Origin of the sequence: Candidatus Poriferisocius sp., assembly GCF_965204015.1 — a bacterium.
GTDB lineage: Bacteria > Actinomycetota > Acidimicrobiia > Acidimicrobiales > Bin134 > Poriferisocius.
The window spans coordinates 1,145,329-1,202,999 of record NZ_OZ241965.1; the positions used below are offsets into that span (position 1 = coordinate 1,145,329).

Annotated in this window: 52 protein-coding genes and 1 pseudogene (2 of these 53 only partly in view); 17 read left to right on the forward strand and 36 right to left on the reverse strand. The window is 65.0% G+C overall.

What is annotated here, in order from left to right; genetic code table 11:
• The 13 genes in view from ACOGJC_RS05240 to ACOGJC_RS05300 are tightly spaced (at most 52 nt apart) and all read right to left on the reverse strand, a layout consistent with a single transcriptional unit that may run on beyond the window.
• Positions 1–210: the 5' portion of an aromatic ring-hydroxylating oxygenase subunit alpha gene (locus tag ACOGJC_RS05240; RefSeq protein WP_419847457.1), read on the reverse strand. It extends 978 nt beyond the left edge of the window; only the first 210 of its 1,188 coding nucleotides appear in the window; it begins with the start codon at positions 208–210; its stop codon lies off the left edge, out of view.
• A gap of 4 nt (positions 211–214) precedes the next feature.
• Positions 215–1,714, reverse strand: a complete 1,500-nt coding sequence (locus ACOGJC_RS05245; protein WP_419847458.1) for a class I adenylate-forming enzyme family protein — start codon at positions 1,712–1,714, stop codon at positions 215–217.
• Positions 1,707–3,302 (reverse strand): hydantoinase B/oxoprolinase family protein, encoded by a 1,596-nt coding sequence (locus tag ACOGJC_RS05250; protein ID WP_419847459.1) that lies wholly within the window; start codon positions 3,300–3,302, stop codon positions 1,707–1,709. The genes ACOGJC_RS05245 and ACOGJC_RS05250 overlap by 8 nt, the downstream gene beginning before the upstream one ends.
• Positions 3,299–5,386 (reverse strand): hydantoinase/oxoprolinase family protein, encoded by a 2,088-nt coding sequence (locus ACOGJC_RS05255; RefSeq protein ID WP_419847460.1) that lies wholly within the window; start codon positions 5,384–5,386, stop codon positions 3,299–3,301. Before ACOGJC_RS05255 ends, ACOGJC_RS05250 begins: the two co-directional genes overlap by 4 nt.
• Before the next feature lie 3 nt (positions 5,387–5,389).
• The gene (locus ACOGJC_RS05260) at positions 5,390–5,773 is read right to left on the reverse strand and encodes a cupin domain-containing protein (protein WP_419847461.1); all 384 of its coding nucleotides are present in this window, start codon (positions 5,771–5,773) and stop codon (positions 5,390–5,392) included.
• A 14-nt stretch (positions 5,774–5,787) separates the two neighbouring features.
• Positions 5,788–6,270 carry a VOC family protein gene (locus tag ACOGJC_RS05265; protein WP_419847462.1) on the reverse strand — a complete coding sequence of 161 codons (483 nt, stop codon included), beginning with the start codon at positions 6,268–6,270 and terminating at the stop codon, positions 5,788–5,790.
• The gene (locus ACOGJC_RS05270) at positions 6,267–7,532 is read right to left on the reverse strand and encodes an amidohydrolase family protein (RefSeq protein ID WP_419847463.1); all 1,266 of its coding nucleotides are present in this window, start codon (positions 7,530–7,532) and stop codon (positions 6,267–6,269) included. Before ACOGJC_RS05270 ends, ACOGJC_RS05265 begins: the two co-directional genes overlap by 4 nt.
• A gap of 52 nt (positions 7,533–7,584) precedes the next feature.
• Positions 7,585–8,544 carry an SDR family NAD(P)-dependent oxidoreductase gene (locus ACOGJC_RS05275; RefSeq protein WP_419847464.1) on the reverse strand — a complete coding sequence of 320 codons (960 nt, stop codon included), beginning with the start codon at positions 8,542–8,544 and terminating at the stop codon, positions 7,585–7,587.
• A gap of 48 nt (positions 8,545–8,592) precedes the next feature.
• Positions 8,593–9,405, reverse strand: coding sequence for an SDR family NAD(P)-dependent oxidoreductase (locus ACOGJC_RS05280; RefSeq protein ID WP_419847465.1), 813 nt, complete (start codon positions 9,403–9,405; stop codon positions 8,593–8,595).
• The gene (locus tag ACOGJC_RS05285; RefSeq protein WP_419847466.1) at positions 9,402–10,706 is read right to left on the reverse strand and encodes a flavin-containing monooxygenase; all 1,305 of its coding nucleotides are present in this window, start codon (positions 10,704–10,706) and stop codon (positions 9,402–9,404) included. Before ACOGJC_RS05285 ends, ACOGJC_RS05280 begins: the two co-directional genes overlap by 4 nt.
• 10 nt (positions 10,707–10,716) lie before the next feature.
• Entirely contained in the window at positions 10,717–11,121 is a 405-nt protein-coding gene (locus ACOGJC_RS05290; RefSeq protein WP_419847467.1) for a cupin domain-containing protein, read from the reverse strand.
• Positions 11,122–11,133: 12 nt separating this feature from the next.
• Entirely contained in the window at positions 11,134–12,111 is a 978-nt protein-coding gene (locus ACOGJC_RS05295) for a carbon-nitrogen hydrolase family protein (RefSeq protein ID WP_419847468.1), read from the reverse strand.
• 26 nt (positions 12,112–12,137) lie between these two features.
• Entirely contained in the window at positions 12,138–13,058 is a 921-nt protein-coding gene (locus ACOGJC_RS05300) for an enoyl-CoA hydratase (protein WP_419847469.1), read from the reverse strand.
• Between the two features lie 85 nt (positions 13,059–13,143).
• Between ACOGJC_RS05300 and ACOGJC_RS05305 the strand changes: the two genes are divergently transcribed.
• Complete coding sequence (locus ACOGJC_RS05305; RefSeq protein WP_419847470.1) at positions 13,144–14,223, forward strand: alpha/beta fold hydrolase; 1,080 nt, start codon at positions 13,144–13,146, stop codon at positions 14,221–14,223.
• An 11-nt stretch (positions 14,224–14,234) separates the two neighbouring features.
• On the opposite strand, the gene ACOGJC_RS05310 is transcribed toward ACOGJC_RS05305, so the two are convergent.
• The 4 genes from ACOGJC_RS05310 to ACOGJC_RS05325 are packed head-to-tail and all read right to left on the reverse strand — an operon-like array spanning position 14,235 to position 18,534.
• Entirely contained in the window at positions 14,235–16,364 is a 2,130-nt protein-coding gene (locus tag ACOGJC_RS05310; RefSeq protein WP_419847471.1) for a heavy metal translocating P-type ATPase, read from the reverse strand.
• A gap of 29 nt (positions 16,365–16,393) precedes the next feature.
• Positions 16,394–16,795 carry a methylmalonyl-CoA epimerase gene (gene mce / locus ACOGJC_RS05315; RefSeq protein WP_419847472.1) on the reverse strand — a complete coding sequence of 134 codons (402 nt, stop codon included), beginning with the start codon at positions 16,793–16,795 and terminating at the stop codon, positions 16,394–16,396.
• Positions 16,796–16,850: 55 nt separating this feature from the next.
• Positions 16,851–17,258 carry a hypothetical protein gene (locus tag ACOGJC_RS05320; RefSeq protein ID WP_419847473.1) on the reverse strand — a complete coding sequence of 136 codons (408 nt, stop codon included), beginning with the start codon at positions 17,256–17,258 and terminating at the stop codon, positions 16,851–16,853.
• Positions 17,259–17,301: 43 nt separating this feature from the next.
• A complete protein-coding gene (locus ACOGJC_RS05325) occupies positions 17,302–18,534 on the reverse strand; it encodes an MFS transporter (protein ID WP_419847474.1) in 1,233 nt (410 codons plus the stop codon).
• A gap of 37 nt (positions 18,535–18,571) precedes the next feature.
• Between ACOGJC_RS05325 and ACOGJC_RS05330 the strand changes: the two genes are divergently transcribed.
• A complete protein-coding gene (locus ACOGJC_RS05330; protein ID WP_419847475.1) occupies positions 18,572–19,330 on the forward strand; it encodes an enoyl-CoA hydratase-related protein in 759 nt (252 codons plus the stop codon).
• On the opposite strand, the gene ACOGJC_RS05335 is transcribed toward ACOGJC_RS05330, so the two are convergent.
• The 12 genes from ACOGJC_RS05335 to ACOGJC_RS05390 form a co-directional block, all read right to left on the reverse strand.
• Positions 19,327–19,893, reverse strand: coding sequence for a GNAT family N-acetyltransferase (locus ACOGJC_RS05335; RefSeq protein WP_419847476.1), 567 nt, complete (start codon positions 19,891–19,893; stop codon positions 19,327–19,329). The two genes, ACOGJC_RS05330 and ACOGJC_RS05335, sit on opposite strands and share 4 nt — an antisense overlap.
• 103 nt (positions 19,894–19,996) lie before the next feature.
• Positions 19,997–20,911 carry an exopolyphosphatase gene (locus tag ACOGJC_RS05340; protein ID WP_419847477.1) on the reverse strand — a complete coding sequence of 305 codons (915 nt, stop codon included), beginning with the start codon at positions 20,909–20,911 and terminating at the stop codon, positions 19,997–19,999.
• Entirely contained in the window at positions 20,908–21,411 is a 504-nt protein-coding gene (locus ACOGJC_RS05345; RefSeq protein ID WP_419847478.1) for a DUF501 domain-containing protein, read from the reverse strand. Before ACOGJC_RS05345 ends, ACOGJC_RS05340 begins: the two co-directional genes overlap by 4 nt.
• Positions 21,363–22,016 (reverse strand): SRPBCC family protein, encoded by a 654-nt coding sequence (locus ACOGJC_RS05350; RefSeq protein ID WP_419847479.1) that lies wholly within the window; start codon positions 22,014–22,016, stop codon positions 21,363–21,365. Before ACOGJC_RS05350 ends, ACOGJC_RS05345 begins: the two co-directional genes overlap by 49 nt.
• Positions 22,007–22,564: a nucleotidyltransferase family protein gene (locus tag ACOGJC_RS05355; protein ID WP_419847480.1), complete on the reverse strand. Its 558-nt coding sequence runs from the start codon at positions 22,562–22,564 to the stop codon at positions 22,007–22,009. Before ACOGJC_RS05355 ends, ACOGJC_RS05350 begins: the two co-directional genes overlap by 10 nt.
• A complete protein-coding gene (locus ACOGJC_RS05360) occupies positions 22,561–23,868 on the reverse strand; it encodes a DUF3179 domain-containing protein (protein WP_419847481.1) in 1,308 nt (435 codons plus the stop codon). Before ACOGJC_RS05360 ends, ACOGJC_RS05355 begins: the two co-directional genes overlap by 4 nt.
• Complete coding sequence (locus ACOGJC_RS05365; RefSeq protein WP_419847482.1) at positions 23,865–24,665, reverse strand: XdhC family protein; 801 nt, start codon at positions 24,663–24,665, stop codon at positions 23,865–23,867. The genes ACOGJC_RS05360 and ACOGJC_RS05365 overlap by 4 nt, the downstream gene beginning before the upstream one ends.
• Positions 24,666–24,667: 2 nt before the next feature.
• On the reverse strand, positions 24,668–24,982 hold the full coding sequence (locus tag ACOGJC_RS05370; protein ID WP_419847483.1) for an XdhC family protein: 315 nt from the start codon (positions 24,980–24,982) through the stop codon (positions 24,668–24,670).
• Positions 24,979–26,133: a vWA domain-containing protein gene (locus ACOGJC_RS05375; RefSeq protein ID WP_419847484.1), complete on the reverse strand. Its 1,155-nt coding sequence runs from the start codon at positions 26,131–26,133 to the stop codon at positions 24,979–24,981. Before ACOGJC_RS05375 ends, ACOGJC_RS05370 begins: the two co-directional genes overlap by 4 nt.
• 51 nt (positions 26,134–26,184) lie before the next feature.
• A complete protein-coding gene (locus tag ACOGJC_RS05380) occupies positions 26,185–27,099 on the reverse strand; it encodes an AAA family ATPase (protein ID WP_419847485.1) in 915 nt (304 codons plus the stop codon).
• 10 nt (positions 27,100–27,109) lie between these two features.
• Positions 27,110–27,934, reverse strand: coding sequence for an FAD binding domain-containing protein (locus ACOGJC_RS05385; RefSeq protein WP_419847486.1), 825 nt, complete (start codon positions 27,932–27,934; stop codon positions 27,110–27,112).
• Complete coding sequence (locus ACOGJC_RS05390) at positions 27,931–28,392, reverse strand: (2Fe-2S)-binding protein (protein ID WP_419847487.1); 462 nt, start codon at positions 28,390–28,392, stop codon at positions 27,931–27,933. The genes ACOGJC_RS05385 and ACOGJC_RS05390 overlap by 4 nt, the downstream gene beginning before the upstream one ends.
• Before the next feature lie 176 nt (positions 28,393–28,568).
• On the opposite strand from ACOGJC_RS05390, the gene drmD reads away from it, so the two are divergent.
• The 5 genes from drmD to ACOGJC_RS05415 all read left to right on the forward strand — a co-directional run bounded on the left by drmD (position 28,569) and on the right by ACOGJC_RS05415 (position 40,934).
• Positions 28,569–31,772 (forward strand): DISARM system SNF2-like helicase DrmD, encoded by a 3,204-nt coding sequence (gene drmD, locus ACOGJC_RS05395; RefSeq protein WP_419847488.1) that lies wholly within the window; start codon positions 28,569–28,571, stop codon positions 31,770–31,772.
• The gene (locus ACOGJC_RS05400; protein WP_419847489.1) at positions 31,772–35,908 is read left to right on the forward strand and encodes an Eco57I restriction-modification methylase domain-containing protein; all 4,137 of its coding nucleotides are present in this window, start codon (positions 31,772–31,774) and stop codon (positions 35,906–35,908) included. The genes drmD and ACOGJC_RS05400 overlap by 1 nt, the downstream gene beginning before the upstream one ends.
• A 175-nt stretch (positions 35,909–36,083) precedes the next feature.
• Positions 36,084–37,991 carry a UvrD-helicase domain-containing protein gene (locus ACOGJC_RS05405; RefSeq protein WP_419847490.1) on the forward strand — a complete coding sequence of 636 codons (1,908 nt, stop codon included), beginning with the start codon at positions 36,084–36,086 and terminating at the stop codon, positions 37,989–37,991.
• 538 nt (positions 37,992–38,529) lie between these two features.
• A complete protein-coding gene (locus ACOGJC_RS05410) occupies positions 38,530–38,817 on the forward strand; it encodes a hypothetical protein (protein WP_419847491.1) in 288 nt (95 codons plus the stop codon).
• 449 nt (positions 38,818–39,266) lie between these two features.
• Positions 39,267–40,934, forward strand: a complete 1,668-nt coding sequence (locus ACOGJC_RS05415) for a DUF4209 domain-containing protein (protein WP_419847492.1) — start codon at positions 39,267–39,269, stop codon at positions 40,932–40,934.
• 398 nt (positions 40,935–41,332) lie between these two features.
• Here the strand turns inward: ACOGJC_RS05415 and ACOGJC_RS05420 are convergent, their stop codons facing one another.
• Complete coding sequence (locus tag ACOGJC_RS05420; RefSeq protein ID WP_419847493.1) at positions 41,333–42,169, reverse strand: hypothetical protein; 837 nt, start codon at positions 42,167–42,169, stop codon at positions 41,333–41,335.
• A gap of 261 nt (positions 42,170–42,430) precedes the next feature.
• Here ACOGJC_RS05420 and ACOGJC_RS05425 point away from each other — a divergent pair, with 261 nt between their 5' ends.
• From ACOGJC_RS05425 to ACOGJC_RS05445, 5 genes are all read left to right on the forward strand, one after another.
• Complete coding sequence (locus tag ACOGJC_RS05425; RefSeq protein ID WP_419847494.1) at positions 42,431–42,712, forward strand: hypothetical protein; 282 nt, start codon at positions 42,431–42,433, stop codon at positions 42,710–42,712.
• An 18-nt stretch (positions 42,713–42,730) separates the two neighbouring features.
• Complete coding sequence (drmA, locus tag ACOGJC_RS05430) at positions 42,731–46,381, forward strand: DISARM system helicase DrmA (RefSeq protein ID WP_419847495.1); 3,651 nt, start codon at positions 42,731–42,733, stop codon at positions 46,379–46,381.
• Positions 46,378–48,267 carry a DrmB family protein gene (gene drmB, locus ACOGJC_RS05435; RefSeq protein WP_419847496.1) on the forward strand — a complete coding sequence of 630 codons (1,890 nt, stop codon included), beginning with the start codon at positions 46,378–46,380 and terminating at the stop codon, positions 48,265–48,267. Before drmA ends, drmB begins: the two co-directional genes overlap by 4 nt.
• A 132-nt stretch (positions 48,268–48,399) precedes the next feature.
• The gene (locus tag ACOGJC_RS05440) at positions 48,400–49,092 is read left to right on the forward strand and encodes a DUF433 domain-containing protein (protein ID WP_419847497.1); all 693 of its coding nucleotides are present in this window, start codon (positions 48,400–48,402) and stop codon (positions 49,090–49,092) included.
• The gene (locus tag ACOGJC_RS05445; protein WP_419847498.1) at positions 49,067–49,486 is read left to right on the forward strand and encodes a hypothetical protein; all 420 of its coding nucleotides are present in this window, start codon (positions 49,067–49,069) and stop codon (positions 49,484–49,486) included. The genes ACOGJC_RS05440 and ACOGJC_RS05445 overlap by 26 nt, the downstream gene beginning before the upstream one ends.
• Before the next feature lie 31 nt (positions 49,487–49,517).
• On the opposite strand, the gene ACOGJC_RS05450 is transcribed toward ACOGJC_RS05445, so the two are convergent.
• Positions 49,518–49,949, reverse strand: a complete 432-nt coding sequence (locus tag ACOGJC_RS05450; RefSeq protein WP_419847499.1) for a Zn-ribbon domain-containing OB-fold protein — start codon at positions 49,947–49,949, stop codon at positions 49,518–49,520.
• 154 nt (positions 49,950–50,103) lie between these two features.
• Here ACOGJC_RS05450 and ACOGJC_RS05455 point away from each other — a divergent pair, with 154 nt between their 5' ends.
• Positions 50,104–51,321, forward strand: a complete 1,218-nt coding sequence (locus ACOGJC_RS05455) for an MFS transporter (RefSeq protein ID WP_419847500.1) — start codon at positions 50,104–50,106, stop codon at positions 51,319–51,321.
• Here the strand turns inward: ACOGJC_RS05455 and ACOGJC_RS05460 are convergent.
• Positions 51,299–52,468 (reverse strand): thiolase C-terminal domain-containing protein, encoded by a 1,170-nt coding sequence (locus ACOGJC_RS05460; protein ID WP_419847501.1) that lies wholly within the window; start codon positions 52,466–52,468, stop codon positions 51,299–51,301. The genes ACOGJC_RS05455 and ACOGJC_RS05460 overlap by 23 nt on opposite strands.
• 38 nt (positions 52,469–52,506) lie before the next feature.
• On the opposite strand from ACOGJC_RS05460, the gene ACOGJC_RS05465 reads away from it, so the two are divergent.
• The gene (locus ACOGJC_RS05465; RefSeq protein ID WP_419847502.1) at positions 52,507–53,301 is read left to right on the forward strand and encodes a hypothetical protein; all 795 of its coding nucleotides are present in this window, start codon (positions 52,507–52,509) and stop codon (positions 53,299–53,301) included.
• Positions 53,302–53,306: 5 nt separating this feature from the next.
• On the opposite strand, the gene ACOGJC_RS05470 is transcribed toward ACOGJC_RS05465, so the two are convergent.
• On the reverse strand, positions 53,307–54,617 hold the full coding sequence (locus ACOGJC_RS05470; RefSeq protein ID WP_419847503.1) for a hypothetical protein: 1,311 nt from the start codon (positions 54,615–54,617) through the stop codon (positions 53,307–53,309).
• A gap of 112 nt (positions 54,618–54,729) precedes the next feature.
• Here ACOGJC_RS05470 and ACOGJC_RS05475 point away from each other — a divergent pair, with 112 nt between their 5' ends.
• Positions 54,730–54,951: a hypothetical protein gene (locus tag ACOGJC_RS05475; protein WP_419847504.1), complete on the forward strand. Its 222-nt coding sequence runs from the start codon at positions 54,730–54,732 to the stop codon at positions 54,949–54,951.
• 151 nt (positions 54,952–55,102) lie between these two features.
• Here the strand turns inward: ACOGJC_RS05475 and ACOGJC_RS05480 are convergent, their stop codons facing one another.
• From ACOGJC_RS05480 to rpmB, 3 genes are read right to left on the reverse strand one after another with little or no spacing between them, the layout of a single operon-like run.
• On the reverse strand, positions 55,103–55,834 hold the full coding sequence (locus tag ACOGJC_RS05480; RefSeq protein ID WP_419847505.1) for an HDIG domain-containing metalloprotein: 732 nt from the start codon (positions 55,832–55,834) through the stop codon (positions 55,103–55,105).
• A 44-nt stretch (positions 55,835–55,878) separates the two neighbouring features.
• Complete coding sequence (gene rpmG, locus ACOGJC_RS05485; RefSeq protein WP_419847506.1) at positions 55,879–56,040, reverse strand: 50S ribosomal protein L33; 162 nt, start codon at positions 56,038–56,040, stop codon at positions 55,879–55,881.
• Positions 56,041–56,043: 3 nt separating this feature from the next.
• Complete coding sequence (gene rpmB, locus ACOGJC_RS05490; protein ID WP_419847507.1) at positions 56,044–56,280, reverse strand: 50S ribosomal protein L28; 237 nt, start codon at positions 56,278–56,280, stop codon at positions 56,044–56,046.
• A 107-nt stretch (positions 56,281–56,387) separates the two neighbouring features.
• Between rpmB and ACOGJC_RS05495 the strand changes: the two genes are divergently transcribed.
• Together ACOGJC_RS05495 and ACOGJC_RS05500 are read left to right on the forward strand one after the other, a co-directional pair.
• Positions 56,388–57,410 (forward strand): LLM class F420-dependent oxidoreductase, encoded by a 1,023-nt coding sequence (locus ACOGJC_RS05495; RefSeq protein WP_419847508.1) that lies wholly within the window; start codon positions 56,388–56,390, stop codon positions 57,408–57,410.
• Positions 57,411–57,474: 64 nt separating this feature from the next.
• Positions 57,475–57,671, forward strand: a pseudogene (locus ACOGJC_RS05500) (hypothetical protein) (its annotated part continues 394 nt past the right edge of the window); the annotation flags it as partial.

The window sequence follows — 57,671 nt, forward strand, 5'->3', positions numbered from 1 at the left end:
GGTGCTCACGGTGGCGGTGAACCAGTCGCCGGTCTCGGGGATGCGGCTGGCTACACCGACGCAACACCACTCTTGCTCAAACAGCGCTTGGCGCTCGAAGGCCAGGAATTCATCTGAGGTGTAGATCTCGGGGGGAAGGGTCACCGCCGTGGCCACATCGGTGATGGAATCGTCGAACGATGCCAGCAAATCACTAGTCAACATGGTCATGTGGTCACCCCCTTGTCGCCTCTGCTTCTTGTCGTAGCAGGAACTTGCGGATCTTGCCGACGCTGGTGCGAGGCAGCTCGTCCATCAGCGTAAACGACCGGGGCAGCTTGGCCTTGGCCAGCCGCTCTTGGCACCACGACGACAGCTCGTCATTGGACGGAGCACTGGTCGGGTCGGCGGGGACCACGAAGGCCACCGGCACCTCATCTCGCACCGGATCGGGAGCTCCCACCACTGCGGCCTCTAGCACTGCGGGGTGGCTGGCCAACACCGACTCCACCTCGACGATGGAGACGTTCTCCCCCGCTACCTTGAGCACGTCGGAGTGGCGGCCATCGAAGTAGTGGCGACCGTCTTCGTCGAGGCGGGCTCGGTCGCCGGTCCGGAACCAGCCGTCGTCGGTGAACGAGGCCGCTGTGGTGGCGAGATCGTCCAAGTATCCGGCGAACAGCGTCACCCCCGGCTCTCCCCCCACCAGCACCTCGCCGTCGCGCACCATCACCTGGCAGCCGGGGGTGACCTGGCCCATGGAAGAAGGCACCGGGCTTTCGGCCGGCTCGGTGAGGACCGCGGGGATGGTCTCGGTCATGCCGTAGAGCTGGCGGGGGCGGCATCCCAGCCATTCGGCCAGGGTTTCGTACTGGTCGTCGGCGATGTTCTGGGCGTACCAGCAGTGGCGCAGGGTGATGCCATCGACGGGCGCGCCCCGGGCCAGGATCATCCGCATCGGGGCGGCGAACAGGCTGGCGCAGGTGGCCTGGTGGCGGGCGGCCTGGGCCAAGAAGCCACTGGCCGAAAAGGCGGGCATCAGCGCCACCGATGCTCCGGTCCAGATGGCTGAGGCGAAGGAGTAGTACTGGGCGTTGGCGTGGAATAGGGGCAGTACCACTAACTGGCGGTCGTCGGGGGCCAGATCGGCCCGCTCGGCCATGGTTTGGCCGCAAAAGGCATAGTTGGCCTGGGTGATCTCCACCCCCTTGGGCCGCCCGGTGGTCCCCGAGGTGAACATAACCGCGGCCCGGGCCCCAGGATCCACTGTGGGCCAGTCCACTCGAGCGGTTCCCATGAGCGCGTCGAGTACGCCGGTGGCCTCATCCACCTCGGTGATGGCCAGTTCGGGATTGCGCGCCGCGGCTTGGCGGTAGACCTCGGCTCGGTCGGTGGCGCAGAAGCCCGCTTGGGGCTTCGTGCGCTCGATGTGGTCGGCCAGTTCCGGCACCTTGCCCATGGGGTCGGACGGCACGATCCATGCCCCCAGCCGGTTGGCGGCCAGCCACAGGGCCACGAACGCCGGGGTGTTGGTCAGCGCCAAGTGCACCGAATCGCCCGGGGCCACGCCCCGCTGGATCAACCCGGCGGCGACATCGCCGATGGCGGCGTCAAACTGCTCGTAGGTCCAGGTTGCGGTGGTGCCGTCGGGCCGCTCGAAGATCAAGAAAACGGCATCGCCATCCCGCTCGACCGTTCGTTGCCAAACGGACGAGAACGTGACTGGATCAGCCATCGGGCGCTTCGGGTGCCCCGTAGCCTCCGCCGCCGGGCAGATCGAGGCGCACGACATCATCGGGGTCGAGGGTGATCCGGCTCTGGGTGGTGACCGGCTCGCCGTTGACTTGGAACGAGCCCGCCTCGCCGGGGCCGCCGCCGAAGATGCCCTGCGGCGGGTCGGAGAGGCGGCTGGTCACCGCGTTGAGCAGCCAAGGGCGGGAGGTGTCCACGCTGAACTCGATGGTCTGGCCCTTGCCGCCGGGCTGGGCTCCCGGCCCCTCAGAGCCGGGGCGCAGGGCCTTGCGGGTGAATCGCACCGGCGCGGAGGCCTCCACCACCTCGATGGGCACCGCGCTCACCCCCGTGGGATAGGAGCAAGCGTCCAATCCCGGCTTGGACGCCCGAGCCCCCACCCCTCCGGCGTAGGTGAACATAGCGGTGATGAACGGGGTGCCGTCGTCGTGATTGCCGCTCACCTGCATGGTCCAGACCGCGCCCGCCCCCTCGGCCATGGACTCCTCTGGCTTGACCTGGGCCAGGGCCTTGAGCAGGGCGTTGGGCAAGAACATGCCCACCACGTGGCGGGCGGTGCCCGGCTGGGGCAGCACCGCATTCACGATGGACCCCTCGGGGGCAGCCATCTTGATGGGGGCCAGGCTGCCGTGGTTGTTGGGGATCTCGGGGTTCAGCACCGAGCGCACGGTGAACGTGGTGTAGGCGTGGGTGTAGTTGCGAACCACGTTGATGCCCCACGGGCTGGCCTCCGACGTGCCGGCGTAGTCCACCATTATCTCCCCGGCATCGGGGTCCACCCGCAGCGAGCACACGATGTCGATACGGCTGCCGTCGGCCAGATCGAGCACCGCGTCGGCTTGGTATTCGCCGGGGGACAGCTCGGCGATGCTGGCCCGGGTGGCCGCTTCGGAGCGGTCGATGATCTCGTCGGCCAGCTCCTCGATGTCGTCGAGGTCGTAGGCGTCGCACAGTGAGGCCAGCCGTTGGGCGCCCACCTCACCTGAGGCCATCTGGGCGTGCAGGTCGCCAGCCATGTGGTCGGGCTGGCGGACGTTGGACAAGATGAACTTCCAAACGTCCTCGTTGCGCTCGCCTTGCTTCATGAGCTTGCAGATGGGAATCCACAGGCCCTCTTCGAAGCAGTCCCGGGCTCCGGCGCCGATCCCGTAGCCGCCCACGTCGGTGTGGTGGATGGTGGAGCCGAAGTAGGCGATGGGCACGGGATCGCCGCCGGCGGCCGGGGCGCGCCACACCGGGACCAGCACGGTCACGTCTAGCAGCTGGCCCGCGGTGAGATAGGGGTCGTTGGTAACCAGCACATCGCCAGGCTCGAGAGCCTCGGGGGGGAATTCGTCAAGCATGTTGGCCGCCCCGATGGCCAGCGAGTTGATGTGGCCGGGGGTGCCGGTGACCGCCTGGGCCACCATGCGGCCCCGCTTATCGAACACCGCGTTGGCCAGGTCGCCGGCCTCGCGCACGATAGGGCTGAACGCGGCCCGCTGGAGGGCCCGGGCCTGCTCGTTCACCACCGAGATGAGCGACTGCCACAGGATCTCCAGTTGAATAGGGTCGTAGGTGGTTTGGGTCATGTCTCCTCCCGAACGGCGACAAGGCTGGCGTCACCGGCAACCGTTACCCGCCAACCAGGGCGAATAACCGACGTGGTCTCTCGTTCCTCCACCAGCGCCGGGCCGGGAAACGACATCCCGATGGCCAGATCGGCCCGGCGGTACACCGGGACCTCCATCGCGTCTTCCTCTCGGCCGAATACCGCGGTGCGGGTGGATGCTGGGGTCGGAGGGCTGTCGGCGGTGGTTGGAGACGATTCGGCATCAGCGATCTCGGCCGGGTCGGACCGGGCCGATAACCGCCACGTGACCACCTCGATGGGCACATCATCAATCGTCATGCCGTAGATGCGGCGGTATTCAGCTTCGAACGCCCCGATCACCTCGTCGTCGGGGGCCTCCCAGGCATTGCCTTCGCCCACCCAGATGGTGATCTCGTTTCCCTGGCCGGTGTAGCGGGCGTCGATGCCGTAGCGGAAGCTGATGTCGGCCTCGGGCACACCGGCGCTGAGCAGCACCCGGCGGCCCTCCTCCCGGAGCTCGTCCAGCAGCCCATCCCGCTCCACGGGCGCCACCTCGGCCAGCTTCACCGGCATGGAGCGGGCCAGGTCGATGCGCACCGGCGATACCAGTGTTCCGAAGGCCGACAGCACGCTGGCGTTGACCGGGAACACCACCCGATCCGAGTCCAACAGCTCAGCCACCCGGCAGGCGTGGGGCGGGCCGGCCCCGCCGAAGGCCAACACGGTGACCCCCCGCAGATCCACCCCTCGTTCCACCGCGTGCATGCGGGCGGCGGCGGCCATGTTCTGGCTGACCACCTCGTACATCCCCGCGGCGGTGTCGATGGCTGACAGGGCTAAGCCGTCGGCCAGGGGTTCAAGGGCCTCCTGCGCAAGGCCAGCATCCAGGGGCATGTCGCCGCCCAGAAAGGCATCGGGGTCGAGCAGGCCGAGCACCACGTCGGCGTCGGTCACCGCGGGTTGATCGCCCCCCTGCGCATAGCAGGCCGGTCCGGGATCGGCCCCCGATGACTCGGGACCCACTTTGAGCAGGCCGAACTGGTCGAGGTGGGCCAGGCTTCCTCCCCCGGCGCCGATCTCCACCAGATCGACCGACGGCACCGACACCGGGAACCCCGATCCCTTCTTGAACCGATAGCGCCGAGCCACCTCGAAGGTGTTGGTGAGCGCCGGCTCCCCGTCTTCCACGAGGGTGGCCTTGGCGGTGGTGCCTCCCATGTCGAAGGCCAGCAGCCGGTCTTCTCCCATGCGGCGGGCGAACCACCGGGCGGCCAGAGCCCCGGCGGCCGGACCCGACTCCACCAGGCGGATCGGGGCGGCGGCCGCGTCGTCGGCCGACACCACTCCCCCGTTGGACAGCATCATTAGCACCGACCCGCCGAACCCTTCGGCCGACAGCCACTTCTGGAGCTCGTCGAGGTACGGGCCGATGATGGGCATGGTGGCGGCGTTGCAGGCCGCGGTGATCATGCGGGGGTACTCCCGGATCTGGGGCGAGATGTCGGCCGAGGCGCATACTGGCACCCCCAGCTCCCGGCGCAGCTCGGCGGCCAGCAGCCGCTCGTTGGCCGGGTTGACGTAGGAGTTGAGCAGGCATACCGCCACCGATTCGACCCGGGCTTGGGTCAGTTCGTCGACCAGCGCGGCCATACTGGCCGCCGACGGCACCACCAGCACATCCCCGGTGGCCGCGGTGCGCTCGTCGATCTCGAAGGTGAGCTCCCGGCTGATGGGCGGATCGGGGAACTCGATCTGGAGGTCGTACATGTCGTAGCGGTGCTCGTCGCGGATCAGCAGGGTGTCGCCAAAGCCGGTCGTGGTGACCAGGGCGGCCCGGCCCGTCTTGTTCTCGATGAGGGCGTTGGTGATCAGCGTGGTGGCGTGCACGATGGGGGCGGTGATCTCACCGGGGGCCACTCCCGCTCGCCTCAAGAGCTGGCCCACCGCGGCCTGCACCCCCTCAAGGGGGGCGGCCGGGGTGGTGAGGGCCTTGTTGACCGTTACCTCACCGGTGGCCGCGTCCAACAGCACCGCATCGGTGAACGTGCCCCCGATGTCAACCGCCAGCCGCCAGTCGGACATTGATTAACCGGCGAGCAGGTCGTCGCGGGGCGGGGTGAACACGTCGAGGATCCAGCACTCCCCGTACTCGTCGTCACCGATGAACACCGAGTCGCCGTGCCACACGCCTTTGGGCGCGATATAGGCCTCGCCCTCGCCCAACACCACCCGCTCGGTGCTCTCGGGGTCGTCGTTGATGCGGAAGTCGAGCTTGCCCCGCACGATGATGCCGATCTGCTCGTGGTCTTCGTGGCGGTGCAAGAACGACCCGGTGGCCCCGCCGGCGATGCGCCAGAAACACAGTTGAAGACCGTCGCCGGTGATGACCCGGCGGCGGAAGCCCTCCCGATCGGTGTCGGTGAACAGGTCGTCGTCGTAGAAGTAGCAGTACTGGTTAGTGAGATTCATGGCGAAGACCTTGATTAGTCGTCAGCAGCGAGCGCGGCAAACCGCCGCTGTTCCTGGGTGAGATCTAGGGGACGGATGATGGCCTCGTTCTCCTCGTCGCCCCAGTGTTCGGCGGGAACCAGCCACATCACTTCGAACTCCAAGCCGTCGGGGTCTTTGGCATAGAGGCTCTTGTTGGCCCCGTGGTCGCTCTCGCCGTAAAGGGCACCGGCCTCCACCAGCCGCTGGCGGATGGCGACCAGCTCGTCCAGGGTGGGCACCTCCCAGGCGATGTGGTACATCCCCACCGACCGGCGGCCAGCCGACGACGGCTCAGCCCCGTCGCCGATGGAGAAAAAGGCGATGTCGTGGTGGTTCTCCGAAGCCGGTGCCCTCATGAACACGAACTGCCCCGGCTCATCGATAATGGTCTCAAACCCCAGCACATCGGCATAGAACTGCTGCTGGCGCCGGGCATCCCGAACATACAGCACCGCATGGTTCAACCCGGTGATCATTGGACGATCACCGATTCGAGGGCGGGGTCGGTGTTGAAGGAGAGGCTCTTGGATGCGGGGAGCTCGTCCAAGGGGGTGTGGACTTCGGCGATGGGGGGGCCTATGCGGGCCGCGATGGGGGCTAGGGCTTCGGTGTCGAAGTTGTAGAGGTCGGCGGCTACGTCGGTGAGCATCTTTTGGCACTCGTCGGTGGGCACGTCCCACATGGTGGCGGCCAGGGCTTCGGTGGTGTAGCCGATGGAGCCCTCGTCGTGGGGGAAATCGGCGCCCCACATGATGGTGTCCAGTCCCACCGCGTGGCGGTATTGGACCTCGGAGCGGGGCAGCATGGACGCGCCGATGCGGCAGTTGCGCTGCCAGTACTCGTGGGGCGACAGGGTGAGGCTGTCTACCGTGTCGGATCCGAAGGTGGGGGCGTAGTTGAGGGTGCGGGGGTCGCCGGCATACTTGCTCTGGATGTTGCGGAGCCGCTGGTCGATGCGGTTCAGCTCCTCGAGGATCCACCGCATCCCCCACATCTCGGTCCACACCACCCGCAGGTCGGGGAAGCGCTCGAACACCCCGCCCAGGATGAGGTGGATGAGGGTGCGCTTGGGCCACAGCTCGTATTCGGTGAACGTCACCCCCCAGGCCACCGGATCGTCGCCTAGATCGGGGCAACCCGAGCCCATGTGCTGATGCACTGGCATGTCCAGCGAGCTGCAAACGTCCCACAGAAGGTCGTAGCGGGGGTGGAAGAACGGCTCAACGGAGTGGTTGGGCGGGATGGCGGGGATCATCACCCCGCCGATAACCCCGGTCTCGGCGGCCCAGCGCACCTCGGCGATGGCGTCGTCGAGATCGTTGGGCAGCAACTGGATGAGACCCTTGCGTCGTTTGGGCTCATAGCCGCAGAACTCCACCAGCCAGCGGTTGTGGGCTTGCAGACCGGCCCACCGGCGGGCGTAGGCCGACGCAGTGTCGGGCACACCGGAGAGGTGCACCAGGATGTCGTAGAACGGGGTGAGCGTGTTGGGGAACAGCACCTCGCCGGTGATGCCCTCGGCGTCGCAGGCCGCGGTGCGGGCATCGCTGTCCCAGTTGACTTTGGCCGCGTCCATGTCCCGCAAGTCGACCCAGGGGTTGGTGATGGCCGCCTCCCAGGCGTCGAACTCGTCGTGCCACGCGGGATCCAGGAAATCCTTGTAGGTGCGGGTCAGGGCGCCAGCGTGGGTGTCCGACGACAGGATCATGTACCGGTCGCCGGTGTGGTTTTGGGCCATGCCCCAGCCTATTGCACTCCTCGCCGGGGATTCCCGGCGCGGCGGGCGGTGTTTACGGCTCGAAGACTTGGAGGTCGGGACGGTCGTCGAGGGTGTAGTCGTTGGTGAGGTCTTCGGTGAGATGGCGGCCGTGGTAGGCGTCGAGGGCGTCGAGGGTGAGGCCGTCTTCCTGGTAGACGGCCAGCTCCCGCTCCGGCTCGCTGAGGCGGCTCACGATGTCGCCGGATATGTGGAAGGTGCGCCCGGTCACGTGGCGGGCGGCATCGGTACACAGCCACACCACCATCGGGGCGATCTTGCGGGGGGCCAGCGCTTCGGGGCTGGTGTCGGGGGCCGGAGCGGAGGCCGCTCCCCGGGGGGCCATGGTGAGGGCCATGAGGTCGGTCCACCGAGCGGTGCGGATGGCGTACTCGGCGGTGGATGCCCCCTCGGCTCGGGGGCGGATGGCGTTGCATCGCACCCCGAAGCGGCCCAGCTCCCGAGCCGCGGTGCGGGTCAAGCCGACCACCCCCTCTTTGGCCGCCGAGTAGGCGCAGTGCGACGGGTGGCCGAAGCCCGAACCCGAGCTGGTGTTGATGATCACGCTGGTGTCCTGCTGCACCAGATGGGGCACCGCGTGCTTGATCATGGCGAAGTAGCCCTTGAGATTGACCCCCACGGTGAGGTCCCACTCCTCTTCGGTGAAGCGCCAGATGTCGTTGTTGCGCCCCGCGGTGGCGTTGTTGATCAAGATGTCGAGGCGGCCAAAGGCGTCAACCGCCTGCTGCACGATCTCAGCGGCGCCGTCCCAGGTGGCCGAGGTGCTGCTGGCCGCCGCCTCTCCCCCGGCGTCGTTGATCTCATCCGCCACTCGTTTGGCGTTGGCCGCCACCCCCTCGGGGGTCTTGCGGATGCCGAGGTCGTTGACCAGCACTTTGGCCCCCTCGGAAGCCAGCAGATGAGCGTGCTCCCGCCCGATGCCTCCCCCGGCTCCGGTGACGATTGCGACTTTGCCTTCAAGACGGTTTCCCATGTCCCCCACCCTATGTTCAGCCAACCCCCTCGAAACGAGGCGCGGCGGTTAGCTGTCGAGCCGCTTCAGGTACTTCTGCCGGCCGCGCTCGCCGACGCGGCGGAAGGCGGGGTAGATCCGGGGAATGAGCGCCGGCGTCCACTGCGCGGCCCGGGCTGACAGGCTCTCGTGGAAGGGGACGTAGGTTTCCAGCTTGGGCTTGTCGAGCGCCCGTTCGTAGGCATCGGCCACGTCTTCCACAGTCCTGACCGCACTGAGGAAGTTGAGTGCGCTGCCCCCGGCCCGGGCTTCGTGTTCCAGCATCGGGGTGTCCACCGCGGTGGGATAGATGCCGCAGACATGCACGTCGGTGTCCCACAACTCGGTGTTGAGCGCCGCCAGAAAGGCCCGCAGGCCGGCCTTGGCCCCGGAGTAGGCCGCCGACGCCGGCAATGGGCAGATGCCGCCCAGTGACACTGTGGCCATGAGGTGACCGCCATTGCGGGCCAGGAATTCGGGCAGGGCAGCCCGGATGAGCTGGATCGGACAGCGCAACATGACATCGATGTGGAGATCGAGCTCGTCGGGCGTGAGCCCCACGACGTGGTCGGGGATGATGACGCCCGCGTTGCAGACCAACACGTCGAGGTCTTGGCGCCATTCACCGCCGATCCGAGCGCACAACTCGGCGAGGCTCGCTCCGTCGGCCAGATCGCAGCCCACCGCAGTGGATTCCGGGCCGACTTCGGCGGCAGCCTGTTCGGCCAGCTCCTCGGTGCGGTCCACGGCGATGATGTGATAGCCCCGCTGGGCGAAGCGGCGGGCCACCGCCGCGCCTATGCCGGAGGCCGCACCGGTAATGAGCGCTGAGCTTCGGGTCATGATTTCCCTCCCTTTGGCAGGCCGACCTTCTTTCGCACCTTGTCGAGGATCTTTCGATAGGCCTTGATCTCGACGTAGTCGGCATGGCGGTCGGTATCGATGTACCGACGGCCGCCCCTCACGTCAGGGTAGTGATTGGCCTTCAGGTCTTGGAATGCCTGCGCCATGGCTGATCCGGCAGGCGCGGTGGCGTCGGCGACGATCAGCTCGGCCATCTTGTCGAAATGGGAATAGGCGGCCGAGGCGAATTCCACATAGCCCAAGGCGGCGAAGTTCGGGCAGCTGCGGGCGAAGATGCCTAGATAGAGCTGGGGACGACCCCGCTTGAACTCCAGCAGCCCTTCTTCAAGGAACGGGATCAAGCGTTGAAAGCCGGTGGCGGCAATCACCAGGTCGATCTGCTCCCGGCTTCCGTCCACGAACACCACATGGTCGCCGTCGAGCCGCTCGACGTCGGGCTTGGCGATGCAGTCGCCGTGGCCCAAGTGGTGCAGGATCAGCGAGTTCATCAGCGGGTGGGTCTCGAAGAGCTTGTGGTCGGGCTTGGGGAGCCCATAGCGGCGAAGATCGCCGTTGATCATCCGCAACAGCACCTGGAAGAACCGGACCTCCAGCCAGTGGGGCAGGCTGGGGCCTCGTTCGCCGAACACGTCAGAGGGCGTTCCGGCGATGTACTTGGGGATGAAGTGGTAGCCCCGGCGCACACTGAAAAAGGCCTGATCGGCGCTGACCGACGCATCGCAGGCGATGTCGGCGCCCGAGTTGCCCGCACCCACCACCAGCACCCGCTTGCCGGTGAACTCGTCCGGCGACCGATAGGTGACCGAGTGGCGCACCTCACCGTTGAACTGCCCCGGCCAGCTTGCGTCGTGAGGCACCCAGTTCACCCCGTTGGCGCAGATCAGATACCGGCAGTAGCGGGTCTCGCCGGTGCCGAGCTGGAGCTCCCACAGGCCGTCGGGGGTGAGACCGGCCCGGTCCACCGATGTGTTGAACCGGACATGGCGGCGAAGGTCGAACTCGTCGGCAAAAGCCTGGATGTAGGCCAAAAGCTGCTGGTAGTCGGGGTAGTCCGGGTAGTGGTCGGGCATGGGGAAGTCGTCGAATCCCGACAGGGTGCGCGACGAGATGAAGTGGGCCGTCTCGTACATGGGCGAGCCCGGGGCGTCGATGTTCCAGATGCCGCCCACATCGTCATTGCGCTCGAAGATCTCGAAGGTGGCCGATGTCTGGGCAAGGCGCCGGGCCAGGATGAGGCCGGCCGGGCCCGCTCCGACGACCGCAACGTCTAGTGGCGCCAACGAGACGCCCTCAGGACTGGTTGAACGATGCTGCCGCGTCGCCGGGGCGCATTACGAAGAACTCCATGCCGTCGGCGCCGCAGGTGAAGGAGTACTCGTGGTTGGCGGCCAGAATGACCGAGTCCTTGGGTCCCAACTGCATCGACGGGGCGTCGGCGCCGTTGGGCCACACCTCGCAACCGCCCGATACCACGATCAGCAGTTCGTTCTGGTCGTGGCTGTGGGGTGGGACGTGGTAGCCGGCGGGCATGGTGCTGTACTGGCACCAGAAACCCCCCTCCCCTTGGGCCACTCGCTTGCGGCCGGCACCGAGCTTTTTGGCCTCTTCGATCAGCTCTTTGGGGGCATCGGTGTTGGCGGACTCGTCCACCCATTCGATGTCGTCGAACTTCAGCACCTTGGGTTCTGTGCTCATGGCGCTCCTTCGCTATTGGGCCGGTGGGCCGTGGACAAGTTTGGCGAATTCGGTAGCGAACAGCTCAGAGGTGCCCGACTGGTGAGTGGCCCGCCATTGGCGCCACGGGCACACGTCATCCCAGCGGTGCAGCACCTCGAAGTCCAGGTCGGCGATTACCAACCCCTCGACCTCGGCGCCCTCGGCGTAGATGTGGCTGAAGTCGGGGAAATGGGGGCCGCAGATGAGGCTGTGGCCGGCATAGTTAGAGGGAAGGGCCCCGTCGAAGCCGTCCTCCAGATTGTCGCCGTCGTCGATGCCCCCCACCTGGTTGGCCGAGATGGTGAACACGAAGTTCTCCTGGCCCCGAGTGGCGGCCACCCGGCGCATGGACTCCACCTTGTCGGGTCCCCCAGCGAACGCCGCGGTGGGATTGACGATGATCCTCGCCCCTTGCAGGGCCAGCAGGCGGCTGCCCTCCGGGTTCAGCCAGAAGTCGTAGCAGATCTGCACCCCGATGGGGCCGTAACGGGTTTCGAAGACCTCCAAGCTGGTTCCGGGCCGAAACGAGACCCCCTCAGTCACGAACGGGAGCGATCCCAAATGCAGTTTTCGGTAGGTGCCGAGAATGCCCTCGGGTCCGATCACCGCGGCGGCGTTGTAGAGGGCGTCGGGATCGTCGGGGTCCTGCTCGATCATGCCCACCACCAGGTACATGTCGTGTTCGGCGGCCAACCGAGCCAGAACTTCAGTCGACGGCCCGGGCACGGTCTCACCCAGTGAACGGTGCAATTCGCACGGCCCGCCCAAGCGCTCGCATTCGTCACAGTGGATCGCCCCGGTCAGCGCCTCCTCGGGGAAGACCAGCAGTCCCACTCCCGCTTCGGCGGCCTCGGCAATCCAGCGGGTCATCTTCTCCAGGTTGGCGGCCACATCGGCGGGCACCGGGGTGAAGTCCACCGCCCCCGCCCGCAGCCGGGTCTCATAGCTGGAATAGCGCTCTGGGATCACGGTCGTATTATCGCCTGATTACCCGGTCAGCCGCCGCCGGGCGAGGTCTTGGCTGCGGGGCGGACTTTGGGGGCGTTCTTCCAGTGGGGGACGCCGTGCTCTTCGGTGGCGATCCACCACTCGCCGTTGGTGATGGAGGCCCAGTGGGAGTGGTTGAGCTGGTGGAGGGTGAAGCACGCCGACAGGGCGGTGTTGAAGCCCTGGGCGTCCATGGTCTGGTTCACCGCCTCTTTGACTAGCAGCGCAGCCATGGTGGGCACCGCGGCGATGCGCTGGGCGAACTCCAGGGTCTGCTCCGACAGGGTCTCGTTGGGGAACACCTTGGCCACCATGCCCAGGGCGTGGGCCTCGTGGACGTCGATGGAGTCGCCGGTGAGCAACAGCTCTTTGGTCTTGCGGGGGCCGAACTCCCACGGGTGGGCGAAGTACTCCACGCCCATCATGCCCAGCCGGGTGCCCACCACGTCGGCGAAGCTGGCGTCCTCGGCGCCCACGATCAAATCGCAGCTCCACATGAGCATCAATCCAGCGGCCAGCACCGGCCCCTGCACCTGGGCGATGGTGATCTTGCGGAGGTTGCGCCACCGCTTGGTGTTCTCGAAGAAGTAGTGCCACTCCTGGAGCATCAGCTTCTCCGACCCCCGGCGCTGCCCACCGTTGATCTGCCAGGTGGGGTGCTGGTTGGGCCCGGGCATGCGCTCCTCGGTTGCCGCTTTGGTGCCCATGTCGTGGCCGGCCGAGAACATCGGTCCCACCCCGCCCAGGATCACCACCCGCACATCGTCGTCGGCCTCGGCCACCATGAACGCCTCATTGAGCTCCACCAGCATCCCCCGGTTCTGGGCATTGCGGGCCTCGGGCCGGTTCAGCATGATGCGGGCGATCTTGCCGTCGTCCAGCGTCTCGTAAGTCAGGTACTGGTAGTCCATTTCCCTAGTCTCGCCCATCGGTAGATGCGGTGCGCTGCCGGGCGTGGTTCTAGGGTCCCTGGTTCTATTGTCACTGTTGGCGTCCCCCACCCTCGGAGCACCCATGGCTGAGCAAACCAGCATCCAGTCCCACCACATCGACACCGCCGGTCTGCGGTTCCACTATCTGGCCGCGGGCGACGAGGAGGCCCCGCCGGTGGTGCTGCTGCACGGCTTCCCCCAGACCTCGCACATGTGGCGCCACCAGATCCCGGTGCTGGCTGAGCACTACCGGGTCTACGCCCCCGACACCCGGGGTTACGGCGGCACCGACAAGCCCTGGGTGCGGGTCACCCGGGATCTCTTGGCCCGCGACATCGTGGACTTCATCGACGCCCTGGACATTGAGCAGTGCTCGCTGGTGGGCCACGACTGGGGCGGCGTGATCGCCTTCAAGGCCGCATTGGAGTATCCCGACCGGTTCACCCGGCTGGGCTTGGTGGACACCTTGTGCACGGTGTGGATCCCGTGGGGCATCCACGGCTACTGGTTCAAGTGCGAGCCCGAGGCCGAGCAGTTCTGGGAGCGCTACGCGGGCGAGTTCATCAACTCGATCTTCGGCGGCATCGAGGGCAGCTACGGCCCTCCCCCCCATTCACCGTGGAAGGCCCCAGTGGCCGACAGCGAGGCCCAAGACCCCGGCGGCGCCATGTCCGACTGGGATCCCAGCAAGCACTGGAATGCCGACGACGTGGAGCACTACCGGGAAGCCTTCGACCAGCCCGGAGCGCACTTCCACGCCGTCTCCTATTACCGGGACGCCCTGCCGTTCCACTTCCCCGACGCCGACGGCAACCTGGTGTATCGAACCCCGGCCCAGGTGGCTGAGATGTGGAACCACCCCGGACTGCTCTTCAGCCATCCCGACTTCGGCGTGTTCCCGGTGTACGGCCCCGAAGACCTTGGCCGCACCTACCCCCATCCCGCCATGTACCTGTATTCGGCGTTCCTCATGCCCCAGGCGTTCGAAGACGGATCCCCCGCCGACGACCACATCCCCCACGGCAACCCCTACGCCGACTCCTTCGTGGACCACTTCCCCGACTACCGAGCCCGCCCCGCGGGCAGCGGCCACTTCATCCCCGAAGAAGACCCCGAGCGCACCAACGAGGTGCTCTTAGCCTTCCTGGCTGGCGAAATCTGACGTAGGCGGAGCTAGGTCCGATTGAAGCGCCGCAGGCGGAGGCTGTTGGTGACCACGAATAACGAGGAGCCGACCATGGCCGCGGCAGCCACAATGGGCTCCAGCACCCCGGCGACGGCCAGGGGAATAGCCGCGATGTTGTAGACAAAGGCCCAGAAATAGTTGCCCCGGATGGTGTTCATGGTCCGGCGGCTAAGAGCGATGGCGTCGGCCACCACGCTCAGATCAGACGACATGATGGTGATGTCGGCGGCCTCGGCGGCCACGTCGGCCCCGGTGCCGATGGCGATGCCGATGTCGGCTTGGCTGAGGGCAGGGGCGTCGTTGATGCCGTCGCCCACCATGGCCACCCGGCGGCCCTCGGATTGGAGGCGGGCAATCTCGGCGGCCTTGCCGTCGGGTCCCACCCCGGCCACCACCCGGTCGATGCCCAACTCGTCGCCCGCGGCCTGGGCCCGGCGGGGATGATCGCCGGTCAACAAAACGGTGTCGAGTCCCAGGGACTTGAGCGCGGCCACCGCCGGCGGGGCGGAGGCCCGCAGCTGATCGTCCACGGTGATCACCGCTTCGGCCACCGAATTCCGGCCCACCAGGACAGCCACCCGGCCCATGGCCTCCACCTCGGCAGCGGCTCCGTCCACGGCCTCGGGCACCTGATCGAAGAGAGTCCGCTTGCCCACCCGGACCTCGCTGCCGTCCACCTTGGCGACCGCCCCGGTGCCGGGGTGATTCTCAAAGTCGGTTATCGACTGTCCGTTGTCAGCCGCCGATGCGATGGCCCGACCGATGGGGTGCTCCGAGCGGGACTCCACCGCGGCGGCCAAGGCCAGCAGCGCGTCGGGGTCGCGGCCGGGGGCGACAACTTCCACCACCTCCATGCGGGCCTCAGTGACGGTGCCGGTCTTGTCGAACACCACGGTGTCGAGCTGTCGGGTGTCCTCCAGCATCTCGCCGCCCTTGACGATGATCCCGAGCTGCGATCCCCGCCCGGTGCCCACCATCACCGCCAATGGCGTGGCCAGGCCCAGGGCGCAAGGACAGGCCACAATCAACACCGCCACCGCCGCGGTGAACGCTTCCGATGCCGGCTGGCCAGCGGCCAACCAGCCAATGAGCGTGCCCACTGCGATCACCACCGCGGCAGGCACGAACACCGCGGAGATCCGATCGGCCAAGCGCTGAATGCGGGTGCGGTTGGTCTGGGCCTGTTCCACCTGCCGCATGATCTGGGCCAGCACGGTGTCGGCCCCCACGCTGGTGGCCTCTACCACCAGCGATCCGTTGGCGTTGACCGAGGCCCCTAACACGGCATCGCCCGGCCCGACCTCCTCGGGAACCGGCTCGCCGGTGACCATGGAGATGTCCACCGCGGAGATGCCGTCGACCACCACACCGTCGGTGGCGATCCTCTCCCCCGGGCGCACCACGAATCTGGCGCCCACTTCGAGGCTGGCCACCGGCACGTCGGTTCCGTCCTCCAAACGGGCCACCGGGGCCACCAACACGGCCAGAGCCCGCAGAGCGTCCCCCGACCGGCGGCGGGCCCGTTCTTCCAGATGGCGGCCGAGCAGGATCAGTACCACAATCACCGCGCCGGTCTCGAAATAGAGGTGGCCGTCGCCGATCTGGGCGGCCAGCACCACCGTCGACCAGACCCACGCCGCCGCGGTGCCCACCGACACCAACGTGTCCATGGTGGCGGTCCGGTGCCGGAGCTGGGCCCACGCCCGACGGTGAAATCCCCAGCCCGACCCGAACACCACGCCAGCGGCCAACACCGCGGCCAGCCAGTCCGAGGCCTGAAAGCCCAGGTCGAAGGCCAAGGCGTCCACCATCGTCAGCAGTGCCACGAGGGCACCAAGCACCGCAGCGAGAATCAGACGGCGCGCCTGAGTGGGCTCCACTGAATGCCCATCGCTGAATCCTTCGGGCAAGCGGGCGCCGTAGCCAGCGGCAATGACCGCGCCCTGCAATGCGGCATCGTCGACGTCTTCGCGACAGGCCACCGAAGCCCGGCCCGAGGCGTAGTTCACCCGGGCCTCGACCACTCCCTCTACTTCGGTCAGGCTGCGCTCAATCTGCGCGACGCACGCCGAGCAGGTCATGCCGTCTACCAGGAGGGTCGTCCGGCGCATTGCCATGGGCTCAGTCTACGGAATGGGAGAAAAAACTATTCCTGGACCAGTTCGATGAGGGTGCCGAAGGCGCCTTTGGGGTGGATGAAGGCGACAGTGGTTCCCCGAGAACCGGGGCGGGGAGCGGAATCTATTGGGGTGGCCCCGGCGGCGACCATGGACTCCAGGACGGCGGCGCAGTCGTCCACTCGATAGCCGATGTGGTGGATCCCTTCGCCCCGCTTGGCCAGGAATTTGGCCACGGGCGAGTCCTCCCGGGTAGCTGCGGTGAGCTGGACATAGGAGTCGGCCACCTTGATCAGAGCCTCTTCTACACCGTCGCTTTCCACGATTTCGCGATGCGCCACGGAAGCCCCGAATGCCGTCTCATAAAACGAGATGGCCTGGTCCAAGTCGTGGACCGCGATGGCGACATGGTCGATTTCAGTGAGAAACATGGCTTGGTCAGTCTAGGCAGACCCCCGGCGGAATCTCGCTGTTCGAGCCCGCTGGTCAGGCCACGTCGCGCTGAGCGGATTCGCCTTCCAGAGCCTCCCAGAGCTGGTCGCGCAGGACTTCGGCGTCGATGCCGTCCATCCGGTTGGCCGCAACCACACCCTCGATCATGTCGGCCAATACCGATTCCCAGACACGGTTTCGAACCATCACCGAGACCGTCACCGAACCGTCGTCATGGCGGGCCAGCGTGCGCCGTCGGCCGACCTCCCGAGGCGGGCTGCGAAAGCTCGGCATGACCAGCTCTTGGCCTCGCACTGCCATCCCCAGCAGCCGGGCCGCTTCGGCAAAGGCCAGACACCGACCGGTGGTGCTCTCCTGATGGCGGTTCTCGCCGTGAATGACCCGCATTCCCTGGGTCGAATTCTCCCTGTCGCTTTTCTTGATTTCCTTGATTTCCCTCATGAACCCAGTATCCCGATAGGAGTGACAGTTTCTCCCTGGGGGGCTAATCCTGATCGAGAACCTTGGTGCGACCGCTCACCACCCACCACAGTGCGGTAGCGGCCAACAGCACCCCGGCTCCGCTCACCGCGATGCGGGGGCCGATCACGTCGGCCAGAAAACCCTGCAACTGGGCGCCGAGGGGCAGCCCGGCCAACAAGGTGATGAGGTATAAGGCCAAGACTTTGGCCCGCAACGCCTCCTCCACCTGAAGCTGGATCACGGTATTGAGGGTGGCGGCAGTAGCGATGTGCGATGCCCCCAGTACCGCCAGAGCCACCACCGCCAACCAGTAGTAGGGCGACACCGCGAATCCCAGCAGCGCGATGCCATAAATGGGCCAGCCGAATCCCACGAGACGGCTGCGGGGCACGCGACTTCCCCGGCCAGCCACGAAGGGAGTGTTGAGCATCGCCCCCACTCCGGTAGCCGCAGCCAAGATGCCGTAGTGGGTCTCCCCCACCTTGAATACGTCGTTGGCAAAGATCACCACCAGGTGAATGATTGGCTGGCCGAAGAAGGCGATCACCCCGGCAATCAGGATGGACAAGCGGATGCCGGGATGATCGGCGACGTAGCGCACTGCGGCCGCGGCATCTTTGAACACATTCGGTCTTTCGCCATCCGCGGGAGCCAGTCGGGGCACCTGGATGAGCACCAAGGCCAGAACCGCGGGCACATAGGTCAGCGAATTGGTGAAGAAGCACCAGCCAGGACCGCCGATCGCCAGCACGATCCCACCGATCATGGGACCGACCGCTCGGGAAGCGTTGAACTGGGCCGAGTTCAAGGTGACGGCGTTCAACAGAGCGCCGCGGGGTACCAGCTCGCTGACGAACGCCTGCCAAGCGGGAAGCTGGATGCCGTTCACACACCCGTTCACCACTCCGAGGGCAATGTAGGCCAGTGGCCGGTCGACACCGGCGGCCCACATGGCCGAGAACCCCAGCGCGATCAGCGCTTGGGCAGTGTTGGTGAACGTCAGCATGATCCGCCGGGGGAAGCGATCGGCCAGCGCCCCGCCCACCATCCCCAAGAACACCGCCGGCAGCGTCTGCATCATGGCGGCCAACCCCACCCATGTCCCGCTGTTTGTGAGGTCTTCGATAACGAAGGCCAGCGCGATCATCTGAATCCAGACACCGGAGTTGGAGATAAGGGCCCCGGATATGAACAGGCGGTAGTTCCGGTACGACAGCGCCTGTCGCGCGCGTCGAGGATTCCGGGAATCGGTCACTGCGCCAACTTAATCGCTGCACCCCTATTGTCATGGCATGGCCCTTGTGCTCTGCGAGATCGACGACGGCGTTGCCACCGTGACCCTCAACCACCCAGAGGTGCGAAATGCGGTCAGCCTGGAGATGAACGGGGAGCTCGACGCGGTGTTCGACCGCCTGGAGGCCGATGAGTCGGTGGGCGCGGTGGTGCTCACCGGCGCGCCCCCGGCGTTCTCGGCGGGCGCCAACTTGGACGAGCTGCTGGCCGCGGACGACCCCGGCAGCCTTAGCTCCATCTACGCCGGGTTCTTGCGGGTGGCCCACTGCCCGCTGCCCACGGTGGCCGCGGTCAACGGCGCCGCGGTCGGAGCGGGAATGAACTTCGCCCTGGCCTGCGACGTGATCGTGGCGGGGAGCAGCGCAATGTTCGAGAGTCGGTTCCTCCAGATCGCCATCCACCCCGGCGGGGGGCACACCTGGCGGCTGCGCAACATCTGCGACCGCCAGACGGCCATGGCCATGGCGGTGTTCGGCGAGCGGCTCGACGGGGAGCGGGCCGCCGAGATCGGACTGGCCTGGAAATGCGCGGATGACGATGGGCTGTTGGAGGAGGCCCGACGCATGGCTCGCCGCCCGGCGCGGGCCCCGCGAGGGCTCACCACGGCCATGAAGCAGACGGTTCTCGATATGGGGGGGATCACCGACAGTGCGGCCGCGGTGGCCCGAGAAGTCGAGCCGCAGGTGTGGTCGATGAAGCAGCCGGAGTTCAAACAGCGGGTGGCCGCCCTCAAGGAGGCCATCAGCAAGTCGAGCTAGCTCATCCAGCCGGCTACCAGTTCGGGACCCCGCTCCTGCCACTCCTCGGAGGTGATGGCGTAGCGAACGTGGTCTTCCCAACGACCGTTGATTTCCAGATAGCGAAGGGCAATGCCCTCGTCGCGGATTCCCAGCTTCTCCACCACCCGGCGGCTGGCCTGGTTGCGGGGGATGATGTTGATCTGAACCCGGTGCAACCCCAGATTCTCGAAGGCGTAGTCGAGCACCACCACCAACGCCTCTGGGGTGTACTCCTGGCCGGCATACCGGTAGTCGATCCAATACCCCACATGTCCGGTCTGGAACGGGCCCCGCTGCACCCCCGACAGGTTCATCTCCCCCACCAGACGGCCCTCGGCGAACACTCCGAATCCATAGCCTGCATCCATCTGCCGCTCCCGGTCACGGGCACTGCACCGAGCGGCAAAGGCCAACCGGTCTTCCACCACGTCGGGCTGGGAGCTGGGCGGAGTGGGCTCCCAGGGGGTGAGCCACTCCCGGTTCGCCCGCCGCACCGCCTGCCACTCCGCAAAGTCGCTCTCCATCAAAGGACGCAACTCCACCCGAGCACCCCGAAGAACCCGCCCCTCCCGATTACCCCGAATCCGAGACCAAGTCCGCACCACCCGCCAACCTAATCGCCCGACCCGCTCCCCTGCCGGGGGCTCAGTCCAACAAGCTCAACACCATCCCATCAAGGATGTCCGACTCCGACACCAAACAAGACTCAAACCCAAAATGCCGCATGATCTTCACCAAAACCGCCATGCCCCCAACGATTACATCGACCCTGCCCGGCTCCAGCCCCGGATTGAAGGCCCGATCAGCCCGAGACTCAGTGGCCAACGTCCGAAACACATCCTCGGCCGCCGCTTTGGTCAGCTCGAAGTGGTGGATCTTATCCCGGTCGTAGGCGTGCAGCCCCTGCTCAACGGCCGCCGCGGTTGAAATCGTGCCCGCCAGCCCGACGAATGTCCGGGCCTGGCGGGCGGCGGGCATCTCCCGGTCGACGTCGTCGAGATGGGCGCCGGTCACCGAGATGCAGGCGTGCAGCTCCTCGGGCTCGGGCGGGTCGCTGTGGAGGTACTTCTCGGTGAGCCGCACACAGCCCACATCCAACGACATGGCCGCCTCGCAAACGGTGGTGCCCACGCACAGCTCGGTGGAGCCCCCGCCCAAGTCGACCACCAGAAACGGCCCCAGGTCCGGATCGAGGTCGGCGGTGGCCCCTCGGAACGACAGCTGCCCCTCGGCCAGCCCGCTCAACAACTCGGGACGAGTGCCCACCACCGCCTCGGCGGCGTCGAATAGCTCATCGCGGTTGGCCGCATCCCGGGCCGCCGAGGTAGCGGTGATCCGCACGGCCTCCACCCCGAGACGATCCATCACCTCCCGGTAGCGTCGCAGGCAGTCCACCGTGCGGTCGATGGCACCCGGGGCCAAACTCCCGGTCTGATCCACCCCTTCTCCGAGGCGGGTAATGGTCATCAGCCGGTCCAGCGTCTCGGTGCCGCCCCGGCTGACCAGCAAACGGGTGGAGTTCGTGCCGCAGTCGATGGCGGCCACAACCGAGGGGCTCACGTCGAATTCTCTGCGTCCAAGTGCTCGGCCACCCAGCGTCCCACCGGGTCGTCGCCCCCGGCCAAGTGCCAGGCATAGTGAGCGTGAAGACACTTGACACCCCGGCGAGTTCCGCCCACCCCAGCCGTTGGGCGATGTCCGGCATGGCCGTCGGGAATGGCGGCGTCCCGCTCATCCGCGTAGCGGCGGTGGGCGTCGGCCAGATCGTTGGGATCGACCGCGGCTTCGGCCCGGCGCACTCCCCCAGCCGATTCCAGCCGGCTCACCCGCATCACGTCGTCGGGGCCCACCAACCAGTACCGGGTGGGCATGGGGGTGCCATCGTCCAGAATGGGGGCGTTTCGCAGCACCCGGGGGGTGCCGTCATCGGCTCTGACCACTACTTCGTAGGAACCTCGGGGCGCGCGGCCCAACAGGGCCTCGACCTGCTCGTCGTCGCCTTGATTCAGGGTCAGCCCTTCTTTTTCTTCTTCCTCTTGAAGATCCTGCGGATGATCCACAGCGCAGCAATGACCCCGGCGATAGGTCCAAACCTCTTGGCTACCGGTGGCGCGGCGACATCCAGCAGATCTACCGCTTCGGGCTCAGGGCTGGATACGGATCGAACTTCTGAATCGTCGGCGGAAGCGTCCGACCCAGAGGAAGCATCATCTGAGGAGGAGTCTGAAAGCATGGACTCTAGATTACCGGCGAATTGGTCCATGATCTTTGCGCTTACATCGGGAATGAGATTGCGGCCAATCTGAGCCACCTTGCCGGTGATCTTGAGGTCGGTGGTAACCCCGACTTTGGTCCGGTCATCGCCCAGGGCCTCGACCGTGGCGGTGATCGTTGCGCTGGCGTTTCCCTGCCCCCGGGTTTCGCGGCCTTCGGCCAAAATGACCACCTTCATGGCGTCCTGATCGCGTTCGGTGAACGTGGCCTTCCCCTTGTACTGGGCGTTGACCGGCCCGACCTTGACCTTGACCACACCCCGGTACTCTTCTCCCTCGATCTCGGTGAGCTGGGCACCGGGCAGACAGGGGGCGATCCGCTCTACATCATTGAATGCGGCCCAAACATCGTCGGCCGAGGCGTTCACTTCGATCTCGTTGCTCATTTCCATGCTTGCAAGTCCTCCAGGGTGTCAAAATCCACCGGTTCTCCGGGACAGGATACTTCCCTAACCTGCTCGGGCCGCATTTGCATCAGCATTCTGGCCCCCGCATCCCCGCTGGTGGGCAACAGCGGCCATACCGCCGCTCCCAGCTTCACCGGTGGGCTGCGGCGGCCCTGGTAGACGGCGGTCACCAAGTCGCCGTCGGCCTCGGCCACCGTCCGCCACGACTCCGAGCCCACCAGGGGCTGGTCGCCCAGCCCGATCACCACCGCGTCATGGCCGTCGTTCTCGGCCACGAACACCCCGGCCCGCAGCGAGGTGGCCTGGCCCAGCTCCCAAGAGTGGTTGTCCACCAGGATCACCCCGTCGGGGATCAGGTCGCGCAACTCCACCGCCCCGGTCACGATGTAGGTGGCATCGAAGCCGGCCTCCAGCGCGGCGCCGAGGGCGTGCTGAACCACGGTCAGCCCCCGAAACGGGGCCCGCAGCTTGTGGGTGTCGCCTCCGAACCTGGTTCCGGCACCCGCGGCCAACAAAACGGCGGCAATGGTCACGGACCGAAAACCTCGCCGTTGGGGTGGAACGCGGCCCAGGCGAACCAGAACTCGTTGGTGTGAACCACCGGGTCCAGCCGGGTCCCGGCCAGCTCGCCCTCCACTGCCTGGCCGAGCACGTTCCAGGTTGAACCGGTTTGCTCGTCGGTGAACCGCCCATCGCCGGTTGGGGCGAACTCCAAGGCCTCACCGTCGACTCGGCGGTCGAACGCGAGGGCAGACCCGATATCCGCCCCGCCTCCGGTGACGGAGGAATCCAGCGCATCGGCGGCGCCCGGCGACCACAGCACCACCACCGGAACCCCGGCCACGGTGTCGTTCACCGCTCCGTTGGCCTGCACCACGCTGAACGGGTAGGCCTTGTCATGGCCGTTTGCCGTGACCCCCACGGTGCGCTCCAGCGCGGGGTAGCGGTCGTCCAGAATGGTCGAATCGAAGAAGCCGGGGATCGGGGCCGACCGGGAGGTGTACCGCACATAGGGATTGCGGCCATAGCTGCTGGCCGGGCGGCCGGGCGGCGCCAGCACCATCCCGTTCGGATAGCCGGTTTTGAAATCGCCCCACGACACGATGGCCGACGGGATCACATCTAAGCGGTGACCGGCATAGGCGCCCACCAGGCCCTCGCCGCCGATCTGCTGCCACAGCGACTCGGAGGCATCGTCCCACATCACCAGGTCGCTATGGCGGAGCAAACCCGAGGTGCCAAACCGCAGGCGCTGGCCGTCGACCACCGGGTCGAACACCAAGGCGCTGTTGCACAGCGGGCAGTAGGTGACCAGCACCGGTCGACCCTCAATCTCGTCGTTGACGATCTCATGGACGATGAGCATGGCCAGCGGATAGAAGCGGGCCGTATCCCCCACCACCAGTAAAAGGCCGGGCTCTGGATCCGACCAGCCGGCCTCGGCTGCCGGGGCGAACTCGGGATCGTCGATGGGCGGGATGCGGTCGCGGATGGGAATCACCTGGATGCCGATGCGCAGCTCGTCGAGATCGATGGTGCGGGTGGACCAGTCGGTGGCCCAGTCGGCTGATACCCGGGCCAGATCACCGGTGGGCCCGTCACCGTCGGTGATCACCTGCGGGGTGGGCAAGGAGACGGCTTCGGGTGTTGAGGTGCCAGGGGCGGGATCAGCGGTTGCCGCGGTCGGCACGGCAGTGGGACCTGGAGCCTCGGTTACCTCGACGACTGCGGTGGCCGCAGGCGTCTCTGGAGCGGCTGTCGGGTCGGCCGACGGATCAGAGCTGCCACAAGACGAGAGCACCAGCGCCGCCGCAATCAGCGCGGCGAGCCGCTTCATCCGTCAGCCGGCGGGCGGTGGATGGGGCCTTCGCTGTCGCGCAGCGACGGTGCGCTGTGGCCAGTGCGGTTGGCGATGATCTCAGCGCACACCGAGATGGCGGTCTCCTCCGGGGTGCGGGAGCCGATGTCCAGCCCGATGGGGGCCATGAGCCGGTCGATCCCCTTCTCGTCCACGCCCACTTCGCGCAGCCGCTCCAGCCGGGTGGCATGGGTGCGGCGGCTGCCCATGACCCCGATGTAGCCCACATCGGTGGCCACTGCCCGCTGCACGGCGGGCACGTCGAACTTGGGGTCGTGGGTGAGGATGCACACCGCGTCGTGGGGGCCGAGGCGGTCGCCGTAGGTGTCGAACACCTCGTCGGGCCAGGCCACCATCACCCGGTCGGCCATGGGGAACCGCTTGACGGTGGCGAACACCGAGCGGGCATCGGCCACGATCACGTTGAACCCCAGCAGCTTGCCCGACCGGGCCAGCGCGGCGGTGAAGTCCACCGCTCCGAAGACGAGCATGATCGGCGGCGGTGAGAACGACTCAATGAACACCGACACGTCGGTCTCCCGAGCCTGCCCCTCGGCGCCGTAGTGGCGCACACCGGTGCGGCCGGCGGCCAGCTCGCCCACCGCGTCTCGGCTCACGATCCGGTCGAGTTCGGGGTGACCCAGGGTGCCGATGATGTCGCCGTCGGGCTCCACCACCAGCTTGGCGCCGGCATTGGGGCCCTCGATGACGGTGGCCAGCGCCACCGGCCGCTCGTCGACGATGGCGTCGCGCAGCCGTTCGTAGAGCTCGGCCACCGCTACCAGTCCAGTGGCTCGATAAACAGGTGGATGGTGCCTCCGCAGGTGAGCCCCACTGCGAAGGCCTCGTCGTCGCTGTAGCCGAAGCTGACCATGCGCCGCTCGCCGGTTTCGAGGATGTCGAGGGCCTCGCCCACCACCGCGCCCTCCACACAGCCTCCCGAAACCGATCCGATCACATCGCCGTTGTCGCTGACGGCCATGGCCGCGCCGGGGTCACGGGGGCCGGAGCCCTCCACGTTGACCACCCGGGCCAGCGCCACCCGTCGGCCCTCGGCCTTCCAAGCGTCCAGGTCGGCCAATATCTCTTTCATATTCCTGCTCCGATGATGGCGTTGGGCTGGGCGAAGTCCCGGTCGTCGGCCAGCACGTCGGCCAGGCGCTCCAGGGAATGCAGCGAATGGCCCTCGATGAAGTCGTCGACGTAGGGCAGGGCGGCGGCCATGCCTTGGGCCAGGGGCTGGTAGCCGGGGGTGGCCTTCAGCGGATTCACCCACACGAGTCTATGGGTCACCCGGTGCAATCGGGCCATCTGCTCGGCCATCACCTCGGGGCTGCCCCGGTCCCAGCCGTCGCTCAAGACGACCACCGTGGCCCCCCGGGCCATACCCCGGATACCCCACATCTCGTTGAACTCGGCCAGGGTGTCGCCCAGCCGGGTCCCGCCCGACCAGTCGCTCACCACCTCGGCCGCCGCGCCCAGCGCCCGATCAGGGTCGTGCGACGACAGCTCCCGGGTGATCCGGGTCAGCCGGGTGCCGATGGTGAACACCTCCACCCGGCGGCGCCCCACGACCGCGGCGTGAACGAAGCGGATGAGCGCCCGGGCGTAGGACTCCATCGACCCGGAAATGTCCAGCAACAGCACCACCCGGCGCAGCCGCTGGCCCGGTTCGGTGTACCAGCGGCGCACCGGCTCCCCGCCGCTGCGAATGGCGGCTCGCACCGTGCGCCGCAGTTCGGGGTGACCGGCAGTGCGGTGGGTGCGGCGTCGGCGGCGGGACCGGCGGGTGCCGCCGATGCGGGCCATGGCCGCCATGAGCCGGTGGGCCTCAGTGAGCTCCTCGTCGCTGTAGTCGGCGAAGTCCTTGTCGCGCAGCACCTCGTGACGGCTCCACCGCAGGGTGAGCGACGGGTCGGCCGCGTCGTCCTCACCTCCGTCGTCGTCGGCGTCGTCGTCGCCGTCGTCGTCAACCACCAGGGTGATGGGCTGGGTCACCTCCATGATCGGGGTGGCCACCAGCTGCTGCCCGCCGTAGTAGGCGTCGAAGATCTTGTCGTAGATCTCGATGTCGTCGGGCTCGGTGACCAGGGTGGCCCGGCCAGCCCAGTACACCGAGCTGCGCTGGTCCATGCCCACCGCACCGAGGGCCTGGTAGTAGTTCACCGACGACCCCACGGCCACGTCGACACCGGCGCCCCGCAGCGCATTGACGAAACCGACAGCGACTTCGTCAGCCTGCACGGGCGATGGCGAGCGTAGGGACCAGTGACGACATGGCCTGCTGGTCAGGACTCATCCGGCACGGGCGATGGCCTGTTCGATCAGACCGCCAATTCCCTGGTCAACCACCCGTTGCTGGTCTTCCCGGTACTTCAGCACCGAGCCCAGGCTGGCCTGGGTGATCTCCGGAGTCAGCTCGGCCGCCCCCAGGCGGCCCAGGGCCAGGCTCCAGTCGATGCTCTCGGCCACGCCGGGCGGCTTGTACAGGCCCAGCTCCCTGAACGCGGCCACCGCGGCGGCCACCTGGCGGGCCAGCAACTCGCTCACCCCGGGCGCCCGTCGCCCGATGATGGCCACCTCTCGCTCGAACTCGGGGTGCTCCACCCAGTGGTACAGACAGCGCCGCTTGAGGGCGTCGTGCACATCGCGGGTGCGGTTGGAAGTGATGATCACCCGGGGCGGAGTTGCCGCCGCGAACCGGCCGATCTCGGGCACGGTCACCGCATAGTCCGACAGGATCTCCAGCAGGAACGCCTCGAACTCGTCGTCGGCCCGGTCCACCTCGTCGATCAACAACACCGGGGGCGGGCCCTCGGTGCCGGCAATGGCCCGCAGCAGGGGGCGGCGAATGAGAAAGCGCTCGGAGTACAGCTCGTCTTCCAGGGCGTCGGCCGTTTCCCGAGTGGCGCCGCCGGTGGCCTCAGCCGTGCGCAGGTGCAAGAGCTGACGGGAATAGTCCCACTCGTATACCGCCTGGGCTACGTCGATGCCCTCGTAGCACTGGAGGCGGATCAGCTCGCCACCGGTCCAAGCGGCCAGGGCATTGGCGGTCTCGGTCTTGCCCACGCCGGGCTCGCCTTCGAGGAGCAAGGGGCGGTTCAGGGTCATAGCCAAGAACACGGCAGTGGCCAACCCCTCGTCGGCCAGATAGTCGCAGGTCTTTAGCCCATCGGCTACATCAGCGGCCGAGGAAGGCTGAGGGCCCAAAGGCTGGGCGTTAGCGTCCAGCGGCTTCGAGCGCCCGGCGGGTGAGCACCCGGGCGAGGTGCTCGCGGTACTCGGGTCCGGCGTTCAGGTCAGATGGCGGGTTGGTGCCCTCGGCCGCTGCTTCGGCAGCGTCGGAAGCCGATGCGCCTCCGGCTAGGGCAGCCTCCACACCAGCGGCCCGGACAGGAGTGCTGTCCATGTTCACCAAGCCCACGCCGGAGTTGCCGTTGGCCACGATGGCCGACACGCCCACGATGGCCCAGTCTTGGGCCCGGCGGTTGAACTTCTGGAAGCCCCAGGTGGCGTCGGGCATCTTCGGCACCCGGATCTCAGTGAGCAGCTCGTCGTCGCCCAGCGAGGTCTCCAGGAAGCCGGTGAAGAAGTCGTCGACCGCGATCTCCCGCTCGCCGCCCGGTCCCCGGGCTACCAGAGTGGCCCGCATGGCCAGCATCACCGACGGCAGGTCGGATGCGGGATCGCCGTGGGCGATGGAACCGCCGATGGTGCCCCGGTGGCGCACCTGGGGGTCGCCGACATGGCTGGTGGCCTCGGCCAACAGCCCGGCCTGCGACTGCACCAGTTCGCTGGTCTCCACGTCGCGGTGGCGGGTGAGGGCGCCGATGGCCAGGTGGTCGCCGGCGTCGTTGATGTAGCTGAGGTCGTCGAGGCGGCCGATGTCCACCAGCACCGCGGGGGTGGACAACCGCAGCTTCATCAGCGGCAAAAGCGAGTGGCCCCCGGCCAGCAGCTTGGCCTCGTCGCCGTGCTCGGCCAGCGCAGCCAGCGCCTCTTCGGCCGATCCGGCCCGGATGTAGTCGAATGCCGCAGGAATCATGACGAGGCCTCCGCGCAGTGCAAAACGGCTTTGACGATGTTGTGGTACCCGGTGCAGCGGCACAGGTTGCCCTCGAGCCCGATGCGAACTTCCCGCTCGGTGGGATCGGGGTTCTCATCCAGCAGCGAGACCGCGGCCATGACCATGCCCGGCGTGCAATAGCCGCACTGGAGGGCGTGGCACTGGCGGAACGACTCCTGCATGGGGTGCAGCACGTCGCCGTCGGCCAGCCCCTCGATGGTCAAGAGGTCTTGCCCGTCGGCCTGCACAGCCAGCATGGTGCAGGACTTCACCGACTCGCCGTTCACATGGATGGTGCAGGCACCGCACGAGGAGGTGTCGCACCCGATGTTGGTGCCGGTAAGGCCAACCACGTCGCGGATGTAGTGAACCAGCAGCGTTCGCGGCTCCACGTCATGCGAGTGACTGTCCCCATTAATGGTGACCGTTACTTCCACGGCATCTCCCTAATCGTCTTCCGGGTCCGCGAGGAAATCTAGTACACCCACCCCCCCTCAGGTCACCCCGTACGCCAAGCCATGCCTGCAACTACTTGATGACCGAACACGCGGTCTAGATCACGCACTAGACATTATGGGTCGGACCACCCAAACACAGGAGCCTGTGGCCCGCCATGACGGTGATTGAACAACAGACGGGGGTAGGACTGCCAGAGCAAGGAAACCTGGTGCGAGTACGCGACCGGTTCTGGGTGGTGGAGTCGGTAATTCCCTCCCGGCTGCTCCCCACTACCGGAAGCGGCGACAGAACGACAGCGCACAACGCAGTGCGGTTGGTGCCTGTGGACGACAAGGGCAGCCCCGATCCTCTTACCGTGTACTGGGAACTCGAGCCCGGTACGGAGATTCGACCTCAAGCCTCACTGCCCGACCCTGCCGACGGCCTCGACGACAGCGATACCTTCGGCGCGTTCCTAGATGCCGCCCGCTGGGGCGCGGTGGCCGCTGCTGACCCGACCGCGTTCCAGTCGCCTTTCCGAGCGGGAATCGACATCAAGGACTACCAGTTGCTGCCGCTGGTGAAGGCGCTGGCCATGCCCCGAGTCAGCCTATTGATCGCCGACGATGTGGGCCTAGGAAAAACCATCGAGGCTGGCCTCATCGCCGAGGAGCTCGTGTTGCGTGGCCAGGCCCGCAAGATCATGGTGGTTTGCCCGCCCAGCCTTTGCGGGAAGTGGCAGCGGGAGATGCGAGACAAGTTTGGCCTGGCATTTGAGGTGGTCAACAGGGAGTACGTCAGCAAACTCCGCCGAGAGCGGGGCGTCGGCGTCAACCCGTTCCGATCGCATCCCCGGCTCATCGTGTCGTTGGAGTGGCTGAAGCTAGAACCTCAACTCCGCCGATTCGACGAGTTCCTCCCGCCCGACTCCAATACCTACCCCCGAGCCTTCGACCTACTCATCGTGGACGAGGCACATTTGATCGCCCCCGCTGCGGTAGGCAACTACGCCCAACCGTCCCTACGCACTGCGGCGCTGCGGAAGCTGGCCCCCCACTTCGAGCACCGGCTGTTCCTCACCGCCACCCCGCACAACGGATACCGCAACTCCTTCGAGTCGCTGATGGAGACACTCGACCCCAACCGCTTCGCCACCGGGGTACCGGTGTCAGACGGGGACCGCGATGCAGTGATGGTGCGGCGCCTGAAGTCACACCTGCGAGAACTGCTGGACGAAGACCAGGCCGACTTTCCTACTCGGAATATCCAAGCCATCGAAGTCGCCTTCGGCGACGCTGAGCGGGAGATGTTCAAACTGTTGGATGAGTATGCCGCCGCCCGTCGGTCCACCGCTTCCACTCCCGCCGAGCAAGCCGCTGCCCGGTTCATCACCCTTCTGCTGAAGAAGCGGCTGCTGTCGTCGCCCGCGGCATTCAAGCTCACCCTCGACCGGCACATCAAGACCCTGGACGAGGCCTCCTCGCGAGCCGCCTCAGTCGAGGCGGTGGAAGAGGCCGCCGCCACATTGGACGCGGAGGTGGACGACGACGCCACGCTGGAGGAATTGGAGCAAGAGGCGCTTGATATTGCCGCAACCGCCCTGCCCGATACCGAGATTCGCGACCAGGAGCTACTGGCCCGGCTGCGGGCCCGAACGCTGCCTTACGGATCGCCAAGGCAGATACTGGACAAGCTGAGCCAGCATGCCGACCGCAATTGGCGGCGTCCCGACGCCAAAACTCAGACGCTGATCGACTGGATCGCAGAGACCTGCTTCCCCGACGGCACCTGGAACAACGAGCGGGTCATCGTTTTCACCGAGTACCGCGCCACGCTCAACTATCTCCACGAGATGCTGACCACCCCCCACACCGACCGGCCGCCCATGCGCGACCGGGTGGAGGTGTTCCACGGCGGAACCGACCTGGACGACCGGGATCGGATCATCCGGGAGTTCAACTACGACCCCGAAGTCACCAAAGTGCGGGTGCTGCTAGCCACCGACGCCGCCTCCGAGGGGATCGACCTTCACGGCGCCTGCCATCGGCTGGTCCATGTCGAGGTCCCGTTCAACCCCAATCGAATGGAACAGCGCAACGGACGGGTTGACCGACACGGCCAGAAGTCTCCCCATGTTGACATCTTCCACTTCACCTCCCCTGCCAATGACGATGACTCAATCGGTTACGACCACGCTTTCTTGCTCCGGGTAGCCCAGAAGGTGGACGAGATACGCGACGACCTGGGCACCGTGTCATCGGTGTTAGCCGAGCGGATTGAGGCCCGGATGCTGCGCTCCGGTGATGACAGCCTCGACTTGGATGCCGTTCTAGCTGCCCGCCGGGACAGGGCCTTGACCGATCTGGCCAAGCTCAAGCGGGATTTCACCGAGCAGCTCGGCCAAGTCCGGCAACGTTACAGCGACAGCGTGGCCGAGTTGGAGCTGTCGCCCGAGAGCGTGGAGCGGGCCGTGCGGGTGGGGCTGCGGATATCCAATCAGCCCCAGCCCATTCCGAAAGTCCTACAGAGGCCCAACGGCCCCGCGACGGTGTTCAAGATACCCGACCTGTCAGGCACGTGGCCTGAGACGCTGGTCGGCCTCCACGATGAGGTAGCCGACCGGCGTCTTCCAGTCACGTTTGACGCCGAAATTGCCTCTGGGCGTGACGACATTGCCTATCTCCATTTGGGGCATCCACTGGTGGCCCGATGCCTGCGGACTTTGCGGTCTCAGGTGTGGGGTGCATCCGTGGACCGCTCCATCAATCGTGCCGCAATCCGCTACGCCGACGTGGACGAGGCAGTAGCCGTGGCCCACATTCGCATCGTGGTCAACGGCGCTGACGGCTCGACCCTGGACGAGGTCATCGAACCGGCCGCTGTTCGGGTGAGCGGTCGCCAAGGCCGGCTCAACGTGGGCGAGACCCAAGCGGTGGTGGCCGCGGGCCGCAGCGACACCCCGCCCCCTGGATATATCTCCAATAAGTACGTTGATCAGTGGGAACGAGTGAGGCCCGCATTGGAACAGGCTCTTGCCACCCGCGCCGAAGAAGTCCGCGCTCAGCGAGAACGGCGCCTGGATGCCAAGCGCGACCGGGAGGCCGCTCGGCTCCAAGGAACGTTGACCGACCTCAAGACCTCCATTCAGAGGCGACTTGACGAGCTGGAGTCCAGCCCCGACACCGAACAGCTCCGCCTGTTCGACGCTGAGGAGCGGGAGCAATTCGAGGCTGACATCGCCGCGCTTCGCCGTCGGATCGACCAGATCGACGACGACATTGCCACAGAGATCAAGAATCTTGAAGAACGCTACAGAGTGCGGGACATCCACTGGTTTCCGGTGGCGGTCGAGGTCGTCGTCCCGCTCGGAGAGGTGTGATGGCTGTTTCCCGGCAAGTCGCCATAACCCACGAAGACTGGCTGAATCTGTGCGACCCCGAACCACCCTGGTTCACCCTGCCGGTGATGAAGCGGGCTTTCCCAGAGGGGCTGCACCCGGTATCCAGCGCCATCAGAGCCGAGCACAAGGTCCGGTGGGACGAGGTTTGCGACTCCGACGACCGCACTGAATATGTCGACTGGCTGCTGCGGAACGTGCTGGGCTGGGTAGGTCACTACCGCACCGGCGACGACCTCCCAGAAGACTTGACCGCCGGGGTCGCCGAGCAGGGCGTAACGGTGGCACCCACCGGGGCGTATGTTCCCCCAGCTCCGGCACCCGTCGGTCTATTCGGCGACATCGACTCCGATCAATCCGAGCCTGCCCCGCAAGTGCTGGTGTTCGTGCAGGCCGCGGGCACCGATCCGGCCAGTCGTCCCAGAGACGGCTGGTCCGCCAACCACATCCAGAGGGCGGCCAAATGCTGTCGCCACTTCAAGGTTCCATTAGCCCTGGTCACCGACGGCGACCACCTCACGCTGGTCCACGCCAGCCCAGACCATGCCACCGGCTGGGGCACATGGCGGGCATCGGTGTTCGCCACCGAGCCGGTGCTGCTGGACTCCTTCTCAACAATGCTGGGGGCTCGCCGTTTCACCGCGGTGACTGAAGACGACAGCCCATCTGCCCTTTTGGCCAAATCGGTTGGATCGCAAGCGGAGGTGACCGATCAGCTCGGCTTCCAAGTCCGCCGAGCAGTCGAACTGCTGGTGAGCGCCATCTCCCGAGCCGACCGCAGCCGAAACGGCACCCTGCTGACCGATGTCGAGCCGGAACAGGTGTACGAGGCCGCGGTCACCGTGGTGATGCGGTTAGTGATCTTGCTGGTGGCCGAGGAGAACGACCTGCTGCCCACCGATGACGAGCAGTACCGCCAGCTCTACGCCGTCCACACCCTGCACGAGAGCTTGCAACGCGAGCAGGGCGAGAACCCCGAGGCCATGGAGGCCCGGCACTCGGCCTGGCACCGGCTGCTGTCCACCGCTCGGGCAGTACATTCCGGAGTCCAGCACCATCACCTGTCGGTTCCGGCATATGGCAGCTCCTTGTTCGACCCCGACCGATTCGGATTCTTGGAAGGTCGAACTCCTGGCCAGAGCTGGCGCGAGAGCACCGGCAATCCCATCGAAGTCACCGACTCCGATGTGCTCGCCATCCTCAATGCTCTCCTGATGCTGCGGTTCCGCTCTGCCTCCAGCGGCACCGACACTCGCCGCCTGTCCTACCGCCAAGTAGAGGTGGAGCAGGTGGGCCACGTCTACGAAAAGCTGCTGGACCACAGCGTTCTGGTGGCCGACAGCCCGGTGCTGGGCTGCGAGGGCAGGCGGGGCGACGAACCAGAGGTGCCCCTGCGCGACTTGGAGGAAGCCCAGATGGACAGCGAAGACGCGCTGCTCGCGTTCCTCACCGACAAGAATGGCAGCAACGGTCACTACGTGGGAACCCGCGCCCAAGTCAAGAAGATGCTGCAAGATGACGCTCCCGCCTCTCGGCTGGCCGAGCTGCGGGCGGCCTGCGGCGGTGATGCCGATCTGGTGGAGAGAATCAAGCCGTTCGCCAACCTGTTGCGGCTCGACCTGCGGGACCGCCCGGTGGTGTTCCTGCCCGGTGCGGTGTATGTGACTGAGACCGGAAGCAACCGGGCTTCTGGCACGGCCTACACCACCAGGGAGCTAGCCGAAGAAGTGGCCAAGTACGCCCTTCAGCCGCTGTGCTACTCCCCCGGCCCCCAAGACACCAACGACGCCAATCAGTGGCGGCTGCGTTCCTCCCCAGAACTGCTGAAACTGAAGGTATGCGATCCCGCGGTGGGATCAGGGGCCATCCTGGTTGCTGCTTGCCGCTACTTGGCCGATCGGGTGGTTGAGGCGTGGGCCATCGAAGGTGACCCCCGAGCGGCTCAGCAAACCACCGCCGACGACCCCAACCGCCAAGCCGTAGTGGTTGATGCCCGACGACTGGTGGCTGAGCGGTGCTGCTACGGCGTGGACCGCAACCCGATGGCCGTAGAGATGGCCAAGCTCTCCATGTGGCTCACCACTCTGGCCAAAGACCGCCCGTTCACCTTCTTGGACCACGCCATCAAATCGGGAGACAGCCTTCTGGGGATCTGGGACTGGGATCAACTCCGCTACCTCCACATGGACCCTGACGCCGGCCGCCAGAGGGATCGCGCCTTCAGTTGGATGATTGGTGAACGCGACGCGCTGGAACTGTTGCAAGACCGACTGGATGAAGCCGCCCTTCTGCGGATGGAACTTCAGAGCCGTACCACCAACTCAATCGGAGACTTGGACCGCAAGGCTGACCAGAATGCCCGGAGTGAGCGGTTGCTCCATAGTTTGGGAGCCACAGCCGACCTGGTTGTCGGAGCGGCTTTGGCCTCGTCACAAGACCGCAACCCTTCCAATGCGTTGAATCAGATCATCGAAGCCGACCTGTCAGCGCTGCAAGACCTGCTAACTGCTCTTGACACCGCTGACGAACACTCCGCGCTCAAAGTCGCCCAGCAGCGGTCAATGACGCGACTTGACGCTGGAGGCCCTGAGGATGCCCCCAATCGACGGCCCCTTCACTGGCCCATCGCCTTCCCGGAGGTGTTTGCCGACAAAGGCCGATTCGACGCCATGGTCGGCAATCCACCTTTCATCGGCGGCCAACGCCTGTCGGGAGCTGCCGGCGGGGACTATCGAGAGCACCTCGTCAAATGGACAGCAGAGGGCGCCAAAGGCTCTGCCGACTTGGTCGCCTACTTCTTTCTCCATGCCGAAAAGGTCGGTCGATCACTGGGCTATCTGGCAACCAACACCATAGCCCAGGGCGATACCAGTGAGGTGGGTCTCGCTCAATTGATCGACCGAGGCTGGACAATTCACAGAGCGATGTCATCAACCCCATGGCCAGGCCATGCATCACTTGAGATCGCCAAACTCTGGATGTCAGTAGCAAGCTGGCATGGGGAGAAACATCTGGACGGCCGCTGGGTCGGTGGGGTTGACGAAATGCTCTATCCAGCCAGTCGGTCGAATTGGCGCAAGCAGCCACTGGCCGCAAACAAGGATCAATCATTTCAAGGGTCAATCGTGTTGGGGATGGGATTCACAATGAACCCTGAAGAGGCTCAAACGCTTATTGAGATGAATCCGCGCAACGATGAGGTTCTGTTCCCTTACCTAAATGGAGAAGATCTAAATCAATCACCCACTCACACAGCTTCTCGTTGGGTCATCAATTTTTTCGATTGGTCTGAAGAACATGCTCGAACCTACTCTGATTGCTTTGAAATAGTCGAAGAATACGTACGACCTGAACGAATAAAGTTACTGAACAAGAAATACGCTACAGCACAAAGACGAGGAACGTATTGGTGGCTATATGCTAGCGATTCAAGAACCTTGTACCAGACCATCGTTCAACTAGATCGTGTACTAGTTGTAGGGAGAGTCAGCAAGACGGTAATGCCAGTGTTCGTCCCAACTGGTCAGGTTTTTTCAGACCAAACTGTTGTCTTTGGCTATGACGGTTGGTTTCATCTCGGTGTACTGTCCAGTGGTTTCCACTTTCGCTGGGCCACTCGATACGCTTCATCACTCAGAACTGATACTCGCTACACCCCAACCGATGTATTCGAGACCCTTCCTCAACCGGACCCCTCAATTGCAATATCTGAAACCGCAGAAGCTCTTGATAACCACCGGCGTCCGCTCATGGCGGCCGAGCAGATCGGTCTGACGACGCTTTACAACCGGGTTCACGATCCTGATGACCGGGATCCGGCTATCGGAGAGATGCGTCGTCTGCACCGCAACATTGACTTCGCCGTGCGAGATGCCTATAGCTGGCATGACATCGAGCTTGACCACGGATTTCACGATGTCCGGGGCGCCGGACTTCGGTTCACGTTCGCCCCCGAAGCCGCCGACGAGATTCTAGAGCGACTACTGGAGCTCAACCGCGACCGCTTCCTCGCCGAAGTAGAAGCCGGACTCCACGGTAGGGCCATTGCCAACGACTTCGCACCCCTAGGCGGCCTCTTCCAAGACCTCAACACGGAGGATGAAGAGGCCACCGCATAGCCCGAGAGCTGGCGGAGGTCGTTGACATCGGCCCCGACAGCAACTGTCACCCCTCCCGGTAGAGTAGGCCCAGCTATCGGTCGACCTGCGACCTCCAAGAGACCTCCTGGGAAAGGGAAGAATTGCAGCATCACTCCCCCGCAGAGTCCACCCCGCGCGACACGATGGGCTGACGTTGCTATCGCGAGAACAGCGGGCGTTCGTAGATCACGCCCGGCAGGGCCACGCCCGGCTCTTGGCGGGACCTGGAACCGGAAAGAGCTTCGCCAGCGTCGCGTTCCTAGAGAACCTGGCAATCATGGGCGATCCGCCGAGATGCCACATGATCACGTTCACGCGTGCCGCCACCCAGGAACTTCAGGAGAAGTTCTCGAATGCTGAGGTTGCCATCACTGAGCGCCCACCCTCTACAGCCCATTCGTTCGCTCTGTGGCTGTTGATGCACGACAGCCATGAGAAGCTCCGAATGGCTGACGACTGGGAGAAGCGTCATCTCGTTGAGGAAGCAGTGAAGGCTCGTATGAAGGCCGCTGGCCACTCTACGACCATCAAAGAGGTAGAGGAACTCACGGGTGAGATGGCATCAGGCTGGCAATCCCTGGACAATGAGCAGATTTTCCTGTCTGACCAGGATCCTGTTCTTGCTGAAGGTTTCAGAGGTGCGTGGGTGGAAGCGCAGCGGACACTGGACTTCGTCCATGTCAGCGAGATCCCCTACAAGGCGGTTCAGCTTGTCGAAGACGTGGGCATTGACGACCTAGAGCTAGATGTTCTCGTCGTCGACGAGTTCCAAGATCTAAATGCCGCGGAAGTCCGCCTTCTCAGGCTGCTGGCAGATCACATCCAGATCATCGCCATTGGCGATGACGACCAGTCAATATATTCTTGGCGCAATGCCGCTCCCAGCGCTCTATTACGGTATTGCGACGAATTCAGCGCGGAGTCCTTCCATCTCACAAAGTGCTATCGCTCACCTGCGGCCGTCCTTGATCCTGCCATTGAGGTCATCGGAGCGATGCCAGGGCGGTCAGCAAAAGCCCGGCTCGTGGCAAGCGATCCAGACCGCCCCGGCGTCTTCGCTCAGCTTCGATTTACAAACTCGGCCCAAGAGTTCGACGGAGTGGTCGACATCGTCAAGAAGCGATTGTCGGCGGGTATCAAGCCAGACGACATCGCCATTCTCGTTCGCTCCAGCGCAGATAGGTTCCGTAAGGAAATGCTGGCCAGATTCGAAGCCGAAGGGATCAGGATTACGAACTCCGACTGGATCAAGAATGCACTCAAAGAGCCCGAAGTACGCAGACTGGTCGCGTTTGCCCGCCTCATCGCAGATCCATCGGACTCTCTCGCGTGGATGGGCTTGCTCCATGAAACGCCGGGAATCGGAGACGTCACTCTCATGGGGATCTATGGCTTTGCCTGCGAGGAAGTGATCTCCTTCGGCGCGGCAATCGAAATTGGACGCTCCACAGGATTCGAATTCTTGAGCAACGCGTCGCGTGTCAAGGTCGTCGCCGCGGTGGCGGAGATTCATGCTGTTCTGAGCGATCTCCGCGGCGAGCACGAAGGCGCCTTACTTGACGAACGCGGCTGGGGAGGTTGGTTAGTCGCACACTCCAGGCAGGACAGCCTCTCCGAGGATGCTGTGACGATCTTCGAAAGCGTGGGAGAACAAGTCGCCCTTTCGTCGACCAGTGGGCAGGATGCGGGCCTCGGTGGATTCATCAACCAATTCCAGCCGCTAGCCCTCGACCTCGCCAACAATCAGGACGGCGCCGTTCGGCTGATGTCAATGGCCCAATCAAAGGGGTTGACTGTCAATACCGCGATCCTGATGGCGGTCGACGACGACACCATCCCGCTCCCCTCGGCCGACGAGGACGAGGAACGCAGGATTCTGTACGTGGCGATGACGCGAGCCAGCGAATGCTGCATCATCACCACCGCCACCTACCGACACGGGGCCACTGCCAAGATCGGGTCAGCGGGTAACGCACGACGCCGAAGGACGAGATTCCTCCAAGGACTGCCACCTAGTGTCCCAGCGCCACAAGACGGTCCGAGCTTCATCAAGACCCTCTAGTTCGACACCTCACTCTGCGATTTTGCAGATTGATCGCAGATCTGCGGCTTGGGCTCACATCTATTCAGAAGACGATTGAAATCGACGGGGCACTTCGGTACCGTGGCTGCAATTCCCCGGAGCCGCGAATGCCTTATGGCATGCGTCCGGGGTATTGCCGTTCTGGGGCAACCTGTGGCTTGCATCGAATCTGTTATCGGGTTGATGCCCCAGAGCCATCGGCGCTATCGGTCGGCCTGCGACCCCCACCAACCCGACTGTCAATGTTTGTTGGTAAAAGGACAATGGACAACCACTCTGCCAGAGTTGACATCGCGGCCAGCGCCCGCAAACACAGTGTCGCCGACGAGGACATGAGGCATGCACTGAAGCACTACTGGACGACACACAGCACCGACGACCCTTCAGTTGCGATCTATATTGGACCCTCTATGAGTCTTCAGCCCCTCGAGATCGTCGTGGTTCAGGACGCCGATGGCGCAGTGATCATCCATGCCATGCCAGCCCGGCGGAAGTTTCTGCAATGAAGGAGGAGCAGATGGACCAAGATCGCGAGGAATGGCTTGCAGAGAAGCTGGCCGCGTTCGAGAAGTGGGCTGAGGAGGTGGATACAGCAGACCTCAAGCCCGCCCCGTTGGAGTCGATGGGCGCGGTTGCAGCATGGATCAACCAGCATGAAGAGATCAACGAAGCTCTGGCCCGAGCGGTTGCCGATGCCCGCACGCGAGGGGTCACCTGGTCGCAGATCGGGGCTCTTCTCGGAGTGTCGAAGCAAGCAGCCCACCGCAAGTACGGAACCAAGAGCCCAGCTCAACTGCCCTCGTAAAGGATCGCAGGCCCCAAAAAATTTCCTGGAGGCAGAACCTCAGCCTTGCTTTCCCCGACAGAACGCAATTGGTTCGCTGCCCATGACTGCTGTCTCCAGCGTTGCTGCAATTGGCCCAGAGTGGACCATCCTCGACCTGAGATTCGGTAATAGGGTGTCCGGAGAAACTTCGTGCCCTTTGATCGCAAGGTTCCCGGAAGTTCGATCCGCAACGGATTTTAGCTGATATTGAAATGGACTTCGGCATACTGCCAGGTCAGAGAGGTGCGATGGGACGAGGCTTGCTGACGCGCTGATGTTTGCTTTGCCGTGCATGTGGGACAGAAAATTCACGAGGTCAAATTAGATGAGTGTGATTTACTGGCCTTATGACAGGCGACGGGCGCAGCGATCATGATGTTCAGGACGGCCCTGCGATAGCAGCGAGGATTGGTTCTGCGATCTCGGAGATGTCGGAGTTGGGCAAGTATGTGTCGCTGTCCGGTCTCGCCAGGCACTTGGGCGGCGGGTTGTCTGACTCTGATCCGGTAGGGGGTCTGGTAGTCGCTCTTCAATTCCGGTTCATTGTCGATTCTGACGACGAGGGCCGGCAGTTGTTCGGCCCGTTCGGGCCGATGTTCGAGGGCACTCTCGAGTCCGGCGAGCCTTTCCGAGTTCCCCAAGACCTGGGAGAAGTCAGCCCCGATGTCATAGAGCTCTGGGGCCGGTGCGCCCGAGCGGAAACGCACCCAATGGTCCGGGCCCGCTTGGCCGACCTTCTTTGGGAAGTCAGGGAGGGTGCCAGTCCGCATTTATGGGCACTCTTGGCAATCGAGAGCTACGTGGCAACGTCCGAAGTCGAGTGGGATGACCGAATTGGGCTGCGGAACGGCCTGATCCGAGCGCTCGAGCTGTGCCGCCTACTCAATCAGCCCGACAAGGAGGGGCCGGTTGTGAGGGCAGTGGCTGAGATGGCGCAGCGCTCACTTGGCAGGGGGACCCAAGAGCCCGGTGTCGTCTTCCCGATTCTCGAACTGTTGGCCGCCCGCGAAGACCCGGCAGCAGAGCAACTCGTGAGCGAAGCCTTGGATGTCTACGGGGATGATCCCTGGACCATGGAGTCTTTGCTGGAGATCCATGCACAGATGCGCCCCCCTGAGGAGCGCGCCGCTATCTGGGAACAGCAGGTAGAGAGCTACGTAGCGGAGGCAGACTGTGCGACTGGGTTGCGCAGGCACGCTCTTTTGCGGAAGGCCGCAGAGCTCGCCGCGTCCAAGGGCTTGACTGCGACCCATGAAGATATTGCCACCCGGATTGAGGCGATCAGCTGGGAGGAAATGGACTTTGGCAAAGCCCAAGTCGAAACCGAGATTGACGGGGAAGCTATCGAAGAGTGGGTCACGGCCATCGTCGGAGACGACGACCTGGACTCGGCCCTTGGGCGGTTCGGATCAGAGATCCCGTCAGGCGATGTTGAAGAGAACCGGGACTTTGTCGAGGAGTTGGCCCGCGAGTATCCGTTCCAGCGCTTGGCGTCCCAGCAAGTGATAGGCGATTACCAGAGCGTCTTATGGCAGGTGTCTGGCCCCGAGAGCCAACAGGAATTCGACCTGTACCGATACGAGCAGCAAAGGGTTGTGTTCTTCGCTCACCTGCATGGTCAACAGGCCTTACGGCGGATCGTGTCCCGGTACCCCATCTCGGTCGAAAACCTGACCGGGCTGTTTACCACCCAACTCATCGAGCAGGCAGTAGCCGAGCGCATGGCCCGGTCAGTCGAGCTCTGGCAGCAAGGCGATCCCGACAGCGCTGTCGCGGTCCTTGTCCCGCGTCTCGAGCGGATCATCCGCAACGCATGCCATCTCGGCGGGCTCCGAGTGACCAAGCACGCAGACATGAAACGCGGGCTGCCCGGAGGAGTGCTCAGCCTAGGCGCCCTACTGTCGTCACTTGAGGGCAAACTTGGCGAGTCAGAGCGCAGGTACCTTCGCGGCACATTGGTGGAGGTGACCTCATTGAACCTCCGAAACAGGGTCGCTCACGGACTAATCGACAACGCCTCAGACGCTGATTTCGTCGTGTTGTTCCAAATCGCCTGCTGGCTCCGCCTACTCACGGTGTCCACCACCAAGACATAAGAATCCCCTGTACAAGAGACATTCGAGCCGCTGGCCATAACCACCCGGTCCAGGGCAGGCCACAAATTGGAAAGCTGATGCTGCTTTCCCCGCTAACCGGCGGGGAGGGTTCGGTGAGCATTGCCTGACCCTTGAGTCGAGTTACGCGGGAGGCAGCGAGCTATGAGGCGAATGGTTCCGAATCACCCCCACCGTGCTGGATGAGGGCAGCATCACACTCGTCTGCCTTGTCGTGACCTCCCCCGGCCAGCTGGTCTGATATGGCGAATTATGCGGCGAACTGCCTTTCGGACCGTGGTCAAAGTGCGCTTGACCGGACCTCGTTTTTTGGTCCAAGTGATGTGTCACCTCTTTGTCGGTGCGGGTGAACGTGAACCGGTGCGCGTTTGGGCGCAAGGTCAGCTCAACGAAAGATCGGGAGGAAGAATGCGTGGCTTGGTGTCTCCGGGCCCTACGGCAGGCAGCGGCCTCATTGTGGGCATGGGTCGCACCGCTCGGAGGGGATTGAAGCGGGCCAGTTCCCGAGCCCTGGCGGAGTGGACTCGAGCGGGCGCGAATGTCAGCCCGCTTGCAGTCCGGATGAAATCGAAGTATGGCGTTCCGCCCAACGCCTCAACCAGCGCTCCCCACTTCTCAATGATGTCGTCGCCAGCCGGGGTAGGGTCGCCAATAGCGTTGCTGCCCGTTGGGTGCAGCACGCATTCGACAGTCACGGACCCGCCATCCCCGAAATCCGTCGTCAAGAGAATTGAGTCCCGTTCGGGCAAGCCAAAATCACTGAGGGTGCGGATGTCCTCGAACGCGCGCCGTCCCGATCTTGTCCTCCCCCCTCGGTTCGTCACCAACCTCTGGAGCTTTTCCAGTCCGTCGTCGGCCACTGCCAAGATGAGCCTTCGAGTAGGCGATTGCTTGGTCCGAGTCCTCGTCTCAAGGAGACCCTCGGCGTAGCGGGAGCCAACGCTCATCGCCTCCACAAACGCAAGCAGGCCCAAGGGGTGACAAGACGGAGCGAGGTAGTTGGGCAACAACGTCGTCTCGACGACGACGCGTTCACCTCTGAGCCGGTCTGGGATTGAAGCCGCTTCAATGCGGGCATTCTCGATCTGAGGAAGGAGGATCTCTCGGGCTTCTTCAGCGGTTCGCGGCTCGTACTTCCCACTGTCCCCACGCCAGCGTTGAAGTTCCAGTTCCTGGCGCAGCGATTCACCATTGAGGAGGGGAGGGTGGGCACTCATAGTGCCTCACGCGCCTTCAATGCGACAGTTGTAGTCCACTGGGTGCCACTGTACCCTGATCGCAATTCCCCGGAGCCGCGAATGCCTTGAGGCATGCGTCCGGGGTATTGCCGTTCTGGGGCACCTGGCAGTTGCGGCCTATATTGGACTCTCTATGAGTCTTCAACCCCTCGAGATCGTCGTGGTTCAGGGTGCCGATGGCGCAGTGATCATCCATGCCATGCCAGCCCGGCGGAAGTTTCTGCAATCAAGGAGGAGCAGATGAGCCAAGTTCGCGAGGAATGGCTGGCCGAGAAACTGGCTGCTCTCGAGAAATGGGCTGAGGAGGTCGATCCAGCAGACCTCAAGCCCGCCCCCTTGGAGTCGATGGGTGCGGTTGCAGTATGGATCAACCAACAGGAAGGGGTCAACGAAGCTCTGGCCCGAGCGGTTGCCGATGCCCGCACGCGAGGGGTCACCTGGTCGCAGATCGGGGAGATGCTGGGGGTCTCAAAGCAGGCTGCCCGCCAAAAGTACGGCACCAGAGTCGCGGCTCAGTCCTAGTTGTAGGGCCGAATTCAATTGCCAGAGTCCCCGGTGAACGCCACCGCCCTGCCTGATTGGGCACAGCAGCCAGCGGCTATCCGCACCGAGTTGGTACGGCGAGTCAGCGCCGACCTCCGTGGCCCGCTGGACGGGGCAGACGAGATAATTCGCGGCTTCCAGCGGGAAGACGGCACTTGGGCGCCGCCCGGACGGGTGAACGACCGCTACTTGGTGGGAAAGCTGGCCCCACAGGGAACAGTGGCCCGCGATCCCGAGCGCACCGACGACCCCGGCACTGGCGATGAGGATCCCGCCCGGGGCAGCCACGACGGCCGAGTGGCCCAGCGAGTGCTGGCCCAGTCCTGCATTGGGCTCACCGCGGTTGTGCCCGCCGACACGAATGAACTGTTAGCCCGATGTCGGTGGGGGCAGTACACGCGAGAGGAAGAACTTCGAGACGATGGCACCGCCGCCCGGGTGTGGCAGCGGTTGCCAATCGACCTCACGGTGTCGGTCTCCATGCAGGAGGGCAGTATCGACCCGATCCCCGTGAACGACGACGGGGTGGTGCTGCGGGGCCGGATCGCTCCTGCTGCCAACCGAGAACTGCTGCTGGTGACAGTGTTCTTGTGCAATGAGCAGGAACCCGTCCGCATCAACAAGGACGAGCGTTGGCTGTTTCAGGTCAGCCTCGACCTCACCGCTCCCGACAACTCGGCGGTGTTCTGCGGGCGGGAGGCTCTGCACGTGGCAGCCGCGGTGCCGGAGGCCGAGCGGGAGGAGACCGCCCAGCTTGACATGGCCTATCGCCACGAGGTGGAGCTGGCTGTTGGCCACGGGGTGGGCGTCGGCTGGCACCGCGAGCCAGGCACCCGTAGAGGCACCCGTGTGGGAACGGCAACTCTGCCGCGCCACGAAGTGGGCCGTACAGAAGCCCCCGACGCGCACAGCACGCCTCAGCTCTCCGGGCTCATTACCGACATGAAGACGCTGTCAGAACTGGATGTCGACGATTTGGCCAACGGACTGATGCCTCTGGCCGACGGCTATCGGGCTTGGCTGGACGACGAGATCAACCGAGCTGAGAACTTGGACGGCCACCATGATGCCGCCGCGGCAGCAATTGCCGAGGCGACAAGAGTGGCCGACGCGATTCGGAACGGGATCACGCTGCTGCAAGACAACCCCGACGCTTTGGACGCATTCCGATTCGCCAATCAGGCGATGTCGCGTCAACGAGTACACAGCGTGGCCGTCGGCGCGCGGCGCAACGACCCCAACTTGTCGCTGCGGGAGGCGCTGGCCAGCGCGGACATTCCGGCTAACCGGTCGTGGCGGCCCTTCCAGCTCGCATTCGTCTTGCTGTGCCTGCCTTCGCTCACCGATCCCGGCCATCCCGAGCGCAGCGGCGACACTGCGCTCGCCGATCTTCTCTTCTTCCCCACCGGGGGCGGCAAGACCGAGGCCTACCTGGGGCTTGTGGCCTACACCCTGGCCATCCGACGACTTCAGGGGGTGGTGGGCGAAGGGGAAGACGCGGTGGACGGACGCGACGGCGTTGCCGTGATTATGCGCTACACGCTGCGGCTGCTCACCGCCCAGCAGTTCCAGCGAGCCGCCACGCTGGTCTGCGCGGCTGAATTGCTGCGTCAACACCGAGCAGTGTCCGACAGCCGATACGAGGGTGTGCCGTTCCGCTTGGGCATGTGGGTGGGCGGCGGGGTCACGCCCAATCAGGATGGGGAAGCCAAGGAATGGGTAGAGGCACAGCGCAGCCGGAGCAGGGGTTTTAGCGGTGCCGGTACCCCGCTCCAGCTCACCGAGTGCCCGTGGTGCGGCTACGCGCTCAGCGGTGGCCAAGACTGCCGCTACGACGAGCCCCACCAGCGCTTTCTGGTGTTCTGCGGTGATCCGGAATGCTCGTTCACCGCCAAGCAAGCACCGGGCGAGGGCATCCCGGTGGTGACCGTGGACACCCAGGTATACCGACTGCTTCCCTCATTCGTGATCGCCACCATCGACAAGTTCGCACAGCTTCCCTGGAACGGGGCACTGGCCACTCTGTTCGGCCGAGTGGAGCAGCGATGCGAGCGTCACGGCTATCGCAACCCCGACCTTGACCAGCGCCACCGGAATCACTGGCAAGAGAGCAACAAGCACGTGGCCCGCGGGGAATTGCCCGCGGCGTCGACCGTCGATGTCTCACCCCGTCTGCGACCCCCGGACTTGATCCTCCAAGACGAGATGCACCTGGTGACAGGGCCGCTGGGCACGATGGCCGGGCTGTATGAGGCTGCAATCGACCGTTTGGCTACTTGGAAATACAAAGGCCAGCAGGTCCGACCCAAGGTGGTGGCGTCTACCGCCACCGTCCGGAGGGCTGGCCAACAAGCCTGGGCGCTGTTCTGGCGGAAGCTGCGGGTGTTCCCACCTCCGGTGCTCGATGTCCGGCGGTCATTCTTCGCCGAGCAGATCGACCCCACCGATGAGGCACCGGGACGGTTGTATCTGGGCGTATGTGCCCATGGGGAGCGGCTCAAGCAGGTTGAGTTGCGGGTCTTCGCCTCGCTCATGGCCGCAGCCCAGGCCATGTACGAAGAACTGGGCGATGAGGGTGGACAGGTGGATCCGTGGATGACCACCGTCGGTTACTTCAACGCCGTTAGAGAACTGGCGGGAATGCGCCGAATGGCCGAAGACGAATTGCGGTCGAAGCTGCGGCGAACCCGCTTTACCCCTGGTCTGGCCGATCGCATCCGGGTCATCTTGGAGGAGTTGACCTCTCGGGTGTCATCAGAGGACATCAAGCAAATCCTCCGCCGACTGTTCAACACGTTTGATCCCGGGCGGGAGGACGAAGAGTCTGCCCACCGCCCGCTCGACCTCTTGCTGGCTACCAACATGGTGTCGGTCGGCGTGGATGTGCCTCGGCTGGGCTCGATGGTGGTTGTGGGTCAGCCCAAGGCCACCGCCGAGTACATCCAGGCCACCTCTCGGGTTGGCCGCAGCGACGACGGCCCGGGCCTGGTCATAACCCTGTACAACTGGGCTCGGCCGCGAGACCTATCCCACTACGAGACATTTTCCCACTATCACGCCACCTTCTATCGCCATGTGGAGCCGCTGTCGGTGACCCCGTTCTCCGAGCGAGCCTTGGACAAAGGCCTGACCGGTGTGCTGGTGGCATCCATCCGCCAACACGACACGGTATGGAACCCCAATGACACCGCCCGCTTGCTCGAACCAGACGACCCCCGCATCTCCTCCCATGTCGCCGACTTGTCCGAGCGAGCCGAGGCAGTGGCCAATAGCCCAAGCGCCGGCGAGTTGGTACGGATGATGGCCAGCCAGCGTCTCGACGAGTGGGAGCGGGAGAAATCGCTTCGCCCGTACCTGGCTTATCAGGCTCGCCTCCGCGACGAAGTGTCGCTGCTGAAGGGGCCAGAGTCCGGCGGTTGGACCATGTGGACCTGCCCTAATTCACTGCGGGACACCGAGTCCCAGATCAATCTTCAAATCGAGACTGAAGACCCCACCTACGAGTCGATAAGCCAGCCGGAGATCATTCTCGGCCAGCCCGAGCCCACAGCCCTTCAAGTCCACAGCCCAGTGGCCGAGGATGATGAAGTGGACGAGTCGATAGCCGCGGCGCAGCCCTTCGACGAATCCGCCGAGGCATCCCCATGAGCCAAACCCGCTCATCGTCGGGACGTGCGCCGGAACCCACTCGGATCGGTGGCCTGCGTCCCTCCCAGATGATCCACACCTTCGGCCCCGGTGCTGTGGTGGATCTTCCCTCCATGTCCGTTGTGGTTGGTGGAATCGACGGCTGGAACATCCACGACACCGCCCTCATCGCCGAAGCCCGATTGCTGGACAGCGTCCGATCGTTGCCGGGGTGCGCCCGAGTGAGCGAGTTGCGGAGCCCGCCGTGGATGGAGGAGTCGCCGAATCCCTATCAGCAGTGGGCATGGGTCGGGGTACCGGTTTTCCCGTTCCCCCGCTGGATGCGATGCACCGGGTGCAGCCGACTGGCCCCAGTGGACTATCGACTCTTCTCGCTGGAAGTAAACCGCTACCGGCCCGACCGCTCGTACTGGTACCACGACATGTGCCAGGGGCGCCGCCCCCATGTCGTGCCCACTCGGTTCATGGTGGCCTGCGCTAATGGGCATCTCGACGACTTCCCCTGGGTCGAATATGTCCATCAAGGCGGGTCGTGTCCTAACGGCCCACCTGTGTTGGAATTGCGGGAGGCCGGACAGGCCAACCGGGCCGCCGATGTGCGGGTTATCTGCAAGTCCTGCGACGCCCAGCGGATGGCCCATGAGGCCTTCGGAGACCAAGCCTGGCGGAACCTCCCCCGATGCCGGGGCCGCCACCCCCACCTCCACCAGTTTGAGGACGGCTGCCAGGAGTCGCCCCGGGCGCTGTTGCTGGGCGCGTCCAACTCGTGGTTCTCCATTTCTCGCTCCGCACTAACCATTCCTACCGATGCCAGTCATACCGACGAGATAGACCGGAAGGTGGAGGAGCGCTGGGACGATTTACTCGACATAGAAGAACGGGTAGTGCTCGACTACGTGTTCAACCGCCTCCGAGCGGGCCGAGGCGAGGAGCAGCGCCTCTGGCTGCTGGACTACGACCCCGACGACATCTGGGAGACCATTGAGCGTCGCCGCATTCGTATACCTAGTAACGAGGACCACGGGGACGAGACCGAGGAAGCAGACTTGCGGGGGCCGGAATGGCGGGCATTCGCCAACCCGGAACCCTTGCAGACAGATGATTTCAAGGTTCGCCATCTTCCGGTACCCGGCGGGTTTGAGAACACCCTGGACACGCCGATAGCGGTAGACCGCCTGCGGGAAGTGATCGCCTTGTGCGGATTCACCCGGATCGACGGCCCCGATGACGCTGGAGTTGCAACTCGCATTGCGCCGCTGTGGACCGAGTCTCCTACATGGCTTCCGGCTGCTGAAACCAGGGGGGAAGGGCTGCTGATCCGATTATCTGAACCGCAAGTTCAGGCCTGGGAAACCAGATTTGAGATGGACCCTCGCTACCAGCAGATCGTGGAGGCTCACCGGGGCTGGCGGACTCGTCGGGGGCTCGAACCTCAGCTAGCCGAGCCCCGGGCCCGCTTCCTGCTGCTGCACTCGCTGGCCCACATGCTGATCCACCAGGTTGCGCTGGACTGCGGCTACTCCACCGCTTCGCTCCGCGAACGGCTCTACAGCCGCACGCCCGACGAGGGCGACCCGATGGCCGGCGTGCTGCTGTACACCGCCTCCCCCGACAGCGAGGGCACCTTGGGCGGGCTGGTGGCGCTAGCCGAACCCGACCGCCTGGCCTCCACCTTGCGCGATGCCCTCAGCCGAGCCGGGCTGTGCTCCACTGATCCGATGTGCGCCGACCATCTTGCTGACGAAGCCCAAGACACCCTCCACCACGCCGCCTGCCACGCCTGCATGTTCGTCCCCGAGACATCTTGCGAACACGGCAACCGCTACCTCGACCGCGCCACCGTCGTCCCCACCCTCAGCACTCCAGATCTCGCTTACTTCATATAGAGCTGTGGACAACCAGATGGCGACATCAACTGACTCATTAGAATCATCCCGCCACGAAATGACAGATGAGCTGCAATATCGTTATAAGGAAGGAGGCAGGCTCTGAGACTCGTAGATGACCCCCGGTTCGACGTGCCGCTCTACACGATTGGAGAGGCGGCGCGGATCGTGGATGTTCCTGCCTCGACTTTTGCTAGCTGGGCCAAGGGTTACGTGCGGCGCTTTCCCGACCGTCCTGAGGTCTCTGGTGAACCTGTGCTCACTTTTCTACCGACCAGGGCATTCAGGGCACCTTCCATTCCTTTCATTGGCTTGGCCGAAGGGCTTGTGCTCGCGGCCATCCGCAGGAGCGGAGTGCCTATGCAGCGAGTTCGCCCAGCGCTCAAAGAGCTTCAAGAACAGATTGGGATTGACCACGCACTGGCCTCTCAGCGCTTGTACACCGATGGCGCCGAGTTGCTGTTTGACTACGCGGAGCGGAGCCACGAGGCCGGTATGGACATTAGGACCAGCGACCTTGTCGTCATCCGCAACGGCCAGCGGGTCTTTGCCGCGGTCATCCTTCAGTATTTGAAACGTATCGAATACGGCCAAGACGGCTACGCCTCCCTCATCAGGGTTCCGGCCTACGGGGGGGCGGAGGTCGTTGCCGATCCTGGCAGGTCATTCGGCTCTCCTGTCTTTGAGCGCGGTGGCGCACGTGTGTCTGATGTGCTTGAGCGCTTTTGGGCTGGCGAATCACTAGAGGAATTGAGCGAAGAGTTCGGCGTTCCGCACCATCAGCTCGAGGACGTCGTCCGTGCCACATCCCGACGGGCTGCCTGACCTCTTTCTTGACCGAAGCTTGGGACGGATCAAAGTCCCTGACTTGCTGCGCGCCGCAGGACTACGGCTGACAACTCTGGCAGAGCACTACGGGATGCCTGAGGATGAGGACATTGCCGACGAAGAATGGCTTGAACTGTCAAGTTCCCAGGATTGGGTCGTATTCATGAAGGACGCTCGCATTCGGTACAACCGACGAGAGCGAGATGTCGTGACGGCCCATTCTGTCCGTTGCTTCTGTCTATCTAGCCAACAACTCAATGCTGCCGACATGGCATCTCGATACTTGGACAATATCGACGCGATCACCCAAGCGTGCCAAGAGCCAGGACCCTTCATTTACGCTGTCCACAAGAACCGGATTGAACGTCTCCCCCTAGGAACAGACGCCTAAGTTGGATGGGTCGGGGTTTCCCACCGGCGGATCAGGCCGGGCGCCAGGCGAGGAGGGTGAAGGGGCCTTCGTCGTCGGTGTGGTCTTCGAAGGCCAACTCGATGGGTTGTCCGGGGGTTGGCTCATCGTCGCTTTGCCAGGTGGCGGGCAGGCACAGGTCGTCCTGCTCGTCGAGGCGGCCCAGTACCACGGTGTAGGGGGAGGCGAACCCGGGCAAAAAGGCGTGGTGGTTCACCACCCAGCTCTCCACCGTGGCCCGGCCCGACAGCGGGGTCCACGTGTACTCGAAGGAGGCGCAGCGCCCGCACATGGCCCGGGGCGGCCACCGCCACGCGCCGCACCGGTCGCAGCGCTGCAACTCGAAGCGGTGCTGGTTGATGCGCTCCCACCACGGCGCCGAGTCCCGCTCGGGATAGGGCCGGGGCTTGGGGGCCTGGTCGGCCGGGCGATCTACCGCAGTCATCGGCTCCAGACTGTCACACTCCCCATCTAGAGTGAGCCCAAGTCTTGCCCGAGTCTTCGACCGGCATTTCTTGTGATGGGGACGAAGTGGATGCAGTTGCGTTGACATGCCAATAGAGCGGGCGGCAGCCCATCAGAGAACGACGCGAACGCTGATGGCTTCGGTGATTCCCACCACCGCGGCCATGGCATCGTCGTTTTCCGCCGCGGCGGTTCTGGGCAAGGAGATCACCGGGAGCGAGACGCTGGCCGGGCTGGCGGTCGCCTCGATGCAGGTGGGCAGCGTATTCGCGACGGTGCCCTTGGCCCGACGGATGGCCCGTTTGGGCCGGCGGCGAGGAATGGTGGCGGGGTGGTCGATCGGGGCGGTCGGGGCTGCGCTGGCGTTCGTGGCCGCGGTGGCCGATTTCTATCCGCTGCTGGTGGTGGGAATCCTCGGTGTCGGCGCGGGGAATGCCACCAACTTCGCGGCCCGCTTTGCCGCAGCCGACCTGGCCCCGGAGGACCGTCGGGCTCGGGCTATTGGGATGCTGGTGTGGGCGGCCACGGTCGGAGCGGCCCTTGGCCCGACCATCGCCTTGGGTCCTGCGGCCGACCTGGCCCGATTCGCCGGCCTTCCGGAGCTGTCCGGCCCCTACCTGCTGGGCACCGCGCTCTTCATCATCGGCCTGAGCGCCACCCAGCTTTGGCTGCGGCCCGACCCGCTAGAGGTGCTGGGAACGATCGGAGACGATCCCGTGCGCCCCGCCTCTCCCATGGTGGTAGGGCGCCGAATCGCCACCGTGCCCGCGGCCCGTTTGGCCGTCATCGCCATGCTCACCGGCCAGGCCGTGATGGTGGGGGTCATGACCATGACGCCGCTCCACATGGAAAACGGCGACCACCGGCTTCAGGTGATCGGCTTGGTGATCTCGGTCCACGTCATCGGGATGTACGCCTTCTCCCCCATCGTGGGCTGGCTCGTCGACCGAATGGGGTCTCATCTGATCATCGGTTTGGGCGGGGTGACCCTGTGTATCGGGGCCGAGACGGCGGCCCACACCAGTGCAGAAGACAGCCTGGGCATGTTCGTCGGCCTGATGTTGGTGGGCTTGGGCTGGAGTTTCGGGCTGATCGCGGGCAGCGCCATGCTCACCGGCGCCTTCCCGGTTGATCAGCGAGTGGAGGTTCAAGGGGGCGCCGATTTCATCATGACCACCAGTGGGGCGGTCGCCGGCCTGGGGGCCGGCGCAGCGGTGGAGGCAGTCGGCTTTCACCTGCTCAGTCACTGGGCCGGGCTGAGCGCCCTGTTGCTGGTGGCCGCAGCAGCCGCGGCCTGGTACACCGCCCGTCAAGAGCGCGCCGATCGGGTCAGCTATCGCGGCGCAGGATGAGGGCCGAGGAGTTGCCGGCCACATAGCCGGGCTGGCCGGTGGACATGGCCACCTCCGCATCGGGCACTTGAAACGGCCCGGCGGTGCCCCGGATCTGGCGAACGGCTTCGTGCAGGTTGTTAAGGCCGTGGACATAGCCCTCCGACAGGAATCCGCCGTGGGTGTTCACCGGGACGCGGCCACCGGGTGCGGTACCCCCGTCGGCGATGAAGGCCGCCGCCTCTCCCTTGGGGGCGAACCCGTAGTCCTCCACCTGGACCAGCACCAGATGGGTGAAGGCATCGTAGAGCGAGGCGTACTGCACGTCCTCGGGGCCGACGCCGGCCATGTCGTAAAGCCGGCGGGCCATCTTGGCGGCAATCGAGGTGGTCCAGTCGTCTTGCACCCGGTTGCTGTGCATCATGTGGCCGCCGCCCCACGTCATCCCCGAGATCAGCACTGGAGGCTGGCGCAGATCGCGGGCCCGCTCGGTGGTGGTGATCACCACCGCGGCGGCGGCATCGGTCTCCAAACAGCAGTCGAACAGCCGGAATGGCTCCACGATCCAGCGGGAGGCGAAGTAGTCGTCCATGGTCATGGGGGCTCGCATCATGGCCCGCTCGTTGTGAACGGCGTTAGCCCGCTGCTGGACGGCGATGCGGCCAAGGTCTTCTGAGGTCGTGCCCCAGCGGTTCATGTGGGAGCGGGCGAACATGGCATACCACTGGGGCGGGGTCACCCAGCCGATGGGGTGCTGATACTGGGTCTCCACGATGGCCGGGGGCGGGCGGCCGGTGCCCCCCATGCGGTGCTCGGACCGGGCGTTGATCGACCTCCACACCACGATGTGGCGGGCGTGGCCGAGGGCGGCCGCGCTGGCCGCATGGCCGACCACCGAGTGCGAGGTGGAGCCGCCGCCGAACTGGTCGCAATACCACGACAGGTCGTCCACCCCTAGGCACTGGGCCACGATGGAGGCGGTGATCGAGTCCTGCACTTGGTGGCAGGCCACCCCGTCGATGTCCTCCCGGCGCAGACCGGCGTCTTCTACCGCGGCCATGATCGCCCGCAGCGCCAGGGTGAGGGTGCTCACCCCCGAGTTCTTGGACAACTCGGTGATTCCGATCCCCGCGATAGCGGCCTTGTCGCGAAAGGGATGCCCGCTCACCTTCGCGAGACTAGAGCGCTACCACTAAGTTCAGCGGCGTGAACGACTATCCCATCCACGTTGGCAGCATGCTCTTCACCCTGGTGGACCCCAATCCGGGCCACGAGCGGGAGTACAACCGCTGGTACGAGCGAGACCATTTCTACGCCGGGTGCATGATCGGGCCCTGGATGTTCGCCGGCTCCCGCTGGGTGGCCCCCCGGGCGCTCAAGGACATGCGCATCACCGACGGCAGCGGCGAGGTGTCGCAGGCCGGCGATGGGTCATTCCTCGCCGTGTACTGGGTGCTCGACGGTCACGATGAGGAGCACTGGCAATGGGCCAGCGACCAAGTCCATTGGCTGTACACCAACGACCGGGGATTCGCGGAGCGCACCCACCGCCACACGATCTTGGCCGACGTCGCCTGGGCTGCCTACCGAGACGACGACCCGGTGCCGCTGGAACTGGCCCTCGACCACGGATACGCCGGCATCGGCGTGGTGGCCATGGACCGGGCCGACGGCGTGAGCGAAGACGAGCTGCACGCCTTCTTGCGCGACAAGGCCATGCCCGAGATGATGGCCGGCTCGCCGGTGGCCATCGGCTCCACCTGGAAACCCCGTCAACGCGACGACATCACCTCGAACTCGCCCATGGACCTCGGCTCGGGCACTGGCACCGAGGCCCGAACCCTTCAGATCTTCTTCAGCGAGGAGCAGCCCGACGGCTGCTGGGATGCCTTCCGGTCGTACGTGGACGCGGTCAACGGCTCAGGTCTGGCCAACGTGTGCTGGGCCGGCCCCTTCTACAAGACCGTGGTGGGCACCGACACCTACGTCGACCAGCTCTAGCTGCCCTACTGGAACGAGACGAATACCGGGCTCGGGGCAACTATCAGCACTTGCTCCGGGTTGGCGGTGGGGATGTCCTCGTCGTAGAAGTTCTTCCAACCCCAGTAGAACCGATCGGCGTCGGGCTGTCGGGTCAGCAAGTTCCAAGTGTTGTACTTGTCGCGAAGCGGGCCCTGGCCGTCCATGTGGACCAACACCGCCAGCTCCGGCGGGGTCTCAACCTGATCGCGGTTAGTGATCATCTGCAACCGGAACTGGTGGAGGATTAGCAGTTTCTGGGGAAGGGCTTCCTCGCGAACGATCCCGGCCAGCCACTCGACGACCTCGTTGATCTCCGCCGCGTCCACCGTGCCGATCTGGCGCAGATGAACCTCGTGGGGCTTGAGCCTCCACTCAGGATCCAGAGCCAGTCCGACATGGGGAAGGCGGAGGAACTCCTCGTACATCTTGGCCTGGGTCAGGTAGTCGGTTCGCCCCGGCTGTAGATCCAGCACCACATACATATCGTTGGCGGCCGCAGTCTCGACCCAGGGCCTGATCTCATCCCGGGTGGTCTCCGCCGAGTAGTCACCGTCGTCACCGGGGCCGGCCGAGGCAACGGTGGCAATGATCTCGAAGGTGGGCAGCACTACCGAGCCGTCGGCGTCGTAGCCCTCGGCGATGGACCGGAGGCGCTCGACGCCTTCTTCGGGGCTCTGTTCTCCCAACACCCCAAGTCCTGGCCCCGACGGATGGCCGTACATGGCCACCATGCGGCGGCTGAAGCCGGCATCGAACAACAGCAGGCCGCCACCGGGCAATTCATTGCCCCGGCGGACTACTTCCAGCTGCCAGACGGCATCGTCGTTGAACTCCGAGAGCAATTCCACCTGGGAGGCACCGGCGATCGCATTTCGAATCTCCGGGGACAAGGCTCGAAGATCGCCGGACACGGTGAACACCTCAACTCCGATTTGGTGGCCGAGGGCTTTCAGCGGCACGGCCTTATCGGCATTGTCGACAATCCACACGGGGCCATTGGTCAAACCCTCAGTGGAAAAGGTGGCCTGTTGATCGACCGCGAGCTGTTCGTAGGTGAAGTCGGCCAGGGCATACCGAAGGGCGAGCTCGTCGAAACCGGCCGCCACTATTCGCTCCGGACCAAGGCGCGCAAGCTCGCCCATCAATGGGATGTCGAACCAAGGCCCAACCAGCAGCAGCGGACCCCGAATGCCGCGGGACATCAGCGTGGAAATCGCTGCGGGATCGTTGGCGAACGCCAGACCGACTTCGTGGGCGCATTCGTATATGACTTTCGATATCTCAATACTGGACACCGCAAGGGCTCTGGGGGATAAGAGATGATCGCCGGCATCAGCAACCAAAGGAGGATTAAACAAATCAAGCAGTGGCGTCGTCACGGGAGATATCAGAAGATCGTCAGGAACCATGGGCAAACAATCGCGCTCGGGCTCGGCAGGCACCGCGGTTGCGGTGGGCTCAGGAGTCGGCGTGGGTTCGGAGGTCGCGGTGGGCTCGGGGGTCGCCGTGGGCGCAGCGGTCGCCGTGGGCTCAGGAGTCGGCGACGGCTCAGCTAACGGCATGGCGGATGCAGTGGGGATGGGGCTCGATTGGGAGGGCGTTGGCGTCACAACGGCACTCTTTGGCTGAGAATCTGGCACGACTGCCGAGCTTTCAGAGCAGGACGACGCCAGCAGCAAGACCGCCAAGAGAACAACGAATCGACCGGGCAATTGACAACTCCCAATCGGAGGCTAGCCCGACCACAACTCTCTGTTGTGTCAGTCTCTAACCTGGGTATTTACCCCTTTTCGGCCCACCAAGCGTCGAGTCGGGCCTCGGTGGCGGCTCGGTCTAGGTCGGGCTCGGTCCGCTTCAGCTCCAAGAGGAACTTCAGCGCCGCGCCTACCTCGGGACCAGGGCCAACGCCGTAGCGCTCCATCACCTCGTTGCCGTCGATCAGCGGCCGCTCGGCCGCCCGGCGCTCCTCCTCGGCCAGTCGGGCGATCCGGGCCTCCAGCTCGTCTACATGGTGCTGGAGATCGGCCGCCTTCTGGCGGTTGCGAGTGGTGCAGTCGGCCCTCACCAGCTCGTTCAGGTAGCCCAGCAGCGGACCGGCTTCCCGGGCGTAGCGGCGCACGGCGGCGTCGCTCCACCCGTCGGCGTAACCCTTGAAGCGGCCCGACAGCCGCACCAGCTCGCTCACGTCATCCACCACTTGCTCGGAATAGCCCAGCTCGGCCAGCCGCTTGCGGGTCATGCGGGCTCCCACCGCTTCGTGGTGGTAGAAGGTGACAGTGCCCTTCTCATAGGAGCGGGTGCGGGGCTTGCCCACGTCGTGGAACAGCGTGGCCAGCCGCAGAACCAGATCAGCGCGGGTCTTGGCCACCACCGCGATGGTGTGGGCCAGCACGTCCTTGTGGCGGTGGATCGGGTCTTGCTCCAAGCGGAGCGCGGGCAATTCGGGAACGATCTCGTCGGCGAGGCCGGAGTCAACTAGGTGCCACAGCGGCGGGGCGGGATCGTCGGCCAACAGCGCGGCCGTCAGGAGCTCCCTGCGCTCGTCGACGGTGGTGGCTACCGCTCCTCCTTGAACACCACGTGCTTGCGGGCCACGGGGTCGTACTTCTTCAACTCGATCCGCTCCCGGTCGTTGATGCGGTTCTTGGTGGTGACGTAGGTGTAGCCGGTGCCCGCAGTGGACTTCAGCTTGATGATGGGACGCTTGTCGCTAGCCATGGCTCAGAACTTCTCCCCGCGCTGGCGCATTTGGGCCGCCACTTTGTCGATGCCGTGCTTGTTGATGGTCTTGAGGCCTTTGGCCGAAACGTTGAGGGTGATCCACCGCTTCTCCGACGGCAGCCAGAAGCGGTGTTTGTGGACGTTCGGGTTCCACCGGCGCCGCGTCTTGCGGTGCGAGTGGGACACGTTATTGCCGAACGACGGGCGACGACCGGTCACCTGGCAGACCTTGGACATAGGGAACCATGATACCGGCCCCGCTACCGCCTTCGACAAACGGATAGCCGTAGTCGCACCCGATCTCGACAACGACCGTCGGCGATGGTCGGGATAGGGTCGCCGCCATGAAACTCGGACTGGTCTGGGGATATTGGAGCCGCGGGATGCCCGAGGGCTTCGTGCCGCTCACCCAGGAGGCAGAGCGGCTGGGCTACGACTCGGTGTGGACCGCCGAATCGTGGGGCTCCGACGCCTTCTCGCCCCTGGTGTGGCTGGCCGCCCACACCGAGCGCATCCGCCTGGGCACCGGCATCGTGCAACTGGCCGCCCGCACCCCCACCGCCACCGCCATGCATGCGGTGACCGCCGACCACCTGTCCAACCAGCGCCTCATCCTGGGGCTGGGCGTGTCGGGGCCCCAGGTGGTGGAGGGGTGGTATGGCCAGCCCGGCAATCGCCCACTGGCCCGCACCCGCGAGTACGTGGAGATCCTGCGGCGGGTGTTCGCCCGCGACGGCTATCTCACCTTCGAGGGCGACTACTACAACCATCCCTACAAGGGCGAGGGCGATACTGGTCTGGGCAAGCCGCTCAAGATCATGACCCATCCCCCCCGGGCCGATATCCCCATCTTCATCGGCGCCGAGGGCCCCAAGAACATCGCCCAGACAGTGGAGATCGCCGATGGCTGGCTGCCGCTGTACTACTCCCCGTTCCGCCCCGAGGTGTACGCCGAGTCGATCGCCGGGCGATCGGACGACTTCGAGATCACCGTCCACACCACTATCAAGGTCACCGGCGACTCCGACGAGGAGTTGGCCGAGGCGCTGTTTCCCGCCAAGGCCTCGTTGGGCTTCTACATCGGCGGGATGGGGGCCAAGGGCCAGAACTACCACACCAAGCTCATGGCCCGGATGGGCTTCGAGGAGGAGGCCCATCACATCCAAGATCTGTTCTTCGAAGGTCGCCGGGAGGAGGCCATCGCCGCAGTGCCCGACCAGTTCGCCGATGAGATCTCCCTGGTGGGATCGCCGGAGCGGATACGCGACCGGCTGGCCGCCTGGGAGGAGAGCCCGATCACCGGCATCAACGTGGGCGCCCGGAGCGCTGAGGAACTGCGCACAATCGCCGAGGTCATCCTCGGTTAGGGATAATGAACTCATGAGCGAATCCATCACCTTCTATTTCGACCCGCTTTGACCATGGTGCTGGCAGACAGCCCGTTGGGTTCGTCAGATTGAAGACGCTGGTGAGGTAAGCGTCACCTGGGGATTGTTCTCGTTGGCCATCGTCAACTGGGACAAGCCCATGGACGAGTTCGACCCCGACCGGGGCGTGGGCGTGCGCTCGCTGCGCACCGCGGTTAAGGCCCGAGAGGTGGGCGGCAACGACGGCATCGGCGCCTATTA

Bases quoted from the DNA above. Each gene is read 5' to 3' on its own strand.
- ACOGJC_RS05260 (WP_419847461.1), bottom strand. From the start codon at position 5,773: ATGAATCTCACTAACCAGTACTGCTACTTCTACGACGACGACCTGTTC.
- ACOGJC_RS05400 (WP_419847489.1), top strand. From the start codon at position 31,772: ATGGCTGTTTCCCGGCAAGTCGCCATAACCCACGAAGACTGGCTGAAT.
- rpmB (WP_419847507.1), bottom strand. From the start codon at position 56,280: ATGTCCAAGGTCTGCCAGGTGACCGGTCGTCGCCCGTCGTTCGGCAAT.
- ACOGJC_RS05455 (WP_419847500.1), top strand. From the start codon at position 50,104: ATGGCTTCGGTGATTCCCACCACCGCGGCCATGGCATCGTCGTTTTCC.
- drmD (WP_419847488.1), top strand. From the start codon at position 28,569: ATGACGGTGATTGAACAACAGACGGGGGTAGGACTGCCAGAGCAAGGA.
- ACOGJC_RS05420 (WP_419847493.1), bottom strand. From the start codon at position 42,169: ATGAGTGCCCACCCTCCCCTCCTCAATGGTGAATCGCTGCGCCAGGAA.
- ACOGJC_RS05350 (WP_419847479.1), bottom strand. From the start codon at position 22,016: ATGGAAATGAGCAACGAGATCGAAGTGAACGCCTCGGCCGACGATGTT.
- ACOGJC_RS05310 (WP_419847471.1), bottom strand. From the start codon at position 16,364: ATGGCAATGCGCCGGACGACCCTCCTGGTAGACGGCATGACCTGCTCG.
- ACOGJC_RS05300 (WP_419847469.1), bottom strand. From the start codon at position 13,058: ATGGGCGAGACTAGGGAAATGGACTACCAGTACCTGACTTACGAGACG.
- ACOGJC_RS05245 (WP_419847458.1), bottom strand. From the start codon at position 1,714: ATGGCTGATCCAGTCACGTTCTCGTCCGTTTGGCAACGAACGGTCGAG.
- ACOGJC_RS05475 (WP_419847504.1), top strand. From the start codon at position 54,730: ATGGGCAAACAATCGCGCTCGGGCTCGGCAGGCACCGCGGTTGCGGTG.
- ACOGJC_RS05275 (WP_419847464.1), bottom strand. From the start codon at position 8,544: ATGGGAAACCGTCTTGAAGGCAAAGTCGCAATCGTCACCGGAGCCGGG.
- ACOGJC_RS05270 (WP_419847463.1), bottom strand. From the start codon at position 7,532: ATGGCCCAAAACCACACCGGCGACCGGTACATGATCCTGTCGTCGGAC.
- ACOGJC_RS05495 (WP_419847508.1), top strand. From the start codon at position 56,388: ATGAAACTCGGACTGGTCTGGGGATATTGGAGCCGCGGGATGCCCGAG.
- ACOGJC_RS05425 (WP_419847494.1), top strand. From the start codon at position 42,431: ATGAGCCAAGTTCGCGAGGAATGGCTGGCCGAGAAACTGGCTGCTCTC.
- ACOGJC_RS05305 (WP_419847470.1), top strand. From the start codon at position 13,144: ATGGCTGAGCAAACCAGCATCCAGTCCCACCACATCGACACCGCCGGT.
- ACOGJC_RS05360 (WP_419847481.1), bottom strand. From the start codon at position 23,868: ATGAAGCGGCTCGCCGCGCTGATTGCGGCGGCGCTGGTGCTCTCGTCT.
- ACOGJC_RS05280 (WP_419847465.1), bottom strand. From the start codon at position 9,405: ATGACCCGAAGCTCAGCGCTCATTACCGGTGCGGCCTCCGGCATAGGC.
- drmB (WP_419847496.1), top strand. From the start codon at position 46,378: ATGAGCCAAACCCGCTCATCGTCGGGACGTGCGCCGGAACCCACTCGG.
- ACOGJC_RS05290 (WP_419847467.1), bottom strand. From the start codon at position 11,121: ATGAGCACAGAACCCAAGGTGCTGAAGTTCGACGACATCGAATGGGTG.
- mce (WP_419847472.1), bottom strand. From the start codon at position 16,795: ATGTTTCTCACTGAAATCGACCATGTCGCCATCGCGGTCCACGACTTG.
- ACOGJC_RS05385 (WP_419847486.1), bottom strand. From the start codon at position 27,934: ATGATTCCTGCGGCATTCGACTACATCCGGGCCGGATCGGCCGAAGAG.
- ACOGJC_RS05410 (WP_419847491.1), top strand. From the start codon at position 38,530: ATGGACCAAGATCGCGAGGAATGGCTTGCAGAGAAGCTGGCCGCGTTC.
- ACOGJC_RS05415 (WP_419847492.1), top strand. From the start codon at position 39,267: ATGTCGGAGTTGGGCAAGTATGTGTCGCTGTCCGGTCTCGCCAGGCAC.
- ACOGJC_RS05250 (WP_419847459.1), bottom strand. From the start codon at position 3,302: ATGACCCAAACCACCTACGACCCTATTCAACTGGAGATCCTGTGGCAG.
- ACOGJC_RS05370 (WP_419847483.1), bottom strand. From the start codon at position 24,982: ATGAAAGAGATATTGGCCGACCTGGACGCTTGGAAGGCCGAGGGCCGA.
- ACOGJC_RS05450 (WP_419847499.1), bottom strand. From the start codon at position 49,949: ATGACTGCGGTAGATCGCCCGGCCGACCAGGCCCCCAAGCCCCGGCCC.
- rpmG (WP_419847506.1), bottom strand. From the start codon at position 56,040: ATGGCTAGCGACAAGCGTCCCATCATCAAGCTGAAGTCCACTGCGGGC.
- ACOGJC_RS05330 (WP_419847475.1), top strand. From the start codon at position 18,572: ATGGCCCTTGTGCTCTGCGAGATCGACGACGGCGTTGCCACCGTGACC.
- ACOGJC_RS05255 (WP_419847460.1), bottom strand. From the start codon at position 5,386: ATGTCCGACTGGCGGCTGGCGGTTGACATCGGGGGCACGTTCACCGAT.
- ACOGJC_RS05320 (WP_419847473.1), bottom strand. From the start codon at position 17,258: ATGAGGGAAATCAAGGAAATCAAGAAAAGCGACAGGGAGAATTCGACC.
- ACOGJC_RS05265 (WP_419847462.1), bottom strand. From the start codon at position 6,270: ATGATCACCGGGTTGAACCATGCGGTGCTGTATGTTCGGGATGCCCGG.